The organism is Yoonia sp. D2-7 (assembly GCF_055809435.1).
In genome coordinates, this window is the sequence record NZ_CM147912.1 from 2120734 (window position 1) to 2178218 (window position 57485).

Genomic DNA, 57485 nt, shown 5'->3' on the forward strand with positions numbered 1-57485 from the left:
GTGGCAGGAACAGGCCTTCCGGTCGCGAAACACGGCAACAAGAACCTGTCGTCCCTATCTGGCGCTGGCGATATCCTGACCGAGATGGGTATCAAAATCATGGTCGGACCAGAGGTTGTCGAGGCCGGTTTGAAAGAAGCCAACATCGGTTTCATGATGGCCCCAATGCACCATCCAGCAGTCAAGCATGTGATGCCAACACGCCAAGAACTTGGATGTAAAACGATCTTTAACATCTTGGGACCGCTCACAAATCCCGCTGGGGTCAAGCGCCAGCTGACCGGTGCATTTGCCCCCGATTTGATCTTCCCGATGGCCGAGACGCTCAAAGAACTCGGGTCAGAGGCCGCATGGCTCGTCCATGGATCGGACGGCACCGACGAAATCACCATCTGCGGCCCAACGGCGGTCGCGGCCTTGACGCCCGACGGTAAAATCTCGTCGCTGGAAATCCACCCAGAGGACGCAGGCCTGCCGGCACATCCATTTAAAGACATTCTTGGTGGAACCCCAGCGGACAATGCTGTGGCATTCCGCGCCTTACTCGACGGTGCCGAAAACGCCTATCGCGATGCGGTTCTGCTGAACGCGGCTGCAGCCTGTGTCGTGGCGGGCACTGCCGATGACCTGAAGCAAGGCGTTGAAATGGCACGTGAAAGCATCGACAGCGGCAAGGCAAAAACGGCTGTCGAATCTTTGGCGCGTGTCACATCAGCCGCGTAATGTTTGACACCAGCCGACTTGGGGCATGGGCGGATTTGCCGTTTTTCTACGATGATCTGCCCAGCATCAGCGAACAACTTGAAGAACAGGCGTTCCTGCCACCCCCGCGACTGACCTTTAAGGCGCTTGAAGACACGCAGCCTGACGCCACTAAGGTCGTGATCATCGGCCAAGATCCCTATCATACGCTTGGCAAAGCGGATGGTTTGGCCTTCTCAATTCCGGTCGGATTTGGCAGTAGACTTGATAGTTTGGGTAATATCTTCAAAGAGATAGAGACTGACCTTCATCAATCACGCACCAAAACTTCGCTTGATGATTGGGCAGCACAGGGTGTTCTGCTTTTAAACACAGCGCTTACCGTCCCCCCCAGTCAGGCAAAAGCGCACGCCAAAATCGGCTGGTCAAAACTTGTCATTCAGGTCTTACAGCACCTGACCGACAAACCCCGCGCCTTCGTTCTTTGGGGTGGTCCAGCAAAGAGCTACGCCAAACACATCACGGGCCCACACCTGATCCACAGCTCGGCGCATCCGTCACCTTTGTCGGTGCATCGTGGCTTTTTCGGCTCGCGGCCATTTTCAACAGTGAACCAGTGGCTTATTGAACAAGGGAACACACCGATAAACTGGGCGGACCCGCAATGACCGAAACGATCCTCGACAAGATCAAAGCCTACAAACTCGAGCACGTCGCGGCCTGCAAAGCAGCGGTGCCACTTGCGGACATCGAAGCAAAAGCCCGCGACGCGAGCCCGACACGCGGTTTCGCCGACAAGCTGGCGCAGGCAACCCGCGAAGGATACGGCCTGATTGCAGAGGTCAAAAAGGCCAGCCCGTCCAAAGGATTGATCCGCGCCGATTTTCACCCTGCAGAGCTTGCCAAAGCCTACGAAGACGGCGGTGCAACCTGTCTGTCTGTTTTGACCGACGGCCCGTCCTTCCAAGGGGCCGATGAATACCTTGTCGCGGCACGCGCGGCGACAAACCTGCCCGCTTTGCGTAAAGATTTCATGTACGACACCTATCAGGTGGCCGAAGCGCGCGCATTGAACGCCGATTGCATCCTGATCATCATGGCCAGCGTATCCGACAGCCAAGCGCAAGAACTCGAAGATGCAGCTTTTGGTTGGGGCATGGACGTGTTGATCGAAGTGCATGACCAAGACGAACTCGAACGCGCGACTGCGTTGAAATCGCCGCTGATGGGCATCAACAATCGCAACCTGAAGACATTCGACACCACGCTCGATACCACACGGACCCTGTCCAAATTAGTCCCCGCCGACCGTCAGATTGTTGCGGAAAGCGGCCTGACTGGCCCTGACGATCTGGCTGACTTGGCCCGTTACGGGGCGCGGACATTCCTGATCGGCGAAAGTCTAATGCGGCAGGAAGATGTGACAGCAGCCACGCGCACTCTGCTTGCTAACCCCTTGATGTCAGGACGCTAAATGTCGGAACTCAGCCACTTTGACGCCGATGGACAAGCGCACATGGTCGATGTGTCGGATAAACCCGTCACCGACCGGATCGCAACGGCGCAAAGTTGGATCAAGATGACGCCACAAACCCTTGAACTCATTAAACAAGGGACCGCAAAGAAGGGTGACGTTCTCGGCATCGCGCGGCTCGCTGGCATTATGGCGGCCAAGAAAACATCCGACCTGATCCCGCTGTGCCATCCGCTACCAATCACTAAAGTAACCGTCGATCTGACACCCGACGACACATTCCCCGGTGTGCAGATCACAGCGACGGTCAAAACCTCCGGCCAAACCGGTGTCGAAATGGAAGCGCTCACCGCCGCCTCCACCGCCGCGCTTACCGTCTACGACATGGTCAAAGCGGTGCAGAAAGACATGGAAATCGGCGGCGTCCGCGTGACACTCAAAGACGGCGGCAAATCGGGGCGGTTCGAAGCGGAATGATCACCGTCGCCGAAGCCCAAGATCTTTGCCTTGCCCCGCTGGCCACGCTGGGCGCTGAGACGGTCCCACTGGCCGAGGCCGCTGGTCTCACCTTGATCTGCACCGCGAAATCCACGCGCCCGCAGCCCCCTTTTGCAGCCTCCGCAATGGATGGCTATGCCGTTGCCGCTGACGCCGTCGCGCCGAATGCCACTTTTCGTGTCATCGGCGAAGCTGCGGCTGGGCATGCTTGGGATGGGATCGTGCAAGCGGGTGAAGCTTTGCGTATTTTCACAGGCGCCCCCATGCCCAACGGCACAAGCCGCGTTGTGATCCAAGAAGACGTCAGTCGTAACGGCGATATCATCACGTTGAACGACGCCCTTGATACGTCGGATTATGTGCGCCCGATCGGAGCCGATTTCCCTAACGCATTTGAACTCACGGCACCGCGCCGCCTGACGGCATCTGACGTTGCCCTGCTGGCGGCGATGAATGTTGCCACGGTTAATGTCGCGCGCCGCCCCCATGTCGCGCTGATCGCTACTGGCGACGAATTGGTCATGCCCGGTGGTGATCCGCGTCCTGACCAGATCATCGCGTCCAATATCTTTGGCCTCAAAGCACTGATCGAGGCAAACGGCGGCATCGCAGATATCCTGCCAATCGCCGCTGATACCAAAGATGCGCTGCACAATACATTCACCAGCGCGATCTCGGCTGATTTGATCGTGACGATTGGTGGCGCGTCTGTCGGCGACCACGATTTGGTCGGCGAAGTGGCGCAGGATTTCGGCCTAGATCGTGCGTTCTACAAAATCGCCATGCGTCCCGGTAAACCGTTGATGTCAGGTACGATGCGCGACAAGCCTTTCCTTGGGCTACCGGGTAATCCTGTATCGGCAATGGTTTGCGGCCACTTGTTTTTATTGCCGATGTTGCGGCGGATGGCCGGACTGACGGATGTATTGCCGCAGGTTGTGACTTCCACCCTCGCCGCCGACCTGACCCGCAACGGCCCCCGCGAACACTACATGCGCGCACGGATCACCGAAACCGAAGATGGACGCATGATCACCGCCCATTCCCGTCAAGATAGCGCGCTTCTGACTGTCCTGTCAGACGCCAACGCATTGCTCATCCGGCCGATCAATCAACCTGCTCTGCAGGCTGGAACATCCGTGAAGGCAATACAACTTTAACGTTGCAAGTTGACACAAAACAAGAACATCGATAGAACATACCCCAAACAGGTCAGCAACATGACCGACAACAATGGGAAACCGGCGATGCTTACGAAGAAACAACTCGACCTGCTCGAATTCATTCACGTCCGCGTGCAGCGCGATGGGGTGCCGCCATCGTTTGATGAAATGAAGGAAGCGTTGGATCTGCGATCTAAGTCGGGGATTCACCGGTTGATCACAGCGCTTGAAGAACGCGGTTTCATTCGTCGTTTGGCACATCGTGCGCGTGCGCTTGAGATCGTGAAGATGCCGGACGCCCTGTCCCAGAAACTTGAAAAGAAAAGCGCGGGCTTCACGCCGCGCGTTGTTGAAGGCGGCAAGCCGGATCAAACGCCACCAGCTGCGATGCCGGTTGAGGCAGACGGGTCTGTTAGTTTGCCGATGATGGGTCAGATTGCGGCTGGTGTGCCGATTGAAGCCATTGCACATGCGTCCCACAACGTTGCGGTCCCCCATTCGATGCTGGGCAAAGGCGAACACTACGCCCTTGAGGTCAAAGGCGATTCCATGATCGAAGCCGGAATCAACAGCGGTGATGTTGTGATTATCCGTGAAACGACGACCGCTGATAACGGCGATATCGTTGTCGCATTGGTCGAAGATCAGGAAGCGACGCTGAAGAAGTTTCGCCGGTCCAACGGCGCCATTGCTTTGGAAGCTGCGAACCCTGCCTATGAAACGCGTGTATTCCGCGATGATCAGGTGAAGGTGCAAGGTCGTCTGGTGGGTTTGATCCGCACCTACTGATCAGCTTGCGCAAACTGCGGACGATCGCGGTGCAGAATAAACGATAGAGCGGCGGTATCCCCGTCGCTTTTTGCTGTCCAAGGACGGTCGCCTGTCACAGCATGGGCTGATGTAATCGACAGATCGCCATCCTCGGTAAGCGACAGACCCAATGATCCCGTTTCGCGCAAGCGTCCGATATCAAAAACCGCACAAGGGCGTGGGCCAACTTCGCTCTGGTTGCTGATCAGGATATCCGCTCCGTCACACCCTTGAACCGCAGCGAGCGCCGTCTTTCCAGACACTTGTAAGACTTTCCAATCGCCAATTTTTGTCGAAAAATGTCGCACGCCACGTGTGATCCCGTCGCGTGTAGCTGCGATATCTTGCGCAACTGGTGCGCCGTCATTTTCAAGCCAAACACCTGTCACAAACCCATCCCCTCGCGGCTTACTTAATGCACGGCCAGCGTCAGTCATGCGCCCGATCATTCCACCGCTATCAGCGACCAAAATTGCCGGGCGCGTCGCTTGTGACCAAAACCCGAAGGCAACCAAAGCGACCGCGACGCCCGCATATTTCAAACGGCCTTGCCATAGGATCAGCCACAACAAACCGCCCGCGAGCACCGGAAGGACAAACCACTGTGGTGCTACAACATGACCCACCGCGCCGTCCTGCGCCGACACGACGCTGGCTACCCACAATATCCATTTTAGACCGACGCCCATAATCGCGAGACCAATCCAAGCGAGCCCAAACGGTGCAAGACAAGCTGCCAAGACAGCGGCTGGCATGATCAACGCGCCCATCAACGGTACGCTCAGCAGGTTTGCGATCAGGCCGTAATGGGCGATTTGATTGAAGTGCGCGGCGGCGAAAGGCGCTGTGGCTACCCCTGCGACAAAGGACGAGATGACGACCGAAATGACGCCACGGCTCCATTTTGGCCAATGTTGCCAGTTCACATGCCGCAGTTGCCGGAACACAAAAACGAGCGCGGTCGTAGCCGCGAAGGACATTTGAAAACCGGGACCGGTGAGCGCTTCGGGCTGCAGGACCAAGATGATGATCGCGGCGATTGCGACGGCCCGCATCGTCAATGCTGGCCGTCCCAACATCACGGCAATCAGCATGACTGAGACCATCGTAAATGCGCGTTCTGTCGCGACATTTCCGCCGGACAATGCCAGATATCCTGCCGCCGCCGTCAGCGCACCAAATGCGGCTATCTTCTTGATCGGCCACAACAATCCAACGCGCGGGATCATCACCAGAATGAGCCGCAGCACGGCAAACACAAAGCCCGTAAGAAGGCCCATATGTAGACCAGAGATCGCTAGAAGGTGCGCCAGATTGGACGCCCTTAGGTTCGCCAAGGTCTCTTGCGACATGCCTGATCTGTCGCCGCTCATGATGGCGGCCGCGAATGCCCCCGCTTCGCCCGGCAGCGTATTCTGCACCCCGCGCGATACCGCCATGCGCGCCTCAAACACGCGTAATCCAAAGCCGCCCTTTTCCGCAGGAGCCAATCGGATCAAAGGGTTACGGGTGTAGCCGACCGCCCCAAGTTGCGCGAACCATGCGTGCCGTTGGAAATCGAAACCACCGGGTTCTGCGGGACCCGATGGCGGTGATAAATGCCCTGTGGTCGCCAGAATTTGTCCTGGTCTGACGGGTACGGCAGGCATGGACCCGTGAATGGAAATACGCACTCGTTCGGGTGTTCGGTCCGGCGATAGCCGGTTGAGAAAGACCTGATCCAAGGTTAGCCGCAGCGCGTCGCTGGCCGACCTGTCGATCCCCACGACACGGCCTTCGATTGGGCCATAGTAGCGGAACGACAGGACCGGTTCTGCGACGGCATCGGTCCGCCATTTTGCCACGCCAACCCCTACCCCTATCAGCGCCAAAGCCAGCAAAATCGGCCTGTGACCTACGTGCACAATGCGTGCACAACCCGTGCACAGCAGCGCCGTGGCTAAAACGGTCATCACAAACGGCCAAGACGGTTCAAACCGGATCGCGAAATACCAGCCGATCCCACAGGCCAAGCAAAGCGGCACCCAGCCAATCAAATGGCCCCGCTGCGCAAGCAATGCGCCAGTCAACAAGTCCCTGATATTCGCAAGCGGGCGCACTTGTCCTCCGCCGGTTTGCTGCGTATTCCGCAGGTCTGATCCACACCATGTCCAATCATGGTGAACGAAAGGTTAAAATCCGATGTCTGATACACCCGTCGTCACACGTTTCGCCCCGTCGCCAACCGGTGCATTGCACATTGGTGGCGCGCGCACCGCTTTGTTCAACTGGCTTTATGCCCGTGGTCGCGGCGGTAAATTTGTGCTGCGGATTGAAGACACGGACAAAGCGCGGTCAACGGATGAGAACACCAAGGCAATTTTGGATGGTCTGACGTGGCTTGGGCTTGATTGGGATGGTGAGCCCGTGTCGCAAGCCGCCCGCGCAGATCGTCATGTTGAGGTGGCACAACAGATGCTGGCCGACGGCACGGCGTTCAAGTGTTTTGCCACCCAAGACGAAATCGAAGCGTTCCGCGAAGATGCCCGTGCGAACAAGACCTCGACGCTGTTCCGGTCGCCTTGGCGCGATGTGGCAGAGGCCGATCACCCCGACCTGCCTTATGCGGTTCGTGTAAAAGCCCCGCGCGACGGGTCCACAACACTGCACGATGAGGTTCAAGGCGATGTGACGTGGTCGAACGACCAGCTCGACGATATGATCATTCTGCGGTCTGACGGCACGCCTGTATATATGCTGGCCGTTGTCGTGGACGATCACGATATGGGCGTGACCCATGTGATCCGTGGCGATGACCATCTTGCGAACGCTTTCCGCCAGAACATGATTTATGACGCGATGGGCTGGGATAAACCGACGCTTGCGCACATCCCGCTGATCTTTGGGCCTGACGGCAAGAAGCTATCGAAACGTCACGGTGCGACTGGTGCAGCTGAATATCAGGCGATGGGTTATCCGGCGGCTGGCATGCGGAATTATCTGGCGCGACTGGGCTGGAGCCACGGCGACGATGAATTTTTCAGCGATGCACAGGCAAAAGAGTGGTTTGATCTGGACGGAATCGGCAAGTCACCATCGCGCTTTGACTTCAAAAAACTGGACAACATTTGCGGTCAGCACATTGCAGTCGCAGACGATGCTGCACTGCTGCACGAAATTGAGGCATTCCTTGCGGCAACTGACGCAACGGCACTGACAGCACAGCAACGTGATGGGTTAAACGCCGCGTTGTATTGCCTGAAAGAACGCGCGAAGAAATTGCCAGATGTCCTTGATAAAGCACACTTTATACTGACTTCACGTCCCATCGTTCCTGACGAGAAATCAGCGAAATCACTTGATGATGTACACAAAGGTATACTGAGAGAATTGACGCCGCAGTTGCAAAATGCTACGTGGTCCCGAGACGCCTTGGAGGGTGTCGTTTCTTCCGTGGCAGAGGCCAATGAGACGAAACTCGGCAAGCTGGCGGCCCCGTTACGTGCGGTGCTTGCAGGGCGAACCGCGACTCCAAGCGTGTTTGATATGATGCTTGTTCTTGGCAAGGATGAAACGTTGGCGCGTCTGCAAGACGCCACAGCCTGAAACCTTTTCGTTACGTTTCATCGTTACGGGAGACATGAACAACGCGACCACGCCGCGCAGGCCAGAATGGATTGCGCTTCAGAAGGGGAATAAAATGACCGACACACCTAAGACCGCGACGCTCACGATTGATGGGCAGAGCTACGAACTGCCGATCCACTCCCCGACTGCTGGTCCTGACGTTATCGACATCCGCAAGCTGTACGCGCAAGCGGGTGTTTTCACATATGACCCAGGTTTTACGTCCACAGCTGCCTGTGACAGCACGATTACGTTCATCGACGGTGACAAAGGCGAATTGCTGCACCGTGGTTATCCGATCGACCAGTTGGCTGGTCAGTCGCATTATCTCGAAGTGTGCTACGCACTGCTTTACGGCGATCTGCCGGATGCCGAAACGCTTGAGAAGTTCGAAAAGCTTGTGACCAATCACACGATGATCCACGAGCAGATGCATAACTTCTTCCGTGGTTTCCGCCGCGATGCGCACCCAATGGCCACTATGGTTGGTGTTGTGGGCGCGATGTCTGCATTCTACCACGACAGCACGGACATCAACGACGAACACCAGCGTGAAGTTGCGTCGATCCGCCTGATCGCGAAGATGCCAACGATTGCTGCGATGGCTTACAAATATTCCATCGGTCAGCCGTTTGTGTACCCGCGCAACGATCTGGATTATGCGTCCAACTTCCTGAACATGTGCTTCTCTGTGCCTGCGGAAGACTACAAGGTTGATCCGGTGCTTGCCAAAGCGATGGACCGTATCTTTACGCTGCACGCAGATCACGAACAGAACGCGTCGACGTCTACTGTGCGTTTGGCATCGTCTTCTGGTGCGAACCCGTTTGCTTGTATCGCTGCTGGTATTGCGTGCCTGTGGGGCCCTGCCCACGGTGGTGCGAACCAGGCATGTTTGGAAATGCTCAAGGAAATCGGTTCTGTTGACCGTATTCCCGAATTCATCGCCCGTGCGAAAGACAAGAACGACAGCTATCGCCTGATGGGCTTTGGCCACCGCGTTTACAAAAACTTCGACCCACGGGCGACCGTGATGAAGGAAAGCGCCGACGAAGTGCTGGAACTGCTGGGTGTTGAAGACAACCCGCTGTTGCAGGTCGCAATGGAGCTTGAAAAGCAGGCGCTGGCTGATCCGTATTTCGCTGAAAAGAAACTGTTCCCGAACGTCGATTTCTATTCCGGCATCATTTTGGAAGCGATGGGTTTCCCGACATCCATGTTCACGCCGATCTTCGCGATGGCCCGGACTGTTGGCTGGATTTCCCAGTGGAAGGAACAGCTGGACGATCCACAGTTGAAAATTGGTCGTCCGCGTCAGTTGTACAAGGGTGAGACTGCCCGCGATTATGTCGCGCCAGACAAGCGCTAAGACTTTGGGGTCGCCTTCGGGCGGCCCTTTTCACATGCTGACCACTGAACGCCTTATTCTACGCGCCGCGCGCCAAGATGATCTGCTGGATCTCCACGCGATTTTTCGCGATCCGCGGGCGATGCGGTATTGGTCGACTCCACCCCATGACAGCCCCGAACGGACCCAAGAAAATCTGGACCGGATGATGGCCGCAACCGATCCGTTGCTCTATTTCGTGATTGAAATGGATGGCACAGTCGTGGGCACCGCAGGCGGTCACGGCGAGGGCGAAGTTGGGTTTATCCTGCATCCGGACTATTGGCGGCGCGGAATCGTGCAAGAAGCCATGCGCGCGATTTTGCCTCACATCTGGAACGCGACTTCGCTGGAACGTGTTTTTGCGGACGTTGATCCGAACAATACCGCTTCGACCGGATTATTGATGGCGCTTGGTTTTCACGAAACCTACCGTGCCCCAAACACCTATTGTATCAACGGGGTATGGTCTGACAGCGTTTATTTCGCGCTTGACCGGCCCACATCTTAACCCGATCAAAATAAGTTTTGCCGTAGTTTCAGGCGATTGCGGACAACTTTCGGTCGCAATCCGCTTTTACCGATGCGCTACAAGAAAATTTTTGAAAGATGGATACACATGAGCGGATGTACAGCCCCAGCAACGTCAATGAGCTTCACCCTTGAAGGTCAGGTCAATGTCAGCATCACAATTACCGAAGTTGACGGCAATTTGCAGTTCGATTTGCAAGTGCTCGACGACACTGGTGAAATTGGCGACCTGAACGCAATTTACTTTGACCTGTTCGACGATAGCCTCACAAGTGGCCTGAGCGTGACAGGTGACGATGTCACAGGAACGGCGTTCAAAGTTGACGGCGTGACGAAAGTTGACAACTTCACAAACATGAACGGCGAAGTCGTCAAGGACTACGGCAAGTTCGACGGTGGCGTTCAGTTCGGCACACAGGGTATGAGCACTGACGATATCCGCAGCACATCATTCACATTGTCACATGACACTGTCGATCTGTCCTTGGCTGACTTCAACCTTCAGGACTTTGGCGCGCGCCTGACGTCCGTTGGTACAGAAGACGGCGCACGGGAAGATTCACTGAAACTTGGCGGCACAGCCCCAGAAGTGCCTGAAGGCCCAACCGAGCCAACAGAAGCAGCCGTCGACGATACCATGACCGTCTTGGAAACTGCCGGGTTTGGCCGTGGCGACACGTTTGATTTCCTCGATTCCGGCGAAGCGTCGATCCTTGCCAATGATCTTGGCGATTGCGACGATCCCTACACCGGATCCGTGGTCAGCATGAACGGTACAACCATCGATCCGATGAGCACACAAAGCACACCGACGATCATCGCAGGTGACAATGGCGGGATGTTGCAGATCACAGCCGACGGCGCGATCAATTTCTCTGCTGACAGCGTCGATGGCACCAACACCTTTGCCACGCTGAATGACGGCGAATCCGCTGTGACGAACTTTGTCTACACCCTTGAAGGCGGTTCGACTGCGACCCTTGAGGTCACAGTCAATGGCATCGGCACCGATGGTGGTGGCGGCGGCGGCGGTGAAACCGACGCCTTCATGATGTAAAAACCTTTAGCGGCCCTCGTACACCGGGGGCCGTTTTTGCAGGAAGGATACGACGCCTTCTTGGAAGTCGCGTGTTTGGCCACATTTGCCCTGCAACTTAGCTTCGAGTGCGAGTTGCTGTTCGAATGTATTCCCGCTGGATTCGCGCAGTGCCGTCTTCACGTGGGAATAGGCCACTGTCGGCCCTGCTGCCAGTTTGGCCGCCCGTGCCTGCCAATGCGCTTCAAATTCATCCGCCCCAATGCATTCATAGATCATGCCCCAATCGGCTGCCTGCTCCGCACTGATCTTGTCCGCGAACAGGGCCGCGCCCATCGCACGGGCGGTCCCGATCTGGCGCGGCAGGAAGTGCGTGCCGCCCGCATCAGGGATCAGGCCGATGCGTGTAAAGGCCTGCACGAAATAGGCCGCGTCGCTTGCAATCACCACGTCGAACGCCAAAGCGAGGTTCGCACCTGCACCTGCTGCTGGGCCGTTCACCGCCGCAATTGTCGGGATTTTGCAGTCAACGATGGCCCGCAGCATCGGCACGTATTCGTCCCGCAACGTTCGTTCCAGATCAAGTGCTGCCGCATTGCCGCCATCGCCCAAATCCTGACCGGAACAGAAGGATTTGCCCTGCCCCGTCATCACCAGCACCCGCGCTTCGGCTTCAGCTGCTTTGACTGCGTGCGTGATTTCGGCGCGCATCTGTGTGTTCAACGCGTTCATGACCTCAGGCCGGCGCAGCGTAATCACCGCCACGTCGTTTCTGATCCAAAGTTTGATTGCCCGATATTCCATGTTCACATTCCTTGACTGCCGCTGACCAGATCAGCCGCTTTGGGTGTAACCTAGTGAACCCGTCAGTCTAGAAAAGAGGAACCGAACGTTACGACCGCAAAATCTTGTCTAATGCGGTCTGTTCTTCGTCGGTGAGCGTGCCGTTGGGCGTTTCAGGCTTACGTCGGATGGTAGACCACCCGATCCCGAGCGCCGCAAGGAACAAGCCGGGTGCAGCCAGCCATAAGATCCAGTTCGCGCCGGAGACCGTTGGCGTCAGCAGCACATATTCACCGTAGCGTGCCACGAGGTAGTCCAGAATGTCCTGATCGCTGTCGCCCGCGACGAGGCGTTCACGCACGATGATCCGCAGTTCTTTGGACAGGGCCGCGTTGGATTCGTCGATGCTTTCGTTCTGGCAGATCGGGCAGCGCAGCCCTGCGGACAGATCGCGGGCACGGCTTTCCAAGACCGGATCGTCGAGCATTTCCGACGGCTCCACTGCCCAAAGCGGAGATGCGAGCAAAGTTAGGATGAGGATCAGACGTTTCATTCCGCTGGTACCGCCGCTGTCCGTTTCGGCTTTGCCGCACCTGCCCCGACGCGCAATCGACGGTCGGTCAAGGAAATCAGGGCGCCCAAAGCCATCAGCATGCAGCCGCCCCAGATCCAGTTTGCGAAGGGTTTGATGTAGATACGCATCGCGTAGCCGCCGTTTGCCTGCGGTTCTCCAATCACGACGTAGAGATCGCGTAAGATGCCGTTGCGGATCGCCGCTTCGGTCGTTGGCATTTGCGCGACTGGGTAGAACCGTTTTTCGGGATACATTACGGTGATGTCACGCCCGTTTTTCGCAACGCCCACTTCGGCCATTGTGGTTACGTAGTTCGGCCCTTCTGCGCGGATCACGTCCTGCAAGGTGAATGTGTAGGCCCCGACGTCGTAGCTATCGCTAAGGTCAGCCACGCGGATATCTTCGGTTTCCCAAGCAAGGATCGCTGCGACACCAAAGGTTGTGACACCGACGCCAATGTGCGCGACCGATTTGCCCCAATCCGCACGCGGCAAACGTTTGATCCGGCGCCAACGGCCAGCAAGGTTTTCACGCCCGCCGCGGAGCCAAAGATCAAGCAGCGCTCCGCCGACAACCCAGACGCCAAGCGCTACGCCGACAGGTCCAAGTGCGGACCGCCCGCTTTGCAATGCGTATGCCAAGGCCCCGAGTGAAATCGCGAGCAATGCCCAGCCCCAGAGCGGCTTTTTCGCCCGTGTCAGGGTGCCGCGTTTCCATGCCAGCAATGAGCCGATGGGCAGAACCAGCGCTAGGGCGACCATGAACGGTGAAAAGGCTGCGTCGAAAAACGGCGGGCCAACGGACAGGGTGCGCCCCCAGACCATTTCGGCCACCAAGGGCCAGATGGTGCCGATGAAGACGACAAAACAGGACACGGCCAGCAGGATGTTATTCAGGACAAGCGCGCTTTCGCGGCTGACCGTGCCGAATACTCCGTTTGCAGCGAGTACGCGTGCGCGGGCCGCATAAAGCGTGAGTGACCCGCCTACGAAAAACGCGAGGATCGCGAGGATGAAGACGCCACGTTCAGGATCATTTGCGAAGGCATGTACCGACGTTAGGAGGCCTGACCGCACGATGAAGGTGCCAAGCAGAGAGAAGCCGAACGCGAGGATCGCCAGCAGGATCGTCCAGCTTTTCAGCGCTTCGCGTTTTTCAACAACGATCGCGGAATGCAGCAAGGCGGCTGCGATCAGCCAAGGCATAAAGGATGCGTTTTCAACCGGATCCCAGAACCAGAAGCCGCCCCAGCCAAGCTCATAATACGCCCACCATGACCCAAGTGCGATGCCCACGGTCAGGAACATCCACGCGGCCAATGTCCAAGGACGCACCCAGCGGCCCCATGCGGCGTCTACGCGCCCTTCGATCAGGGCGGCGACGGCGAATGAAAACGCCATGCTGAGCCCCACGTAGCCAAGGTACAGAAATGGCGGATGAAACGCGAGACCGGGGTCTTGCAAGAGCGGGTTCAGGTCTTGGCCGTCAAACGGCGGCAAAGCCAGCCGGTCAAACGGGTTGGATGTGAACAAGATGAAAGCGTAAAACGCAACGGATACCGCCGATTGCACCGCCAATACGCGGGCCCGCAGGGTTTCAGGCAGACCGCCGTCAAACCAAGCAGCACAGCCGCCGAACAGCGTCAGGATCAACAGCCAGAGCAGCATCGACCCTTCGTGGTTGCCCCAAACGCCGCTGATTTTATAGAGCATGGGTTTCAGGCTATGCGAATTTGTCGCGACAACGCGCAGCGAAAAATCGGATGTGACAAATGCCCACGTCAGGGCGGCGAAGGCAAAGCCGACCAAGATGAACTGTGACGTTGCGGCGGGTTGCGCCATGGCCATCCACCCGCGCCAGCCCTTATGGGCACCGACCAATGGAATAACCGTCTGCGCAATCGCGACAACAAAGGCGAGGATCAGGGCGAAATGGGCGAGTTCATTTATCATGCGCCCGATATAGCACCGCCCCCTATTCGAGGACAGGCACATCTTGCGGACGGATTGTCACATTTCTGCGGGTTACAGGTTCAGCCCGCCTTGCAAGACAAACGCGACTGCCGACATCAGCAATCCGCCGATCACAAGCCGCACCAGCCATTTGAGCGTATCTTCAATATAACCAAGCCGGTCCGCGACATTGTCGCGGTGCACTTCGTTCACGGCACCGCGCGTTTCCAAGGCGTTCAATCGCAGGTCGACCTTTGCGATCCAATCATGATCCATTTTGTGCCTGCCATTCCTGAAGCGCTGCGTTTTCCGTAGTGAATGTCAGCGGTTTTGCTTGGGTCAAAGGTGGCGCTGACGGCACATCTGCAGCGAGTGCCTGAATATTTGCGGTGACCTGTCCGGTACGGGCCATCGTGTCCGCAATGGATTGCTGGAATTCTTGCCCCTTGGCCTGATGTCGCGCCCCGAAATAAAAACTGACGATTGCGCCCATTAGCCACCACAGCGGCTCTGGTACCAGTGCAAGACCTTGCATCCGTGCGGCGAACCAAATTGGATCAACCATTGATGCGGCGACCAATGCTAAGGTGCCAAAGGCCATCAATGGGCGTGGTAGACGGTTCAGCCCGTCAATGAAGCGGTCGAACCATCCCTTGCGATTGCCGGAAAATTCGGCCGCGAACTGACGCAGAACCGCCGTTTGGACGTCCGCCGCACGCGCACCTGCGTTTTCACTGTTTTCGCGAAACACCTCAGCTGTTTCGGCCAAGACATTGCGATGATTGCCAAAAAGCATACCCATGAAATCTGTGATTAGCCCCATGATGCGATCCTTTGTGCGTGTTGCGCCGCCGTCAGATGGAACCGTTCGGCAATGAATTCTTCGGCGCGGGTGATCCAGCCCCCTTTGCCACCATCGCGGCGTCGGGCATATTTCCGGCTGGCGACGCGGCTGTCCGCGAGGGCGTAGTAGTAATTGCGGCGGGCGATCCCGTAGGCATCTGCGATATGATCAGGCGCGGCAGTGGCCGCTCGATTGGCCGCAGCAATCGTTTGCGGACCAATGACGCCATCAACTGTAACAGTGATCCGCATCTCATTGAAAAGCCGATGCAAAATCTTCACAGCGTGCGATCCGGCGTTCACATACATATCAAACACGCTGGCCTGTAGAACGACCGGCAAGGCGTCGATGCGGGGCCGCGTGAAGTAGTGTTCGAGGAAAATCGCTTCGGCTTGGTCACGGGTCAGACGCTGGACATCACCTGCGTCCACGTCACCGTCGCCGTCCAAATCGAGCCCCAAGCGCCGCATCGTATGGATCGTGACGCCAAAGTTCGTGGCCCCGCCCGGATCGTCGGGGTCGTTCACATAGCCGCCTTCGCGGGCGACGATGTCTCGGGCGATGTCTTGGATGGTTTGCATGTGTGCTGTCCTCTGCCTGCTTACGGCAAAGGTCAGCGCAATTGGTTAATTGGTTGCGTCACCAGCGTCCGGTGCCACGTATTGCCCCTGTTCTTTCAGGGCGTCGATGACTTCCTTGGGCATGTAAGTTTCGTCATGTCTTGCAAGGATTTCAACGGCTTCGAAGGTGCCGTTCACGTAGCGCCCTTGGCCTACCATGCCTTGTCCGTCGCCGAACAGATCGGGCAGGATGCCGGTATACACGACCGGAATGACAGCACCGCCATCGGTCACGTCGAAGCGCACGGTTTCGCCAGCGTCGCTTTCAATCGACCCTTCGACGATCAACCCACCGATCCGGAATAGTTCGTTCGGCGGCGGAGGCAATTCTGCGACTTCTGATGGGGAGCGGAAGAACTGGAACGATTCTTCGGGCAACATCGCGAGGATCACAAGGATCGCTGCCACACAGACACCGGCCAATCCGATGACCTGAATGCGGCGGGTTTTCTTGAGGCTTTTCAATCCGCTCATGGGAACACCGGTGCCATTGTCAGGCCCGCAGTTTCATCAAGACCCAGCATGAGGTTCGCGTTCTGAACAGCCTGCCCTGACGACCCTTTGCACAGGTTATCGAGAACAGAGGTCACGAGCACGCGCCCTGAAATCCGGTCTTGGCTGACCCCGATATGGCAATAGTTCGATCCCATCACGTGCCCCGTCCCCGGTTGCTGGCCAAACGGCAGCACCACGACGAACGGTTCATCCTTGTAGGCGGCAGCAAGCGCGTCGTGCACCGCCTGCCCGTCACCCTTCACGTAGCACGTGGCAAGGATACCGCGGCTGAGTGGGACAAGATGCGGCGTGAATTGAATTTCGACTTTGCGGCCTGCAATTTCGGTGAATTCCTGATCGAACTCGCCGAGATGACGGTGTTTTCCACCGTGGGCATAGCCCTGCACGTCGGTCGCACGTTCGGTGAACAACATGTTTTCTTTCGAAGCACGGCCCGCACCCGAAATTCCATTCTTGAGATCGCAGATGATGTCGTCCAGATCAATCACACCAGCGGCAATCAACGGGCGCAGCGCGAATTGTACAGTGGCCGCGTTACAGCCGGTGCCCGCGACAAGGCGCGCATCTTTGATTTGGTCGCGGTAAAATTCGGTCAGGCCGTAAACGGCGGTCTTTTGCAGCTCAACGGCCACATGCGGGGCACCATACCATTTTTCGTAGTCAGCCGGATCGCGCAGCCGGAAATCGGCGCCGAGATCAACAACTTTCACATGCTCGGGCAGGTCCCGTACCAGTGCCTGGGACAGCCCGTGTGGCAGTGCCGCGAACACGAGGTCTATGCCCGCAAAATCGATCTCATCCAGTTTCACCAAGGGCGGCAAATTCATGTGACGCAAATGTGGGAACACGTCGGCCATCGCCTGACCGGCTTTGCGTTCCGCAGACAGGGCTACGATCTCGAACGACGGATGGGTCGCGATGATACGGACGAGTTCGGCCCCAGTGTAGCCAGACGCCCCGAGGATCGCGATTTTTTGTGTAACTTGATCTTGTGTCACCGGCTTGCCCTATTGCTGTGGTCCCACGTTATGTGGCGCGGACACACGGCAGATGCAAGTCACGCAGCTGCGATCACGCCAAAAGTGGGGCTGTCTTGCGACGTCGTAACGCAGCCATGCCGCCCAACGCACCGATCAGCAACAAGCCAGCGGCGGGCACCGGAACTGGTGACGGATCAACTGACGCCGAATTGCCGGGTACGATTACGCCAAAGGAAAACGCTTGGCTTGCGAATGTTGGCAGGATGCTGACGTACAGGTCGCCGCCTGCGTATCCAGCCCCAAGAGAATAAGACAAGGTTTGTGACACGACAGCGCCGGCGACATTGAACGGATCAAAGGACAAATCAAAATCGTTGCCCCCCGCCGGATTGAGCGGATTACCATCATACGCCCAGCCCGGGGCAGTTTCCTTGATGCGAACGCTCCCGCCACCATTCTGAAAGCCAGACAACCCGTTCGGGTCTGCGAGGTTGAAGTTAAACGTCAACGTCTGCGCGCCCGCACTGAGACTCGTGAAGTGCAGAAAATCAAAATCCGCTGCAGACACGGTGCCAGTGACCGTCGTGACGTCACTTCCAATAACTGTTGGGGAATTGAACGAGGATCCAAAGCCGCCCGCGATATCGGATTCATTTAAGGTCGCAGCTTGGCCTAAAGAAGCCGTGCCCAGAAACGCAGCCACGCAAAATCGTAATAAACGCATTTATCGAATCCATTATTGGTCCATTAACGATTTGTTAACGTCCAATTCGGGCACGACTGCGGCGTGAATTTGGTAATTGGCTGTCGTTGACTACGGGTAAGCTGCTGTAAATGTAATTTCTTTGCGTAGAAATTGTGTTGCGTTGCGCGACACACGCTTAGGATCACCAGTCGTCAAGAACAGGCTTTCTGTTCCCGCCCCGATCATCTCCGGACGTCGCCCAAGGTAGTCTGCAAGGCTTTCCGCGACGAGGTTCGCTTGGCTGAACACTTTGACGTTTTCGCCCAATGCGTCCTGAAATGTCTCGGCCATCAAAGGATAATGGGTGCAGCCCAAAATCGCGGCATCCGGTTTTGGCATCTTACGGGTCAGCGCATCTACATGGCTACGCACCAATGCGTCCGCCAAGATCAGATCACCGTCTTCGATTGCGTCCACGACACCACCACAGGCCTGCGCTTCGACATCCACACCAATCGCACGGAACGCGAGTTCGCGCTGGAACGCGCGGCTGCGTACCGTCGCGGGGGTTGCAAACAAGGCCACGTGTTTGACGTCTACTTCGCGCGGCGGCGAATTATCGCCCCATTGGCGTTCTGTTAGGGCTTCGATCAAGGGGACGAAAACGCCCAAGACGCGTTTCTCTTTGGGGATCCAGCTTTCCTGCATCCGGCGCAAAGCCGCCGCAGACGCCGTGTTACAGGCCAAAATCACCAGATCGCAGCCAGCATCCCACAGCCGTTCGACCGCTTGTGTTGTCAGGTTGTAGATATCGTCATCGGTGCGCACGCCGTAGGGCGCATGGGCGTGATCGCCGAAATACACGAACGGCACGTCCGGAAGGCGTTCTTGCACCGCATCCAGAACCGTTAAGCCCCCTACACCACTATCGAATATCCCGACTGCCATTTGACCGCCCCTTATACTTTGCCTCAAATTCATGGCCCAGTCTGGTTGGATCGACCGGGTCCTTGGACAGAGCATACGTGGCCTGACGCAAGAAATCCATCATGCCGTTGGGGTCTTTTTTGCGGGCGTCGATTTCAGGTCGCGGAATCGGTTCGCCGATGACAACACGTACAGGCGCGTTGATTTTGTTACGGAATTCGCGGATCAGCAGCCCCATGCGAAGCGTGTTGTGGATATGGCTGGCCAATTGAAACAACCGGCTGTTGTGTCCTTCGAAATAGATCGGCACGACAACCGCATCCGATTTTGCGATCATCTTGGCCGTGAAATTGCGCCATGTCGGGTCCATGGGGCGGCCGAAAGGTTTTGCTGAAGTCGAAACGGTGCCCCCCGGGAAAATGCCGATAGCACCGCCTTGCGCCAGATAATCAAGCGCATCTTTACGGGTTTGCATGTTCTGTTTAGCGGCCTCTTTGGTCTCATCAAAAGACACAGGCAGGATCACCTTTTCCAAGTCCGCAGACCGACGAAAAATCCGGTGCGCCAAAACGCGGAAATCACCCTGACGCCGATCAGACAGAATGCGGCCCAACATCAGACCGTCCAAAATGCCGTAAGGATGGTTGGCCACAATAATCACCGGCTTATCGCGCGGGATATTCGCGAGAGACCCGCCGATGATATCTAGCGTCAGGCCGTAACGATTTGTAATCACTTGCCAAAAATCAGCGCCCTGTGCGACGTCGTGATCATATCCGCGCACGCGCCGGATCAGCCGCAACCTGCCAGATGCATTTTCCATCGTCCTGATAAGAACTTTGCCAGCCCGTCCTTTGGCCGAACTCGCATAGGAAATATCGCGCGCGATTTGATGTTTCAGCATCACAGGACCTCTTAGTTTACGCGGTGCTACCGATAATTCGTAACACCGCGATGACAAGTCCTTTTGCGTCTATTCTGCCGCCACGGCCGCAGGTGTTGCACGCAGGTTCGCTAGCAAAACTTCGCGTGTTTTGGCGGCTTTGCGTGCGTTGGCTTCTTTCACTGGACCAAAGCCGCGAATATCAAGCGGCAACCGCGCCAGAGCAATCGCATCCGCTTTGGTATCAGGGCGCATCGTCCGAAGAACATCAGCCATGTCGGCCTCATATTCCTTGATCAGCGCCCGTTCCATCCGCCGCTCATCGGTCCGCCCGAATGGGTCGAACCACGTACCGCGCAGCCCTTTCATTTTGGCGAGAAGCGGGAACATCTTCGCCATCCGCGCCCCGTATTGCTTTTTGACGGGTCGCCCGTCTGCACCGGTTTTTGTCAGCATCGGCGGGGCAAGATGGTAGGTCAATTTCACGTCACCATCAAACGCTTCCGCCGCTTTGGCGTGGCTGTCTTGCAGCAGACGCGCGACTTCGTATTCGTCTTTGTATGACAACAGCTTATGATAGCCTTCAGCCACCGCTGCCTTCATGTCAGGATCGGTTATTCCGTCGACTAAAGCGCGATACCGCTTAGACAGCCGTTTGCCTTGATAGGCGACCAAATGATCCGCACGGAATGCGATTTTTTCATCCAGCGTTTTGGGCTTTTCGACAACCGCTGGCGACAAAACCCGTTCTGCCTGATCAGGATACAAATACGCCCAACGGCCCAATTCGAACGCATGCAGGTTGCGTTCAACCGCGGCCCCGTTAAGCGTGATCGCTTCGCGGATCGCGTCGCCGGACAACGGAATACCGCCCATCTGCCAGACCGCGCCGAAGATCATCATGTTCGAGAAGATGCTGTCGCCCATCAAGGCCTTCGCCAGATCGGAAGCATCAAACAGCGCCAAGCGATCCTGCAACCGCGCCTCTAGCGACAGTTTCAGCTGATCCGTCGGCAGTTTGAACCCTGTGTCACGGGTAAAATTGCCTGTGATAATTTCATGGCTGTTCACGACGCCCATGGTCTGGCCTTGTTTCATCAGCCCCAGCGTTTTGGCACCTGCCGACACCACCAGATCACCGCCAATCAGCGTATGTGCTTCGCCGATTGCCACGCGGATTGCGGCGATATCATCGGGGTTTTCGGCCAAGCGACAATGGATATGCACCGCACCGCCCTTTTGCGCGAGACCTGCCATTTCCATCATGCCAGCACCTTTGCCGTCCAGATGGGCCGCCATCGCCATGACAGCGCCGATGGTCACGACGCCTGTGCCGCCAACGCCTGTGATGACGACATTATGCGTGCCATCAATCGCGGGCAGCGCAGGGTCAGGCATGTCCGGCAAATCAACGCTTGCCGTTGCCGCCTTTTTCACGACCGCCCCTTCGACCGTCACAAAGGACGGACAGAAGCCGTTCACGCAGGAAAAGTCTTTGTTACAGGACGACTGATCAATCGCCCGTTTGCGGCCCAGTTCGGTTTCCACGGGCACGATCGACACGCAGTTCGATTGCACACCGCAATCGCCGCAGCCTTCGCAAACGTCCGTATTAATGAACACCCGCTTGTCCGGATCAGGGAATGTGCCCCGCTTGCGCCGCCGCCGTTTTTCAGCGGCACATGTCTGGATGTAGACAATAGCCGACACGCCCTTCACCTGCCGCAACCGATCTTGCACGGCGGGCAATTCGGACCGTTCGGAAATTGTCAGACCTTTCGGGAAATACGCGAAGTCCACGTCTTCCTTTTCGTCGTAGACCACTTCGACATTGCGCACGCCCATTGCGACCAGTTCGCGGCAAATTTGATCAGCCGTAAGCCCACCGTCATTGCCTTGCCCGCCGGTCATCGCGACCGCGTCGTTATAGAGGATTTTGTAGGTGATATTGGTGTTCGCCATCAGTGCAAAGCGGATCGCCTGCACGCCCGAATGGTTGTATGTCCCGTCGCCAAGGTTCTGGAACACGTGGTCGGTGGTCGAGAACGGCGCCTCGCCGACCCAGTTTGCACCTTCGCCGCCCATCTGGGTGAACCCAACGGTGTCGCGGTCCATCCATTGCACCATGTAGTGACAGCCGATGCCCGCGTAGGCGCGCGACCCGTCCGGGACTTTAGTCGATGAATTATGTGGACAACCTGAACAGAAATACGGAAGACGTGCCGCGATTTCGGGCTGGTTGTCGGCTTTGCGGGCTTCCGCAAGTTTTGCCAGACCGCCAGTCACGGCGGAAGACCCGCAGCCTTCTTCGACCAGAATGCCGCCAATCTTTTCAGCAATCCAGATCGGGTTCAGATCGGCCTTTGTTGGGAACACCTCTTCACGGCGGCCTTCGGAATGTTCATCGCCTTTGTGCCAGCCGTAAACGCGGCGGCCTTGGCGGTCGTCAAAGATCGCTTCTTTGACCTGCACTTCGATCAGTTTGCGTTTTTCTTCGACAACAACAATCAGATCGAGACCTTCGGCAAAGTCGTGGAAACTTTGCATGTCCAGCGGCCAAACCTGCCCGACTTTATAGACGGTGATGCCGAGACGTTCGGCCTCTGCTTCATCTACGCCCAACAAGTTCAGTGCGTGGACCAGATCGAGATAGTTCTTACCAGCCGCGACAAAACCGATTTTGGCCCCTGCTTTGCCGAGCTTGCGTTGGTCCATTTTGTTGGCGCGGCTGTACGCTTCGGCCGCGAACCGTTTGTGGTCGATCATCCGCGCTTCTTGCAACTGCGGGGTATCGACCAGACGGATGTTCAGGCCACCGTCAGGCATATCAAAATCAGGTTCGACCAGCTTCACGCGGTCCGGATCACCATCGACAACAGATGTGACCTCGATCGTGTCTTTCATCGTTTTCAGGCCGACCCATACACCCGCAAACCGGCTGAGCCCCCATGCGTAGACACCGTAATCAAGGATTTCCTGCACACCCGCAGGGCTGACAATCGGCATATAGGCGTCCAGCATTGCCCAATCGCTTTGGTGCAATGTTGTCGAACTTTCGCCCGTGTGGTCATCGCCCATCGCCATGATCACACCGCCATGCGGCGACGATCCGGCCATATTGGCGTGGCGCATCACATCGCCAGATCGGTCAACACCAGGGCCTTTGCCGTACCAGAGACCGAAAACACCGTCGAATTTGCCTTCACCGCGCAGTTCGGCCTGTTGTGATCCCCAAAGGGCGGTTGCGGCGAGATCTTCGTTTAGACCGAGTTGAAATTTAACATCCGCCGCGTCCAAGACTTTGCTGGCGCGGGTCATCTGCATATCCACAGCACCCAGCGGCGAACCGCGGTAGCCAGTGACATAACCGGCTGTATTCAGCCCAGCATCTTTGTCACGCGCTTTTTGCATTAGCATTAAGCGAACAAGGGCCTGGGTGCCATTCAGCAGCACCTGACGCTTGGTTAAATCGTAACGATCATTGAGTGTAATGCGGCCCTGTGTCATCTGCACCTCCCCGATAGGATAACACCCCCACAATAGGTCATACTTTCTGACCTACAAAGCAAAAAGTTCCCCGTAATGCGCAATTGCACCTTAAGAACGTGTTAGCGTAAGGATAATACAAACAAGCACGGGCGCGCAGCCGCAGGAAGAAGATATGGACTGGGACAAGCTAAGAATATTTCACGCAGTGGCTGACGCTGGGTCACTTACACATGCGGGTGATACACTGCATTTGTCGCAGTCTGCGGTATCGCGGCAGGTGCGCGCGCTTGAAGAGAGCCTGAACACCACCCTTTTTCACCGTCACGCACGCGGACTGATTCTTACCGAACAGGGTGAGTTGCTGTTTGACGCAACAAAATCCATGAACAAACGTCTGGAAGCGGCATCCGCGCGCATTCGCGATTCCGAAGAAGAAGTGTTCGGCGAATTGCGCGTGACGACAACAACAGGCTTCGGCACGCTGTGGTTGGCGCCGCGTCTGCCGAAACTCTACGAACAATATCCGGACCTGAAAATCGACCTGATGCTCGAAGAACGGGTGTTGGACCTGCCCATGCGCGAAGCCGACGTTGCCATCCGCATGAAAGAGCCGTCACAGGCCGATCTGATCCGCAAACGTTTGATGTCCGTGCGGATGCGCCTTTACGCGTCCCAGACATACCTTGATCAACATGGTGCGGTGACGGACATCGAGGAAATCGGCAACCACCGCCTGATTTGCCAGTCTCTGTCATCCGCGCAGGTCAGCGCCGGATCGACACTTGTCCAGCATCTGATGAGCTATGATGTCCCGAGCCTGTTCACCGTGAACAACTACTTCGGTGTACTACAAGGTGTGATCAACAACCTCGGGATCGGGGTTTTGCCGGATTACCTTGTCGAAGACTTTCCTGACCTGATCCGCGTCCTGCCTGAACTTGAGTCGGGTGAAGTCCCGGTTTTCCTCGCCTACCCTGAAGAATTGCGCCAATCCAAGCGGATTAGCGCATTTCGGGACTTCGTTCAGGACGAAATCATGGATCACCGACGGAAAATTCGGGATGCGGCAAAAGCCGAATAACGGATTAACAGAAAGCACAATTTATCCAAAAGTGCTTGAATCGCAATTTGTTAAGCCAAAAAATGGGCAACTCAAGCACGAAGCTATGCATCTGATGCATAGCGGACATGCGATTGTGTATGCATTATTTTCTTGATCGGTGAAGATACCGCTCCTAAGTCAAGTGTCGAAGGCGACGATGCTCTTGCGCTCGTCTCCTTCACCTCCCTGTTGGACTTGCCGGGCCTTGCGCCCGGCATTTTTTTTGCCCAAAGCGCAGCAACGCCGCTTCACCTGCACAAAAACGATCCACTGATACAGGTTTTTGACCAAAAACACAGCGCACAGCGCCTCTCGCACTTCCCCCCCCAGCAAAGCCAGTCTAAAAGGCCGCGAAAGCTCAGGGGACTGCCACATGACCGAACCAGCCATCACATCCGAATTGATCGCATCACACGGGCTGTCGCCTAGCGAATATGACCGTATTCTTGAAATCATCGGCCGCGAACCGACATTCACAGAACTCGGTATCTTTTCGGCAATGTGGAATGAGCATTGTTCATACAAGTCTTCTAAGAAATGGCTGCGGACCCTACCAACCGAAGGTCCACAAGTGATCTGCGGACCGGGCGAAAACGCTGGCATTGTCGACATCGGCGATGGTCAATGTGTGGTCTTCAAAATGGAAAGCCACAACCACCCGTCGTACATTGAACCCTACCAAGGTGCTGCGACTGGCGTCGGTGGTATTCTGCGGGACGTATTCACAATGGGTGCCCGTCCGATTGCCGCGATGAATTCCCTGTCCTTCGGGATGCCTGATCACCCTAAAACACGCACGCTGGTCAACGGTGTAGTGGCGGGCGTTGGCGGCTACGGCAACTGTTTTGGTGTACCTGCGGTTGGCGGCGAAGTCCGGTTCGATCCGTCTTATAATGGCAACTGCCTTGTGAATGCGTTTGCCGCTGGCCTCGCGGATACTGACAAGATCTTCTATTCTGCTGCATCCGGTGTCGGCATGCCTGTTGTGTACCTTGGTGCGAAAACAGGTCGTGACGGGGTTGGCGGAGCGACAATGGCATCCGCTGAATTCGACGACACGATCGAAGAAAAGCGCCCAACCGTTCAGGTCGGTGACCCGTTCACTGAAAAACGCCTGATGGAAGCCACGCTTGAATTGATGGCAACTGGCGCTGTGATCTCGATCCAAGACATGGGGGCCGCTGGCCTGACATGTTCTGCTGTGGAAATGGGCGACAAAGGCGGCTTGGGCGTCAAGCTGAACCTCGAAGATGTGCCACAGCGCGAAGAAAACATGACAGCCTACGAAATGATGCTGTCGGAATCCCAAGAACGTATGCTGATGGTTCTGAAACCGGAACTCGAAACCGAAGCGCGTGCAGTGTTCACCAAATGGGATTTGGATTTCGCTATCGTCGGGGAAACCATCGCCGAAGACCGGTTCCTGATCTTGCATAACGGTGAAGTTAAAGCCGACTTGCCGCTGGCTACCTTGTCCGGCTCTGCCCCAGAATACGACCGTCCTTGGGTGGAAACACCTGCGGCGACGCCTTTCAATGAAGCCTTGACGATCGACCCTATCGAAGGCCTGACAGCGCTGATTTCCAGCCCGAACTACGCGGGCAAGCAGTGGGTTTATGAACAATACGACCAGCAGGTCATGGGCGATACATCCCGCACGCCAGGTGCAGGGTCCGGCATCGTCCGCGTGCACGGCACGCCAAAATCCATCGCCTTCACCTCTGACGTGACCCCGCGCTACGTCAAGGCCAACCCTGTTGAGGGCGGCAAACAAGCGGTGGCAGAAGCGTACCGGAACCTTACATCTGTGGGCGCGACGCCGCTTGCGACGACCGACAACATGAACTTCGGCAACCCTGAAAAGCCTGAAATCATGGGCCAATTCGTTGGGGCCATCAAAGGTATCGGCGAAGCGGTTTCCGCGCTCGACATGCCAATCGTGTCCGGCAACGTATCCCTTTACAACGAAACCGATGGCGCAGGTATTTTGCCAACGCCGACAATCGGCGCTGTTGGTTTGATCGCGACGCCTGATCTTGCGATCACGGGCACCATGCAGGACGGCGACGTTTTGGTGATGGTCGGCACAACATCGGGTCACCTTGGGCAATCTGCACTGTTAGCCGAAGCTTTTGGCCGCGTCGAAGGCGATGCACCGGCGGTCGATCTGGCGGAAGAAAAGCTGCACGGCGACTTCATTCGCGCCAACCACGCCAACATCCCGTGTTGCACAGACTTGTCCGACGGTGGGCTGGCGTTGGCAGCATTTGAATTGGCAGAAGCGGCGGGTGTCGGCATTGCTGTGACGCTTTCAGACACGGCAACGCTGTTCGGGGAAGACCAAGCGCGTTACCTGATTGCGTGTACACCGGCACAAGCAACCTCATTGGCGGCAGCGGCGAAAACAGCCGACATCCCGCTTACGCAGATCGGCACGGCGTCTGGAACAAACGTGACGTTTGGTACGGCATCCGCACCATTGGCCGCGTTGACCGTCACATTCCGCAGCGCTTTTGCCGCGGCAGTGGCGTAACGCCCCGTTTCTTTTGGTCATAAATATCTCCGCCGGAGGCACCTGCCCTTGCCGACCGGCGGAACACTTCATACGTTAGGCACAACAGCCCAAAAGGACGCACCATGATCACCGCCCACGACATCGAAACCCTGATCCGCGACAGCTTTCCTGAGGCCAAAATCACGGTGCAAGGCGACGACGGGGCGCATTTCGCGGCCGAAGTCATCGACGAAAGCTTTCGTGGCAAAAACCGTGTGCAACAACAACGGGCCGTTTACGCAGCGCTTAAAGGCAAAATGGACGGCAGCAACGGCGAACTCCACGCGCTTGCGTTGACCACGAAGGCCCCCGAATAGACCCCGCATTTCGCGAGAATTGATTGCAATTTCACGAAAATTCGCGGCCAGAAACCAAGGACGTTACTATGACAATCGCAGACCAAATCAAAGAAACCGTCACATCCAACGACGTTGTCCTTTTCATGAAGGGCACAAAATCCATGCCACAATGCGGGTTTTCGTCCCGCGTTGCGGGTGTTCTGAACTTCATGGGCGTTGATTTTGCCGATGTGAACGTGCTCGCCGATGAAGACATGCGTCAGGGCATCAAAGATTATTCCGAATGGCCGACCGTTCCACAGCTTTACGTCAAAGGTGAATTTGTTGGCGGCTGCGATATTGTCACCGAGATGACCCTGTCCGGCGAATTGGACACGTTGTTTGCTGAAAACGCTGTGACCTTTGACAAAGACGCTGCAGACAAAATTCGCGAAGCAAACGCCTAAGCACTGTTAAAGAACCAAACGGAAAGCCGCGCCTCCCGAGGTGCGGCTTTTTGTATTTGCGGTCGTGACATGTGTTAGGTGATGCGTAAACTGAACGTATTTAGCCCCAGATTTCCACGAGACATATTCCCATGAACAGCCCCCAGTTTCTATTCGTTGTCATTGCGGTCCTCATTGGGCAGCTTTTCTTTTTGCGTTGGCTTCTGACGCGGCGCAAAAGCAGCTCAACGCTTGACGCAATTGTCGCGGAAGAAGGGTGGGACCAACAAGATTTGCCTGCCAGCATCGGGAAAGGTGCTCAGATCATGTTGTCCGATCCGAAGGAAAGTTGGGCGCTGTATGTCACCTACGCCCGCAAACGCAGCGGCGATGCCGTGATCAACTGGCGTGATACCGTCACCAAAACCGGTGCCGTTGTCGTAGCCCCACCGCTTGCGCCCCATGTCGCTGATATCATGAATAAAACGCCAGACGGTATGGGTGCGTCAATGGTGACCGGCACCATGACCCAAGCCTTAAAACGTTTGGGCGATCTGCCCGAAGGCGTTGAATTGGACAGAAAAACCATCGGTGAAGCGCAAGGTATCTTGCTAACCAACGAGGCCAGCGTGGCCGTCGCGCAAGACATCTACACGTCCAAACCGCTTGCGACATTGCGCGACGCCCTGCCCCGCAGTGCGCAAACATCCGTTGTTTTAGACGGTGATGTATTGTCAGTACGTGCGGAAACGGCACCCGGTCAGCCCGGCCACCTGCGTGCGATGGTGGATGCTGGCATTGCGATGCGCAGCTTACTGACGAAGCCAGATTAACCCGCGCGCCGTTCGACCTCTGCAGCCAATGCTTCTGCCCGTGCCGCGATCTGCGCCATTGCGTCACTGACTTCGGCTGGGATTACTGGCACTTCGACACGTTCGGTCTGTGTGGGCCGGCCTTCCAGCGTATCAATCCGCGCTTGCAGCTGCGCCATTCGCGTTTCCGCTTCTTTGACCTTTTCTTCCAGTCCTGCGGTTTTGTCCGCCAACATCAGGCCCGACATCAGCAGCATCTTTGCTTCCGGCATCCGACCGATTTGCGCGGACATGTGGGATGCTTCTTCGTTCAGCATTGCTGCGGCCGACTGCAAGAAATGTTCTTCGCCTTCCTGACAAGCCACTTCAAACGTCCGCCCACCAATGGCAATCTCGACATGTGGCATATCAGGCCTCCTCGATCAGGGGTTTGAGTTCTTTCAGGATCGCATCAACTTCGGCTGATTCCGACGCGCGCTGCGCTGATAGCGCTTCGACTTCGGCCATCATTGCACGATTGATCAATTCTGGTTCGGCGACGCCTTCGCTAGCGGCGGCACGCAACTGTGCGTTCACTTCGCGCATATCCGCGCTGGAAGCCCGCAGACGTTGCAGTTCCGTATCCAATGCAGCCATCTGGTCACGCTGAGCGGAAACTCGCGTTTCAAGTTCTTTGATCTTCGTATCTTGACGGTCTTTCAGCGCTTTCACCCGCTCTTCGAGCTGGGCGTTGGCGAAGCGTTCTTCTTCCAATTGGGTTTCAAGCGCGCCTGCGTCTGCGGCGGATGCATCATCCGCCGGTGCCTGTTCGGCCATCGCCCCTAAACCGCGTTCAATCCGGTCCATTGCGACGGAAATCCGCTGCTCTAACTGCGTGACGTCTGTCATGCGTCGTCCTCTCGTACCATCAAACCCGCGAATCGCGGAACATTAAGCAAAGCCTAAGCCAACAACAGCGCACCCGCAAATGCGCAACATGATGGCGTAGTCCAACCATGCCAAACACTTATGTTGCGTGCTTGATCTTAGGCACCGCCCTGATATGACACCTCCAACGCCAAATTTAGCCCGATAGGACCTTTCCCTTGGATATTGCAGCCCTGCGTGAAGCAAACCCTGACCACTGGATGAAAGCAGCCGCCATTCGCGCGCTGACACTCGATGCAGTTGCCGCCGCGAACTCTGGCCACTCTGGCATGCCGATTGGCATGGCTGATGTTGCAACGGTTTTGTACCAAAACCACCTGAACTTTGACCCAAAAGCACCTGACTGGGCGGACCGTGACCGGTTCATCCTGTCTGCAGGTCACGGATCCATGTTGCTGTATTCTTTGATGTACCTGACTGGCTACGAAGACATCACGCTTCAGGAAATTAAGGATTTCCGTCAGTGGGGCGCAAAGACTGCTGGCCACCCTGAATACGGCCATGCACGCGGCATTGAGACCACAACAGGTCCATTGGGCCAAGGCATTGCCAATTCGGTCGGTTTCGCAATCGCCGAAGAAATCCAGCGTGCCACATGGGGCAAGAACATCGTCAACCACTTCACTTACGTGATTGCGGGCGATGGTTGCTTGATGGAAGGCGTATCTCAGGAAGCGCTGTCTCTTGCTGGTATGCAAGAACTGTCCCACCTGATCGTATTCTGGGACAACAACAACATCACCATCGATGGCACTGTTGATATTGCTGACAAAACCAACCAGCCACAGCGTTTTGCGGCGTCAGGTTGGCATGTTCTGGAAATTGACGGCCACGATCCAAAGGCGATTGATGCTGCGATTATCGAAGCGAAGAAAGATCCGCGTCCATCCATGATCGCCTGCAAGACCCACATCGCGCTGGGTCACGCCGCACAAGACACGTCCAAAGGCCACGGCGCTTTGACTGACGCGCAGCAGATGGCTGACGCGAAAGCCGCATACGGTTGGACAACCGGCCCGTTTGAAGTCCCTGCGGACATCAAAAAAGGCTGGGAAGACATGGCGACACGCGGTCAAGCGGCGCACGCCGACTGGCAAGCCCGCTTCGACAAACTGTCCGGCACAAAGCAGGCGGAATTCAAACGTCAGTACGCTGGTGAAGCGCCAGCCAAGCTGTCCGCTGTGATCCGTGCGTTCAAAAAGCAGACGACCGAAGGTGCGCCAAAGATGGCAACTCGGAAGTCGTCCGAGAAGACATTGGAAGTGATCAACGCGATCATGCCGGAAACCATTGGTGGTTCTGCTGACCTCACAGGGTCTAACAACACCAAAACAGCCGACATGGGCGTTTTCCACCCGACTAACCGCAAAGGCCGTTACGTTTACTACGGTGTGCGTGAACACGGCATGGCGGCCGCGATGAACGGCATGGCGCTGCACGGCGGTGCCAAGCCATATGGCGGTACGTTCATGTGCTTCACCGACTACGCGCGTGGGTCCATGCGTCTGTCTGCCCTGATGGGCGTGCCAGTCACATACGTCATGACGCACGATTCCATCGGTCTGGGCGAAGATGGTCCTACCCACCAGCCGGTTGAGCACCTCGCGATGATGCGTGCGACGCCAAACACCAACGTTTTCCGTCCTGCGGATACGGTGGAAACGGCTGAGGCGTGGGAAATGGCGCTGACATCACAAAGCACACCACACGTGCTGTGCCTGTCCCGTCAGAACCTGCCAACAGTCCGCACGAGCCACAAGACAAAGAACCTGTCTGCGCAGGGCGGCTACGTTCTGGCAGAGGCTGAGAACAAGCGCAAAGCCATCATCATGGCGTCCGGGTCTGAAGTCGAAGTGGCATTGGCCGCAAAAGACCTGCTCGAAGCTGAAGGCATCGGCGCACGCGTCGTGTCCATGCCGTGTATGGAACTGTTTGCGCAACAAGACGAAAGCTACCGCAAGCGCGTACTACCAGCGGGTCCGGTTCGGGTCGCCGTTGAAGCTGGCGTACAGCAAGGCTGGGATCAATGGTTGCTTGGCGAACGTGGTAACCACAAGAAAGCCGCATTTGTTGGTATGACTGGCTTCGGAGCCTCTGCACCTGCTGAAACTTTGTTCGAAAAGTTCGGCATCACGGCAGCGGACGTTGCCAAGGCGGTCAAAGACCTGCTTTAAATCTTTATATACAGGCGGGCAGGACATCCCTGCCCGTCTGTCCCCACAGATAGTTAAGGTCACTTTATGCATCGTTTGACAATCGCGCTTCTTGCACTTGTGACCGTCAGTGCATGTGCGGCCCCAATCGAAACGATCAGCAAACGACCAGCTATCATCCCCAAAGCAATTCAGCCGCAACCGACGTCTTTTGCGCCACCGCCTGCGGAACAGGCCAGCATTGATGATTTTGCGCGGTCCTTCCTGAACAGCATCCAGACCCAATCAATCCGAGAACGTCGCGAATTCTGCGGCTTTTTCTTCCGTGATAGCGCAGGTCAATTACAGGCGACTGCACCACGGCGCGGCACCTTTGCGAGCTGCAACATGCCAGTGCCACAACGGCGCGACAACATAGTCGCATCCTACCACACGCACGGCGCTTATGGTCCACAGTACGATAACGAAGTGCCGTCAACGACTGATCTGTTGTCTGATTTCCAACTTGGCGTCGATGGTTACGTCTCGACACCGGGTGGCCGGGTTTGGCGGGTCTCAAACGCCAATCGCGATGCGTCTCAGGTCTGCGGCCTTGGATGTGTGATCCGCGATCCGGGCTTTGTGCCCCGCAACGAAAACCAGGTCCGCCAACGGTATACGGTTGCGACCCTGACCCAACGCAGCGGCGTTTAACCAATCCGCACGATTCGCGGCGCGCCGCGTTACGATAGCGCAATCCGTTAGCGTTAACGTCCCTACATCGCCAATGATAGCGCCAACCGTTACCGTTAACATGCTGATTTATCACGACTTTGATCTTTGTGAACATCTGCATACAAGTTATAGCAGACCCAACTTTTGGAAAGGTTTGGGTCATGACTGTCACGATTGGTATCAACGGATTTGGGCGCATCGGGCGCTGTACTTTGGCACACATCACAGAGGCCGCACGCAACGACGTTCAGGTCGTCCGCATCAATGCGACTGGCCCGATTGAGACAAATGCCCACCTTTTGAAATATGACAGCGTGCATGGCCGTTTTGGCAGCCCAGTCAAAGTCAAAGATCAAACAATTGATCTGGGCCGCGGCCCTATTGATGTGATGTCGTCCTACGATCCGGAAACCCTTGATTGGTCCGGTTGCGATGTCGTTCTGGAATGCACCGGCAAATTCAACGACGGACAGAAGGCAGACGTTCACCTGCGTCAAGGCGCAAAGAAGGTCCTGATTTCTGCCCCTGCCAAAAACGTCGAACGCACCGTCGTCTACGGTGTGAACCACCGCCAATTGCTTGCCAATGATCGCATGGTGTCGAACGGATCCTGCACCACGAACTGCCTTGCCCCACTTGCCAAAGTACTGAACGACGAAATCGGGATCGAACGCGGTATCATGACCACGATCCACAGCTACACAGGCGATCAGCCAACACTGGACCGCCGCCATTCAGACCTATACCGCGCCCGCGCTGCCGCCATGGCGATGATCCCCACGTCCACGGGTGCCGCCAAGGCCCTGAGCGAAGTCTTGCCCGAACTCGAAGGCAAACTCGACGGCACGGCCATGCGGGTTCCTACCCCGAACGTATCGGCGGTTGATCTGACGTTTGAAGCGGGCAAATCCGTCAGCGTCGAAGACGTTAACGCGATTATGGCTGAAGCGGCTGGTGGTTATATGGGCATGGTCATGTCTTATGACGACGAAGCCAAAGTCAGCATCGACTTTAACCATACCACACAAAGCTGCATCTTCGCGCCAGATCAGACCAAAGTCGTGGGCGGCAAGACCGTGCGCGTGCTGGCGTGGTACGATAACGAATGGGGTTTTTCGGCACGGATGGCCGATGTCGCGGCTGCCATGGGCCGGATGCACTAAACCACAGTTTGGCATTTTCGAAAAAATTGCCTTTAATGCGCCGTAGTTACATGAAATGGCGCATCCAAATTATTTTGGATGTGACCATGCGCTATTTTGCTATTCTTTCTGTTCTTGCCATTTCCGCTTGTTCTTCGGAGACCAGCACCTTTGAAATTAACGGTGAATCCGTCACCCGTGCTGAATTCGAAGAATATACGCGCGGTTCGCAAACACCCACTGCAGTCGACAGCGTCGCAGACAGCGGGAATGATCTGAGCAATCTTGATCCGGCCTTTGGCGATCTTGCTGACCAGCTCGCGATCCTCGAGGACGCATCGATTGGAAGCCGCAGCAATTCCACCTTCAACGCCGTGCCCACATCCGGTTCTGGCACATTCGAAGGTATCATTCTCGCGACAACCACAGGCGCCCCTGCCGTGAATTATACCGCTAGCTCGGAAACCACGATTTCTGTCGATTTCTTGGAAAACACCCTGACGGCCGATAACGGGCAATTTGTTCTGCTGGATGGCAATCTTGACCCGGTTGAAACACTGGACGGCGATTTGCGCGTCAGCAACGGCTCCATTAGGGGGAATCGCCAGAATTCTGTCGAAATGACCGCCAGCGGGACATTGACCGGCGACACAACCACCATGATCGTGAATGGTGATCTTGAAGGCAGCTTTAAAGGATCACCGATCCTTGGCATCACCGCCGGAACAGGCAATGCCACGGGGATCGTGAACGGTGTCGGTGCCCCAACGACCGTGATTGCAATCGAAGCCCTATCCACAAATTAAGATCATGAGGGTAAGGTCACACGCATGACCAATCAAATTGCCATCGGGCTTGCGATCTTTATCGTCGGTTTCTTTCTACTGGATCATTTTGTATTCCATTTGGATGCTATGACTGTTGTTCTGCGCAAGATCGTGGGTGCTGTGAAATTCATGGCGTTTTGGCGTTAAGCAGACTGCCCGCAGAAACCGAGCCCCATCTTATCTGGCAAAAGCGGCGCACCCACATGTGGTAAGCCAAACGGCCGTCATCAGAGGTCATAAATCCGCGCGCCCTGTGATTTTAGGCCTGCAGGCCATCACGAAACCTAATCTGCGGTTGACCTTTCGACATAAATCGCAATGTTAGCGCCAACAGCGGGCATGCCCGCATTCACATCTTTGGAGAACCTCCCCATGGCAGTCAAAGTAGCGATTAACGGTTTCGGACGTATCGGACGGAACGTATTGCGGGCCATCATTGAATCCGGTCGCACAGACATCGAAGTTATTGCAATCAACGACCTTGGTCCTGTTGAAACAAACGCACACCTGCTGCGGTTCGATTCTGTGCATGGCAAGTTCCCTGCAACTGTGACCACCACAGAAGACTCTATCGATGTGGGCCGCGGCCCGATGAAAGTCACAGCGATCCGCAACCCAGCGGACCTGCCATGGTCTGACGTCGACGTGGTTCTGGAATGCACAGGTATCTTCACATCCAAAGAAGCCTGCCAAGCACACCTTGATAACGGGTCCAAGCGCGTGCTGATTTCTGCACCAGGTAAAGACGCAGACAAAACTATTGTGTTCGGCGTGAACGATGGCGCATTGACTGCAGACGACATCGTTGTGTCTAACGCATCTTGCACAACAAACTGCCTGTCCCCTGTTGCCAAGGTTCTGAACGACGCTGTCGGGATCACCAAAGGTTTCATGACGACGATCCACAGCTACACCGGCGACCAGCCGACGTTGGACACCATGCACAAGGACCTGTACCGCGCACGCGCCGCAGCCCTGTCCATGATCCCGACATCCACTGGCGCAGCGAAAGCGGTTGGTCTGGTTCTGCCAGAATTGAACGGCATCCTTGACGGTGTTGCGATCCGCGTTCCAACACCAAACGTGTCTGTTGTTGACCTGACATTTGAAGCGTCCCGCGCGACAACCGTTGAAGAAGTCAACAACGCGATCATCGCAGCTGCAGACGCTGGACCGCTGAAAGGCATTCTGGGTTACACGGACCTGCCAAATGTCAGCACCGACTTTAACCACGACCCACGGTCTTCCATCTTCCACCTCGACCAAACTAAGGTTCTGGACGGCAACATGGTGCGTATCCTGACGTGGTACGACAACGAATGGGGCTTCTCCAACCGGATGAGCGATACAGCCGTTGCGATGGGCAAATTTCTGTAAGGCCTAAGCCTTCAGCACAAATGAAAGGGCCGTCCTGTTATCAGGGCGGCCCTTATATTTTGTGACGCAAGCCATGCGTTTTGCGCAATTCGGTTATCGCTAACGGTCAGTTGTGCTGCAGCGCAGCACGACCCATATTGAGGGCAGGCAGGAGAAAAGCCTGACGTTACAAAGCGATAATCTGAAGGAGAACGCTATGACTGTACTGAACTTCGTCCGCGACACACTTCAAAAACGCGCGACATATGCAAAGACCAAATACGAGTTGGAAAGCATGTCTGCCCAAACAGCGATGGACCTTGGTCTGTTCCGCGAAGACGCCGCGAAGATCGCAAGCAAAGCGATCTACGGGTAAACCTGCGGGCCCACATGGCCTTGAATGAACACCAGCCGCGCCTTACGAGGGGCGGCTTTCGTGTTTCTATTGTGCGTGGGACTGGGACGTCTGTACGATTGCCGAATACTTCGGCAATCTTGCGCGGACTTAAGCGTATGAGACGGTTTTCATTGGCATTGGACGACGGCGCTCTGTGCTTCTGTCATTGAAAGCGACGACGTTGTTGATGCGTTTCTGCAGAAGCAGTGGACGAACGCTTCTAAAAGTTGCAGTCTTAGCGGCGGCGCGTGCTGTGCCTTCAGCCCGGGACTTTGCGAGTGCCTCTAGTGCGATAATACGGCCTGCGCGAGCTTTCATTGCGAGTAGCATGTTATTTCCTCCAGTTTCGTTGTTGCATTAACCATGGAGCAATTTGTGACGCCACGTCAGACCAAAATCTGTATAGTTTTGTCTGCAATGGTGCAGGAAATATCCAAAAGGTTAGTTCTGCACTGATCAAATCGGTATTTGTCGATCATTTTACGCCAAAAATAACGAAACCAGACGCATACAACGGCGTCGGGATCCCAGAATTCTAATGATTATTCGCACCATCAACCCGCTGACGGGCCAATTGTGTGGGCGTTAGTCCAGGAAATTGGTGCATTCAATCAAGATTCGTACTTGAACAAGATATGGAAGCGGTTGGGTCAACCGCAGACATTAACTAACCAAATTACACGCCTTCCCTGTCAGGAAAGCTTACTTGCCCAGTTTTGCCAGCAATTGATCATTGACGGCAGGCGGTACAAACTTGGTCACATCCCCGTCAAGACGTGCGATTTCTTTGACCAGTTTGGACGCAATCGCTTGGTTCTTGGCATCCGCCATCAAGAACACCGTTTCGATTGAATTATCCATGGCGCGGTTCATGCCGACCATCTGATATTCGTATTCAAAATCAGCCACCGCCCGCAAACCGCGCACGATGACCGACGCGCCCACATCGCGGGCGCAATCGATCAACAGGTTTTCAAACGGATGCACCACGATTTCGCAGCCCACATTTTGACCAAGCGGGACACATTCCGCTTCGACCATCGCCACGCGTTCTTCCAGCGTAAAAAGCGGGCCTTTATCGCGGTTGATTGCAACGCCGATGACCAAGCGATCAACAAGCGTACACGCCCTGCGGATAATGTCGGTATGGCCATGAGTGACCGGATCAAACGTGCCGGGATAGAGACCAGTGCGCATGGCGAAACCTTTCGTAAGTCTTGGCCGCACGCAACATTATTGCGCGGTGGATTGCAACCGAAAAACACAGATCAAACGATTGGTCTACTAGTGACCCATGATCATGCCCTGCAGCGCGTCCTTCTCCATCGACAGTTCCGCAAGACGCGCTTTGACAACGTCACCGATCGAGATCAACCCGATCATCTTGTTGCCATCCATGACAGGCATGTGCCGGAACCGTCCTTCGGTCATCTTGCCAAGAACGAAATCGGCTTGGTCCGTTGGTGAACATGTGACGATCTTGGCGGTCATCAATTCACTGACGTTTTCCGTCAAACAGTCGGTTCCGTTTGCGCCCAAAGCGCGCACGATGTCGCGTTCTGACAAGATACCATCGAGGGCTGCACCATCAGATGACACAACCAGCGTACCAATCTTCTTTTGAGACAGAACTTTGGCAGCATCACCGACGGTCACATCAGGTTTCACCGATATCACGCCGCCTTCCGGCTTTGTTTCCAATATCTTACTGACCAACATGATTTCGCCCTCCGCTTGTATTCCGTAAGTTTAGCGTCGCGCACATGCGGCTATCCTGTCAAGTCTACAGCCGCCTCTAGGCGGGTTACTTCGGCTGACATGCCCGCACTCAGCGCTTCTGCAAAGCGCGACAGGCGCTCTGATTGGCGGTCGGATCGGTGGCGGACCAGATACAACGTACGGCGCAAACTGACCTGATCCGTCAGGACCCGCCGCAGTTCGGGGGCCGCATGAAGCGCAAAATCGTGGACGAAACCGACACCACCGTGGCGCAACATCTGTACTTGGACCGCAACGGAATTCGACGCCATCGCCACAGACCGCGTGCCTATTTCACCTAAGTAGTCCAATTCTTTGTCGAAAATCATATCCGGAATGTACCCAACGATCCGCCGTCCCGTCAGATCGGACAATTCCGTAATCTGCGGTGCGTCCGCCCGCTGGGCCAGATGCAGTTTGTAATCGGTGATCGGTTCAACCGTCAGACGCTGTGCGGCAGGCGGACTGACCGTGACGGCCATATCAGCTTCGCGTTGCGATAGGTTCACGACGCGCGGCAAGGCGAGTATCTGCACCTCTAGACCGGGGTTCTCCGCCTGTATCTTGGCGACGACCTGCGGCAGCACGTAATTCGCAACGCCATCAGGCGACCCGATCCTGATCTGCCCTGTCAGGCCGCGCGTCCCGCCCTGCCCTTCATCCAGCGCTAAAGCTAACGCTTCTTCTGCTTCCGTGGCTCTATCGCGCATCCGCTGCCCAAGGTCAGTCAGCGCATAACCTTGCGGCGATTTCACAAACAAGGGTGCGCCCACAGCCAATTCCAATCGCGCGACACGCCGACCAACGGTTGCCGGATCCATCTTTAAGATAGGCGCTGCACCTGACAGGCCCGCCGCCCGCGCGACCGCCAAGAATACCCTTAGATCATCCCAGTTCTGCACCATGCATCCTTACATTTTTGCAAAATGATTTTGGCATATTGGCGCCTTTACATGCATTTCCGCAAGGCTAGACTGCAAGAAATCAGGAGGAGATTTCCATGCAAGAATTGACCCACTACATCGGCGGCGAACATGTCAAAGGTACGTCCGGCCGTTTCGCTGACGTTTTCAACCCGGCCACAGGCGAAGTTCAGGCCAAAGTGCCGCTGGCTAGCCCTGAAGAGCTGGCGCGCGCAGTTGAAGTCGCCCAAGCGGCACAGCCTGCGTGGGCTGCCACGAACCCGCAGCGTCGCGCACGTGTGATGATGAAATTCGTGTCCCTTCTGAACGACAACATGGACAAACTGGCCGAAGCCCTGTCCCGCGAGCACGGCAAGACATTGCCAGACGCCGCAGGCGACGTGCAGCGCGGCCTTGAGGTTGTTGAATACTGCATCGGTGCTCCTGAAATGCTGAAAGGTGATTACACCGACAGCGCGGGTCCTGGCATTGATATGTATTCCATGAAACAGCCGCTTGGCGTGACGGCTGGCATTACGCCGTTCAACTTCCCTGCGATGATCCCACTTTGGATGTGTGCGCCTGCGATCGTGTGCGGCAACGCCTTTATCCTTAAACCATCCGAGCGTGATCCATCCGTGCCATTGATGCTGGCTGAACTGCTTGAAGAAGCTGGTCTTCCAAAAGGTATCATGCAGGTCGTGAACGGTGACAAAGAAGCCGTTGACGCCATCCTTGATCACGATGTGATCCAGTCGATCGGCTTTGTCGGCTCCACCCCGATTGCGGAATACATCTACGGTCGTGGCTGTTCCAACGGCAAACGCGTGCAGTGTTTCGGTGGTGCGAAAAACCACATGATCATCATGCCGGATGCGGACATGGACCAAGCTGCTGATGCGCTTATCGGTGCGGGCTACGGTGCGGCTGGTGAGCGCTGTATGGCGATTTCGGTTGCAGTCCCAGTGGGCGAAGAAACGGCCGACCGTCTGGTTGAAAAGCTGGTCCCACGGATCGAAAAACTGAAAGTCGGCCCATACACAGCAGGCACTGACGTGGACTACGGTCCTGTTGTGACTGCTGCGGCCAAAGCCAACATCCTTGGATTGGTCGAATCCGGTGTGGCACAAGGCGCAGAGCTGGTCGTGGATGGCCGGAACTTTAATCTGCAAGGCTACGAAGACGGGTTCTTTGTTGGGCCACATCTGTTTGACCGCGTCACGACAGACATGGACATCTATAAGAAGGAAATCTTTGGTCCGGTTCTGTCATGCGTGCGCGCACAGACCTACGAAGAAGCCATCGGCATGGCCATTGACCACGAATACGGCAACGGCACCGCGATCTTTACGCGGGACGGCGACACGGCCCGCGACTTTGCCAACCGGATCAACATCGGGATGGTTGGGATCAACGTGCCAATCCCCGTGCCACTGGCCTACCACACGTTCGGTGGCTGGAAGAAATCCGTCTTTGGTGATCTGAACCAGCATGGACCAGACGCGTTCAAGTTCTACACACGCACCAAGACCGTCACATCGCGCTGGCCGTCGGGCATCAAAGAAGGTGGCGAATTCTCTATTCCTGTCATGGAATAAGTCCGCGAAAATTTTTCTTTATCTTTTGTGAAACTTTTAGGGCAGCCTTTCCGTGGCTGCCCTTATACGTTCAATAGAGGATATAACTTATGACACTTTTTACACGCCGTAATGTACTTCGTCTTGCTGCGACCGCCGCTGCCGTTCCTGTGGCTGCAAAGATGGCACAAGCTGCGACAAACCACGTTGTCACAATCAAAAACATGGCCTTTTCGCCAGCGAACCTGACGATCAAAGCGGGCGACACCGTGACGTGGGTTAACGAAGATCGCGCAGCCCACAGCGCATGGGAATCCGCGAATAACGCCTTTGACACGGGGCTGCTGTCCACAGGTCAATCCGCCGCGCTGACCTTTGGTGCTGCCGGATCGTTCAACTACCGCTGCCGTCCACACGGCAACATGCGTGGATCAATTACGATCACGAACTAGTCTTCAACGCAAAAATTTTCGCTCCGCGCGTTTTCATTTTGACAACGCGCGGGCTTCGCGTCACTTTAGGTATTGAACACTTGTTCAATTCTGGGAGGGATGCACATGGACTTTGCTTTAACCGAAGAACAAACCGCTATTTTTGACATGGCGCAGGCCTTTGGCGCAGAGCATATCGCGCCTTTTGCCCGCCAGTGGGAAGCAGACGGCACGATCCCCAAAGAGCTATGGACCGCAATCGCAGAGCTTGGCTTTGGCGGTTTGTACGTGTCCGAGGACAGCGGCGGTTCGGGTCTGTCGCGCTTGGATGCCACGTTGGTTTTCGAAGCACTTTCACAATCCTGCGCCTCTGTCGCCGCGTTCCTGTCCATTCACAACATGTGCGCACGGATGATCGACAACTTCGGATCAGACGCGATGAAGGCAGACCTGCTGCCACGCGCTATGACGATGGAGACCGTCCTGTCCTACTGTCTTACCGAACCCGGATCAGGGTCCGACGCGGCAGCGCTGAAAACGAAAGCCGTTGAAACCGGCAATGGCTACGCCCTGACGGGGACCAAGGCATTCATATCAGGCGGTGGTTATTCGGATGGCTACATCGTGATGGCCCGTACCGGCGATGATGGTCCGAAAGGCATCAGCGCGTTCTATGTGCCGGAGGGCGCTGAGGGGCTTTCGTTTGGCGGTCTCGAAGACAAAATGGGCTGGCGGTCACAGCCGACCCGCCAAGTCCAGTTGGACAATTGCAACATTACCAAGGGTGATCTGCTTGGCGAAACCGGAAAAGGTTTCACATATGCGATGATGGGCTTGGATGGCGGACGGTTGAACATTGCCGCCTGTTCATTGGGTGCTGCGCAATCCGCGCTTGACCAAACGGTCACCTATATGGGCGAGCGCAAGGCATTCGGCAAATCCATCGACCAGTTCCAAGGGCTACAATTCCGGCTTGCGGATATGGAAATCGAGATGCAAGCCGCCCGCGTTTTCCTGCGCCAAGCTGCGTGGAAGTTGGACAACAAAACGCCGGATGCGTCAGCGTTTTGTGCAATGGCGAAAAAGCACGTCACCGAAGTTGGCAGCCGCGTCGCGGACCAATGCCTGCAACTGCACGGCGGCTATGGCTATTTGGCCGACTATGGCATCGAGAAAACCGTGCGTGACCTGCGCGTTCATCAAATTCTGGAAGGCACAAACGAGATCATGCGCGTGCTGACCGCTCGTCATGTGCTAACGAAATGAGCGATCTGATTGTTCGCAAAGATGGCGTTGCAGGACGGATCACACTGAACCGTCCCAAGGCACTGAATGCACTGACTTGGGACATGGTGTTGGGGATCGAAGCGGCTTTGGACGCGTGGCGCGATGACGATGCCATACAGATCGTCGTCATCGACGCTGCAGGCGACAAAGCCTTTTGTTCCGGCGGTGATATCGCCGAGATGTACGCCACTGGTAAGGCTGGCGACTTCTCCTACGGACAACGGTTTTGGCGCGATGAATACCGGCTGAACCGCAAGATTTTCCATTATGCCAAACCTGTTGTTAGCTTCCTTCAAGGCTTCACGATGGGTGGTGGCGTTGGCGTTGGATGCCACGGTTCACACCGCATCGTCGGAGAGACATCGCAGGTCGCGATGCCCGAAGTCACAATCGGACTTGTACCTGATGTCGGCGGGTCGTTGATCCTTTCCACAGCACCCGGACATGTCGGCGAATACCTTGGGCTGACAGGGACCCGCATGGATGCAACAGATGCGATTTATGCAGGTTTTGCGGATGTCTATGTGCCGGAGGTCGAATGGGATGTTCTAAAAGTACAACTCTGCGAGACAGGTGATGTGGCAAAAATAGCTGACATTGCGCAGGGTTTGCCAAGTGGCCCGTTACAAAAAGCGCAGCCCATTATCGACGGTGTGTTTGGCCAAGACGATGTCTTTGCCGCCGCATCATCCAGCACGGATGACGTCATTCTGTCCGCTGCGAAGAAAATGCACCGAAATGCGCCGCTCGCGTTGCAGGTCACGCTTCGGATGATCCGCGCGGTTCGTGACGCACCAACCATCGAGACAGCATTGGACCACGAATTTCGCTATACGTTCCGGTCCGCGCAATACGGTGATTTTATCGAAGGTATCCGGGCCGCGATCATTGATCGCGACAGGGCGCCTGTTTGGCAACATAGTAACGTCACCAGCGTACCGGCAGCGGATATCGCACGCATGACAGCCCCCTTGGGCGACAACGCATTGATCTGGGAGGATTAAAGAATGAAAATCGGATTTATCGGACTAGGCAATATGGGCGCGCCAATGGCCGCAAACCTCGCCTCAGCTGGCCACGATGTGGTGGGTTTCGACACAATGGCGAAGCCGGACGGTTTGACCATGGCAGTCACTGCTGCGGCTGCTGTCGAAGGTGCAGATGTGGTGATAACGATGCTGCCCAACGGTGATATTCTGCGTGCCGTGGCCGCAGATATTCATCCGGCGATGAAGGCAGGTGCCGTGCATCTGGATTGTTCAACTGTCGACGTCGCCAGCGCGCGTGCTGTCGCTGAAATGGCCGAAACCGCTGGCCTAACCGCAGTCGACGCGCCAGTGTCTGGCGGGATTGGCGGCGCTGCTGGCGGGACGTTGACGTTTATGGCGGGCGGAACCGAAGCGGGTTTTGCGACCGTGTCGCCGTTGTTCGATATCATGGGTCAGAAAGCCGTGCATTGCGGCCCTGCGGGCAACGGTCAGGCCGCGAAAATCTGCAACAACATGATCCTCGGCGTCACGATGATCGCAACCTGTGAAGCCTTTGTGCTGGCTGATAAACTTGGCCTTGATCGGCAAGCGATGTTCGACGTCGTCAGCACATCGTCCGGCTATTCATGGAGCATGAACGCCTACTGCCCTGCCCCCGGTGTTGGCCCTCAAAGCCCTGCTGACAACGATTACACACCGGGTTTTGCTGCCGATTTGATGCTGAAAGATTTGCGTTTGTCGCAGATGGCCGCCGAAGCCGCAGACGCGGATACGCCGATGGGGGAAGCCGCAATGGCGCTGTATCAGCGGTTTGTTGAAGACGAAGACGGCGCTGGTCGCGACTTTTCCGCGATGCTGCCGCGTTTTGCTGACCGCGGGCGTAACGCGGGTTAACTTTGGTCTAAGCGGCGCGCCCTACTCTGTTTCGGGCAGCACCGCGACGATTTCTAATGTGTGGGGAACGCTGATGACAGCCTTCGACTGCGCATCAACTGTGCCCAATGCGCAGTCCAACGCGGATGCGTCGATAGTTGCGCCAATGATCGCCTCAGCTTCTAGCGTTTCGCAAGCGCCGTTGATCTGGAGTGTACCGTTCTCGGTCGCGTAAAGGCTTGTTTCCGTGTAGTTAAATCCGCCTAGGGTGACGGTCCCGCCTTCCAATGCCTCGGCACGGATCCGGTCGCCACTGAAGGTTCCCGCGTTGATCTGGGAGTCGTCATACGCCTTGAGCGCGCGCACATCCGGCAGCGTGACGTTCAACACGAGATCGTCCTGACGCCCGTACGGAAAAATGAACCAGCGCGTATGCCGGTTCACGGCCAACCACGGCCCGAATTTGCGAAGGTGAAACTGTTCCACATCGCCCGAAACCGCACTGCCTGTGATACTGATTTCATCGCCTTGCGTCACATTCACCGTAATCCCGTTACGGACTTCGATGTTTGTGATCCCTTTGAAATCGAACGTTTTTTCCTGCGCATGAAGCGGTGTCGCGACAGCAATGGCAAGGGCTGCATATTTGATCATTCGTCGTGTCCTATTCGGCGGCCACCGTTTTCGGTTTCGGCGCCAACATGTCCTTGAGGTAGCGACCCGTATGGCTTTCTTCGACTTTCGCGACCTTCTCTGGCGTTCCTTTTGCCACAATCCGACCGCCGCCGTCACCGCCTTCTGGCCCAATGTCGATGATGTGATCAGCTGTTTTCACCACATCGAGGTTATGTTCGATCACAACCACAGAGTTACCTTGATCGACAAGTTCGTGCAGCACTTCAAGCAGCTTACGCACGTCTTCGAAATGCAGACCCGTTGTCGGTTCGTCTAAGATATAGAGCGTGCGGCCCGTTGATCGCCGCGCCAGTTCTTTTGACAGCTTAACGCGCTGCGCCTCACCACCAGATAGCGTCGTCGCCTGTTGGCCTACCTTGATATAGCCAAGACCGACCCGCATCAACGCATCCATCTTTTCGCGAATGGATGGGACGGCCGTAAAGAAGGTTTGCGCATCTTCTACAGTCATATCAAGCACATCTGCGATGCTTTTGCCCTTGAATTTGATTTCGAGCGTTTCACGGTTGTAGCGCGCGCCTTTGCAGGTTTCGCATTCCACATAGACGTCGGGCAAGAAGTGCATTTCGATCTTGATGACACCGTCGCCTTGGCAGGCTTCACAGCGCCCGCCTTTGACGTTGAAGGAAAAACGGCCCGGTTTGTAGCCCCGTGCTTTCGATTCAGGTAGGCCAGCGAACCAGTCGCGGATCGGCGTGAAAGCACCCGTGTAAGTTGCAGGGTTGGACCGTGGGGTCCGACCAATCGGGCGCTGGTCGATGTCAATCACCTTATCAAGATGTTCGAACCCTTTGATCGTCTCACAAGGTGCCGGTGCTTTGCGCGCGCCGTTCAGTTTTTGCGCGGCGTTCTTAAACAGCGTTTCGATCGTCAGCGTCGATTTCCCACCGCCGGACACGCCAGTCACGCAGACGAATTGTCCCAAGGGGAAGTCTGCCGTGACGTTTTGCAGGTTGTTACCGGTTGCCTTCACGACGGTCAGCTTCTTGCCGTTGCCTTTACGACGTTTCTTCGGCACTGCGATTTCACGAGCACCGGTCAGGTATTGACCCGTAATAGATTTCGGGTCCGCCATGATGTCGGCTGGCACGCCTTCGGACACAACCTGCCCTCCATGCACACCCGCCCCAGGGCCGATGTCGAAAACGTAATCAGCTTCACGGATCGCTTCTTCATCGTGTTCGACGACGATCACGGTATTGCCTTGATCACGCAGGTTTTTCAGTGTTGTCAGCAAGCGGTCATTGTCGCGTTGGTGTAGACCGATGGACGGTTCATCAAGCACGTAAAGCACGCCTGTCAGACCCGATCCGATTTGCGATGCTAGTCTGATCCGTTGGCTTTCCCCGCCCGACAACGTGCCGGAATTGCGCGACAGCGACAGGTAATCAAGGCCGACGTTGTTCAAGAACCCAAGCCGTTCGCGGATTTCTTTCAGGATCGCCTTTGCGATTTCGTTCTTTTGCGCAGTCAGCTTTTCTGGGACCGATTGGCACCAATCGTACGCTTCTTTGATCGACAATTGCACGACTTTACCGACGTGTTCGTCGCCGATGCGCACGGCCAATGCTTCTTCGCGCAGACGGTATCCGCCGCATGTACCGCAGGGTCTATTGTTTTGATATTGTTCGAATTCTTCACGAATCCAGTTACTGTCTGTCTCGCGATAGCGGCGCTGCATGTTCGGGATCACCCCTTCAAACACGCGCTTGACGCTGTAAACCCGTCCGCCTTCATCGTAGCGGAACTGGATTTCTTCTTTGCCTGATCCGCGCAGGAAAACCTCTTGGACCTTTGGATCCAAGTCTTTCCAGCGTGCGTTTTTGTTGAAACCGTAATGCTTTGCTAAGGATTCGATGGTTTGTAGGAAATACGGGCTTTTGCCTTTGCGCCACGGGGCCAAAGCGCCGTCTGCAATTTTCAACGTGACGTCTGGGACTACTAGTCCTTCGTCGAAGAACAATTCGACACCCAAACCGTCACAGGATGGGCATGCGCCAAAAGGTGCGTTGAATGAAAACAGCCGTGGTTCAATTTCGGGGATCGTGAAACCAGACACAGGACAGGCGAAGTTTTCAGAGAATGTGAACCGTTCCGCGTCGCCTTCGGATGGTGCCGTTTCCAGTACAGTAATGCCGTCGGCCAAGTCCAAAGCAGTGCGGAACGAATCCGCCAGCCGTGTTTCCAAACCTTCGCGCACAACGATCCGGTCAACGACCACGTCGATGTCATGGCGGAATTTCTTGTCGAGGGTTGGTGGTTCGTCGAGTTCGTAAAATTCGCCGTCGACTTTAACCCGCTGGAAACCCTGCTTGCGTAATTCGAGGAATTCTTTGCGGTATTCGCCTTTGCGGTCCCGAATGATTGGTGCCAACAAATAGCCACGCGTGCCTTCCGGCAGCGCCATGACGCGGTCGACCATGTCCTGCACTTGCTGCGCTTCAATCGGCAGGCCGGTCGCAGGGGAATACGGCGTCCCTGCCCGTGCGTACAACAGGCGCAGGTAGTCGTAAATTTCCGTAATTGTCCCGACGGTCGAACGCGGGTTTTTCGAAGTCGTTTTCTGTTCAATCGAAATCGCAGGCGACAGGCCAGAGATGTGATCGACGTCTGGTTTCTCCATCATATCAAGGAATTGGCGGGCGTAAGCCGACAGCGATTCAACGTAACGACGCTGCCCTTCGGCATAGATCGTATCGAAGGCCAGAGATGATTTACCAGAGCCGGAAAGCCCAGTGATCACCACCAGCTGATCGCGTGGAATGTCCACGTCGATGCTTTTGAGATTGTGTTCGCGTGCGCCGCGTACTTCAATATTCTTTAGCTCAGCCATCTCGGCACGCCCCCAATTATGGCACCCTAAGGTCCGCAGCCCTACTACATAGTCACGTTGATCGTTTTCGCCAGCCCACATTTAGAACATTTGTGGAACATTAGGAAGAAAATAACGCACCCTTCTCAAAACTTAACAGGGTCAGGGTTTCCCGACCGAGGCGATTCAACACTGGAAACGACTCGCTTCGCTGTGTTTGGATAGAAGTAACCAATTTTAGGAGACAAACGATGCGCATTTTCGCACCTCTCGCCTGTGGTTTGCTGCTGACAGGCACCGCTATGGCCCAAGACAACCCGAATACCATTCTTGTGATGGACGGCTCCGGTTCGATGTGGGGCCAGATTGACGGCACCGCTAAGATCACAATTGCCCAAGACGTTGTTGCAGAATTAATCGGCACGATTCCGTCGGGTCAGGGCCTTGGTCTGACCGTCTATGGCCACCGCGCTCGCGGCGATTGCACTGACATTGAAACAGTCGTCGCCCCTGCGGCTGGCACCGGTCCAGCGATTGTGGACGCCGTGCGCGGGATCAAACCGCTGGGCAAAACGCCCATGACCGACGCGATTATCGCCGCAGCTGAGGCGCTGCGCTACACCGAAGACAGCGCGACTGTGATTCTTGTGTCTGACGGCGTGGAGACCTGTAACCCCGATCCATGCGCCGCCGCGCGCCTGCTGGAAGAAGCAGGTATTGATTTCACGGCCCACGTGGTCGGTTTTGATGTGGGGTCAGACCCTGACGCGCTGGCCCAGATGCAATGCATCGCGGCTGAGACTGGTGGTGATTTTCTGACGGCTGAAAATGCATCGGAACTTGGTGCGGCTTTGACCGCAGTTGTGCAAGAACCAGAACCGATCGTAACGCTACTGACCATGGAAGCGCGTCTGGGCGACGAAAATGGTCCCCTGATCGAAGATCAGATTTTGTGGAGCGTTGATGGCGCGTTTGAAAGCGAACCGGGCAATCCTTATGTCACTGATATTGTTGGTGGAAAGTACCAAGTGTCCGCCTATTGGGTTCAGAACGAAACCGAAGTTTTGCAGATGGTTGATCTGGTGTCTGACGCCCAGACGACCACTGTGGTGTTCCCCGTCCCTGTTGAAAAAGCACAACTGACGGGCCCTGAAACGGCCCTCTTGGGGTCGACGATCATGGTTGGCTGGAACAGCCCTAACGGCGAAGACGATTACATTGGCATTGGTAAAGTCGGTGCAGACGGCGCTGACGCATGGCAGAACTACGCCTACATCCGCGACGGAAATCCGGTGTCGCTACTGATGCCGCCTGCTGCTGGCGATTACCAAATCGCGTATTTCCAAGGCGGCACGCGCGACGTCTTGGGCATCATGCCCATCACACTCACACCGGTTGAGGTCACAGTGACCGCCCCGACAGAGGCAATCGCAGGGTCGGATATCCCTGTGGGCTGGGTCGGTCCGGATTACGATGACGACTACATCGGAATTGGCAAGGTCGGTGCGACTGGCGCAAGTGCCTGGGAAAACTATGCCTACACCCGTGACGGTGAACCTGCGACTTTGCGTGTTCCGCCGACACCCGGCGACTACGAAATCAGCTACTTTATCAACCAAGACCGCACCGTTGTGGCCACAACGCCCATCACGGTCACGGATGTTGTCGCCAGCGTATCAGCCCCAGCCGAGGCAATCGCCGGATCGGATATTCAGGTGGTGTGGACCGGACCCGACTACGACGATGATTATATTGGCATCGGCAAAGTCAGTGCGACGGGTGCAAGTGCTTGGGAAAACTATGCTTACACTCGCGACGGCGATCCCGCGACCGTGACTATTCCATCGGAACCTGGTGACTACGTGATCACCTATTTCGTCAACCAAGATCGGGTGCCGCTTGTATCCACCCCCATCACCGTTACGGCAGCGGGCGCATCCGTGACCGCACCAGCCGAAGCAATTGCGGGGTCCACCCTTTCGGTTTCATGGAGTGGACCGGGCTACGATGACGACTACATCGGGATTGGCAAAGTTGGCGCAACGGGTGCAAGCCAATGGGAAAACTACACCTACGTGCGTGCGGACAGTAGCGGCACGTTGTTGGCCCCTGCGGAACCCGGTGACTATGTGATCAGCTACTTCCTGAACCAAGATCGAACAATCCTCGCAAGCACAAACATCACCCTGACCAAGATCGAAGCTGATGTAACCGCCCCGTCTGATGCACCGATGGGTTCGACGATATCGGTGCAATGGCAAGGCCCTGACTATGAGGACGATTATATCGGAATCGGCAAAGCCGACGCGACGGGCGCTGGCCAATGGGAAAACTATGCCTACACCCGCGACGGCAACCCCGCGATGGTTGCGGTGCCAGCAGAGGCTGGTGACTACGTCATTCGCTATTTTGCGCAACAGGACCGGACGATGCTGGCATCAACGCCGATCACAATCACTGATGTAAAAGCCCAGTTGATTGCCGAAGGCACTGCCCCGGCAGCGTCCGAAATCATCGTGGGGTGGGATGGTCCGGATTATGCTGACGACTACATTGGAATCGGAAAGGCTGATGCAACTGGCGGCGGACGATGGGAAACCTATGCCTACACCAACAGCGGAAACCCCGTGGCAGTCGCAACGCCGGACGCGCCGGGTGATTACTTGATCAAGTACTTCATCGGCCAAGATCGCAAGGTAATCGCGTCAATTCCACTTCGTATCGAATAGACGGTCGAAACAGTCACCTTTGGGATTACGAAAAGAAGAGGCGCGCACTAACACTGTGTCGCCTCTTACTTTTTTTCACATCAAAGATGACAGGTCCAAAATTTTTTGTAAGCTAAACAGGCGATTCGAGCAGCTTTTCGAGTGTAATTTCAACTCGTACGTTCACTGACCCATTATTATGCCGGATTACGGCGGTCGTCGCGTTCTCATCGGCTATTTGTGCCGAAATGACCATTAAGGATGAAGTATTATGAATAAATTCTCTACAATATCAGCAGGCGCAGCCCTTTTTGCACTTGCAGCCTGTGGGGGCACGACTGTCGACGAAGCGATCGAAGACATTGCAGACGAATTCCAGATTTCTTCCGGTGTGCTTGACGATATTGAGTTGCCAAAAGAAGAAGACCTTGCTGACCTTCCGTCTCTTGTTTCGGATCTGGTGAACGAATTTGAAGAATTCAACGAAGACTACGACGTAACCTCAACACTGCCGAGCGGCAGCGCAGATTACACCGGCACATTAGGCTTTCAGGTCGAAGACCAAGAGACTTACCTAGCGGGCGATTTGGCCTTGGTCGCCGACTTCGACGCGCTGACGTTTGACGGCACCTACAGCAATATCGCCGGCATTTCTGAAGATGGGGATACGCTGACGGTGATCGGGAGCGTGCCGGTGGACACGACGATCCGCGATGGAAGTGACGGCGTGACATTTGACGGCACACTGTTCGGAGACGTGTCGCTCGAAGACGAAACATACCGCTTCAACGCCCTGATTGATGGCGCCTTTGGCGGCACAAATGGCGAAGTCGCTGTGGCCGAAGTGTCCGGAAACATTGGGGACCCCGATGGTGGTTCTGATGAGATCTTTGGTCTCGTCACACTAGCGCAAGACTAAGCCCTAAGGGTGCGATCCGTTTGAACAGGGACCGCAAAACGCCTGCCCTTTGAGTGGACTAGCATCGAGGAATTTGACCGACCGCACAAATAGATAACAAAAAGGCCCTGCCAACGCGTGTTTGCGGGGCCTTTCATTTAGACAGTTTTGAGCCGTGAAACCTACATGTGAATGACGCGGTCGTAGGCGTCTAGAACGCTTTCGTGCATCATTTCTGACAGCGTTGGATGTGGGAAGACGGTGTTCATCAGGTCTTCCTCGGTTGTTTCCAACTGGCGTCCAACGACATAGCCTTGAATCAGTTCGGTCACTTCAGCGCCAACCATGTGCGCGCCCAAAAGTTCGCCGGTTTTTGCGTCGAACACCGTTTTGATCATGCCTTCTGGTTCACCCAATGCAATCGCTTTGCCGTTGCCGATGAATGGGAAACGCCCGACTTTGACATCAAAGCCCAGCTCTTTCGCCTTGGCTTCGGTGTACCCGACCGATGCGACCTGCGGATGGCAATAGGTGCAGCCCGCAATGGATTCTGGCTTGACCGGATGTGCGTGCTTGCCAGCGATCAAATCGGCGACCATGACACCTTCGTGGGATGCCTTGTGCGCCAACCATGGCGCGCCCGCGATATCGCCGATGGCATAAAGCCCTTCAACGCCGGTCCGACAGAATTCATCGGTCACGACATGGGTACGGTCAATCTTGACGCCCAGTTCTTCAAGACCAAGATTTTCCACGTTACCGACGATCCCAACCGCAGAGATGACAGTGTCGAATTCGATCTTTTCGACTTTTCCGTTGGCTTCGATATGCGCGGTGACCTTGCCTTTACCTCGATCAAGCTGTTTGACCATGGATTTCTCCATGATTTTCATGCCTTGTTTGACGAATTGCTTTTTCGCGAAGGCTGAGATTTCAGCGTCTTCGACGGGCAGTACGCGGTCCATCACTTCGACCACGGTCGTGTCGGTGCCAAGCGTGTTATAGAAGCTGGCGAATTCAATCCCGATCGCACCGGACCCGATCACAAGTAGCTTTTTCGGCATGCGTGGCGGCGTCAACGCGTGGCGGTATGTCCAGACCAAGTCACCATCCGCTTCGAGGCCAGGCAATTCGCGGGCGCGTGCGCCGGTCGCCAACACTATGTTCTTTGCGGTAAGTTCTTCTGTGCCTTTATCGGTTTTGACGGACACTTTGCCTTTCGCGGGCAAGGTCGCTTCGCCCATAAAGACAGTCACCTTGTTCTTCTTCATCAGGTGCGCCACGCCCCCAGACAACTGCCCCGCCACCGTGCGCGACCGTTTGACCACCGCATCCAGATCGTAATCGACGCCGCTTGCTTTCAGGCCAAATTCCTTAGCGCGGTGCATCAGATGGAAGACTTCCGAGGACCGCAACATGGCCTTCGTAGGGATACAGCCCCAGTTGAGGCAGATGCCCCCGAGGTTTTCACGCTCAACGATGGCGACTTTCATGCCAAGCTGTGCGCCCCGGATCGCGGCAACATAACCGCCCGGTCCTGCACCAATTACAATCAAGTCAAACGTCTGTGCGGCCATTGGAATCTCCTCCAGAGTGAAATTAGTTTGACGTTAAACTAATTTCTCGGGGACCTCTAGTGACCTGACGTCATAGCAGCTATCGCATTGCGTCAAAACTCGATCATGCCGTCACCTTCGGCGATTTTCCACTTGTCCCGGCCATCCTTTTTCGCAGCGTAAAGTGCTGTATCTGCAGCCTTTATCAGTTCTTTAGCCTGCGTTCCATGTGTTGGATAAATTGCGATGCCGGCAGAAATCGTCACTTTGGGTAATGGCCCACCGACGTATTTGACACGCATTTCCGCGATGGATGCGCGCAGTTCTTCGGCAATTTCGCTGGCGCGGGTCCGGTCCGTTGCTGGCAAAAGGATCGAAAACTCTTCCCCGCCGACACGGCAAACCACTGCCCCGTCCGCATCCAGTGCGAGCATTTTTTCGGCAATGGCTTCCAACACGACGTCGCCAGCATCATGGCCATGTTCGTCGTTAAAGTTCTTGAACTTGTCCGCATCGACCGACAACAGGGCAAAATTTCCTTGGCGCGATGCAGTTTGCGCCAATTCGCGGCTAAGCGCGTTCATAAAGTAGCGCCTGTTATAAAGACCTGTGAGCGAGTCGCGTGTCGACTGATCCTGTAATTCGTCGCGCAATTTCACATTAGCAATCGCCATTGAAATATGTTCGCCACATCGGGTGATAAATGCAGGTGCGTCAATGACGCCGGGGTTACGGCTTTCATCCACAAATTCGAGATGCAGCAGTCCGACGGTATCCCCATGCGCCACAATCGGCACACATAGATAGATGCCCGTCTTTTTTTCCTTATTATGTGCGTCCTTCACATGATCACACACAAAACAAAGCTCTTCGGGGTCGTAGGTATACGACCGGCCACGCCGTAAGGCCCAGCAGCTGTCCGGAGCGACATTGTCTTGGTCCGATCCGCAATTCCATGCGCAGGCGACTTCCAAAACATCACGTGAATTGGAATAAATGAACAACTGACCGCGGGTGCCAGGTAGAACCTTGCACATGAAAGTCGTGACGATATCGAACAGTTCTTTCAGTGACTTACATGACTGCAACCATTCATCCATCTGGGCCAGCAACGACGCTTCGCGCTGCCGCGCGCGTTCGTCTTCTAAAACCTCAGATGCTTTGCGTTCTGCTTTTTCCGCTTCCGCTTTTGCGACGTTCAAGGCGGCAACTGCGCGGCGTGCTTCGGTCACATCGCTTAGCGTTACAACATGCCCACCACCGCGCATCGGGCGCACTTTGGCCGCGACGACCCGTCCCGACGGCATCTGACAGTCATACTGGAAAGGCCGCGTGAGCTGAAACATATCCAGAAGTTCGCGGAGCTTTGCCGTCGAAAACTCCCCACGATCCCGCCCCATCGTCAGGAATTCTTCGAGCGGTGTGCCTTCACCGATGTGTTTGGGTTCAAGTTCAAGAACCTCGAAAGTACGTCGGTTGTGAAGTTCGCAGATACCTGTCGCAGACCAATAAATGACGCATTGTTCAAGCGCATCCATGATCAAGCGGGCCGTGCTTGGTTCCGAAGCGTGCGCTTTGGTTTTCTTTTGGTCGACTTTCACATGCGAATCTTTTTTCGCAATCGGATCCTGTTTCATTCGTACTTCCCTGCTCGTTTGGCACACCATCACCGAGGGAAGAAAATATCTTCTTAATGTTTCTGCATTGGTTCAAATTCGAATTATTTTGCCGCTGCGCCCTGAACCTGACGCAGCGCAAAACCGTAGCCGCCCGCATCAAGAAATGCCTGTTCAGCCGAGGTGGTTTCGCGTCCTAAGGCCGCGTTACGATATGGGAACCGCCCGAATTCCGCGATGATATTGCGATGGGCTAAGCAGTGATCGTGGTTGTTTGCACCGGTTTCAGGCATCCGCGTCGCAAACAGTTCAATCGCGAGGTCATGATCGCCAAGGTCTTCGGAATGCATCAGTGGCATGTAAATGAATTGCCGTGCGGGTTCGGTGATTTTCATATCCCAGCCCCGCGATAGCGCCAGACGTGTTGCATCCCGACTGGCCGCATCCGTCGCAAAAGCGTCCCCGCTGCCACGAAACATATTGCGCGGAAATTGGTCGCAAAGGATCAGGTAGCTGAGCAGGTCATCGGGCGTGTCTAGCCAGTTCTGACAACCGCCATCACGCGCCACACGCCACGTTTCTTGAAACCGCTGGGTAATGTCCGCGTCGACGGCATCATTGGCGATATACCAATCCTTTGGCTTTAACGTTTCAAGCCAATAGGTCCGGACATCAATTGGTGTCGCGATCTGTGTCATCTGAAGTCTCCTGATCAGCGTTCGCTTCATCATCTGCTTCTGCTTCCGCTTCGGCAATGACTTCTTCTTCCGCTTCGATGTAGACCTCTTGTGCGACCTCGGCGATCACAGCAGTACCTGCCGCAGAAATCGGCGCGTATGGTACGTTGTCATATTCGATATCGCGTTCGCGTTGCGTCATCCGGAACAAGGCGTAGAGAGCGATGCCCGCCATCAGCACCAAAAGGAACATCCAGTATCCACCGGGCCCAACCTGATCCATCATCCAACCCAAGATCAACGGACCCGACACAGCACCCACCCCATTGACGAACAACAATCCGCCAGACGCGCCAGCCATGTCTTCTTTTTCGAGGTAGTCATTGGTGTAGGCGATCAGCAGCGCATAGAGCGGATTGGATGTCCCGCCCATGATAACGCCGCCGATTACGATCGCGATAAAGCTGTCTTCCACGATCGCACCCGCGCCATAGGCCACAAGACAGCCACCTGCCCCGAATGCGCCAAGACCCACAATCAGGATTCGACGATCAATCCGGTCCGATAGCCAACCGATTGGATATTGGAAAACGAGCGCGGAGATATAAATCGCGGATATGAAGACCGAGATTTGCCCAACCGTCAGCCCCACGCGCTGACCATAGACAGCCGACATACCGAATTGGGCCGCAAACACCCCGCCCAACAGGAACATCCCGACGCTGCCTAATGGCGAAGTCTTGATCAATTGCTTGATGCTCATGGGTTTGGCTGTGCCGAATTCGGGGATACGTCCCGCGCTCAATAGAATTGGTGCAAAAGCCAATGAAACGAGCATTGAGGCCACGATAAACAGAACATATCCGCTGATATCGCCCAAGGTCACAAGGTATTGCGCCGAAACGATGCCCGCCATTTGAACGATCATGTAGATCGACAGCGCTTGGCCACGGTTTTCGTTCTCGGATGAATCGTTCAGCCAGCTTTCGGCGGTGATATACACGCCGCAAAAACAGAAACCGATCACTGTGCGGCCCAAAATCCATGCCCAAGGTTCGGTCAGGACTGGATATGCGATCAAAACGGCTGAAATCGTGGATGCCAACGCCGCAAAGACACGGACATGCCCGACCTTGCCGATCATCTTAGGGGTGAACCGCGACCCGCCGAGAAAGCCCAAGAAATAGGCCGACATGACGACCGAAATTTCGAGCGTTGAAAAGCCTTCGACTTCTCCGCGCAGACCCAACAGCGTCCCTTGCAGGCCGTTGCCGATCATCAACATAAACATGCCTAGGAACAATGCCCAAGACGCAAAAAACACCTGTACCATGTTGATCTCCTTACGGGTCGGCTTACCGCCGCGCCTAAGCCCGAGAATCCGGTGGGTCTAGTCTGAAAACGACACCACTAGCGACATTTTGCTAACGCAGCATAAAGTTCCCTGTTTCATGCTGGGGTTGCACGCAGAATTTCGATTCAGCGCGCTCGCGATTTCGCCTAGTTTAGGGTAAATGCGGGGTGTTGCGCATCACCCCATTGCCGCGGTGATTGCCCATACAAGCGTTTGAATTCGCGGCTAAATTGCGATGGACTGACATAACCGACATCAAGGGCTGCTTCATTCACCGTCATGCCACCCGCAATCTTCATAGCCGCATTATTCAAGCGCATCGATTTTACAAACTGGATTGGAGACATTGTCGTCGCGTTCTTAAATTTGCGGTGAAAAACGGCACGGCTCATCCCCGCACGCGCGGCCATATCATCAATCGAAATGGGTTCCCTGAGGTGTGTAGAAACATGCGAAATAGAACGCGCAATTGCATTGCCGACGCCAAACGCCTGTCGCGCGACATACCCTGCTTCGCCTTTCAAAACCGCATAAAGCAATTCGCGCAGCCGCGACTGACCCAGCACCGCCTGATCCGTTTCGTTTCCCACGAGCGCGAGTAGCCGCATCAAAGCATCCGCAAATGCGTCATCCCACTGCGCGAGCCTGATCCCTTGCGAAACAGGGACCTGTCGCGAAGGTATCAAACCGCCACCTGCGTCCTCCATTTCGCGTGCGAGTTCCCCCATGATGCGTGGATCAAGCGATATGTAAACACCTACCAGAGGATCGTCATGCGATGCCTGAGGCGTCCCTGCTTCGACCGGCATCGACATGGGGCAAACCATGTATTGTAGACGATCATAGACGTAGCGATGGCCGTCCAGCACCGCTTCTTTCGCGCCAGATGCAATGATCACGATGCTGGGTTCGTATACCGCAGGAACGCATGGCACAGGGTCCGACACGCGGAACAGCTTTACCCCGGCAATGCCGCTTTGAATCAATCCATCCGTCGTCATCTGACGGTTGATGATATCTTTGATCTGGTCTTGTTTCATGGCGCCACCCTAGCAAGGCGTCGCGCGCATATGCAATGACTTGAGACGATTAGGCAAGTATTCGAGATGATACAGACTATTTACGTACGACACCGACACTTATCTACAATCACAGCAAAGGAACACCAAACGCGACACTGCTT

55 protein-coding genes (1 of these 55 running past the window's edge) are annotated in these 57485 nt (G+C 55.7%); 29 read left to right on the forward strand and 26 right to left on the reverse strand.

What is annotated here, in order from left to right; translation table 11 throughout:
* The 6 genes from trpD to lexA all read left to right on the forward strand — a co-directional run.
* Positions 1-723: the 3' portion of an anthranilate phosphoribosyltransferase gene (gene trpD, locus AC0L7R_RS10355; protein ID WP_473656794.1), read on the forward strand. 297 nt of this gene lie to the left of the window's left edge; 723 of the gene's 1020 nt are visible here — the last part of the coding sequence; the start codon falls outside the window, past its left edge; the stop codon is at positions 721-723.
* Positions 723-1370, forward strand: coding sequence for a uracil-DNA glycosylase (locus AC0L7R_RS10360; protein ID WP_473656796.1), 648 nt, complete (start codon positions 723-725; stop codon positions 1368-1370). The genes trpD and AC0L7R_RS10360 overlap by 1 nt, the downstream gene beginning before the upstream one ends.
* Complete coding sequence (gene trpC / locus AC0L7R_RS10365; RefSeq protein WP_473656798.1) at positions 1367-2176, forward strand: indole-3-glycerol phosphate synthase TrpC; 810 nt, start codon at positions 1367-1369, stop codon at positions 2174-2176. The genes AC0L7R_RS10360 and trpC overlap by 4 nt, the downstream gene beginning before the upstream one ends.
* A complete protein-coding gene (gene moaC, locus AC0L7R_RS10370; protein WP_473656799.1) occupies positions 2177-2653 on the forward strand; it encodes a cyclic pyranopterin monophosphate synthase MoaC in 477 nt (158 codons plus the stop codon). It begins immediately after the preceding gene.
* A complete protein-coding gene (locus tag AC0L7R_RS10375) occupies positions 2650-3834 on the forward strand; it encodes a molybdopterin-binding protein (protein ID WP_473656800.1) in 1185 nt (394 codons plus the stop codon). Before moaC ends, AC0L7R_RS10375 begins: the two co-directional genes overlap by 4 nt.
* A gap of 87 nt (positions 3835-3921) precedes the next feature.
* Positions 3922-4626, forward strand: a complete 705-nt coding sequence (gene lexA / locus AC0L7R_RS10380) for a transcriptional repressor LexA (RefSeq protein WP_348108202.1) — start codon at positions 3922-3924, stop codon at positions 4624-4626.
* On the opposite strand, the gene AC0L7R_RS10385 is transcribed toward lexA, so the two are convergent.
* The gene (locus AC0L7R_RS10385) at positions 4620-6716 is read right to left on the reverse strand and encodes a ComEC/Rec2 family competence protein (RefSeq protein WP_473656801.1); all 2097 of its coding nucleotides are present in this window, start codon (positions 6714-6716) and stop codon (positions 4620-4622) included. The two genes, lexA and AC0L7R_RS10385, sit on opposite strands and share 7 nt — an antisense overlap.
* 112 nt (positions 6717-6828) lie before the next feature.
* Here AC0L7R_RS10385 and gltX point away from each other — a divergent pair, with 112 nt between their 5' ends.
* The 4 genes from gltX (at position 6829) to AC0L7R_RS10405 (ending at position 11228) form a co-directional block, all read left to right on the forward strand.
* A complete protein-coding gene (gene gltX, locus AC0L7R_RS10390; protein WP_473656803.1) occupies positions 6829-8232 on the forward strand; it encodes a glutamate--tRNA ligase in 1404 nt (467 codons plus the stop codon).
* 94 nt (positions 8233-8326) lie between these two features.
* A complete protein-coding gene (gene gltA, locus AC0L7R_RS10395) occupies positions 8327-9622 on the forward strand; it encodes a citrate synthase (protein WP_348108166.1) in 1296 nt (431 codons plus the stop codon).
* A 34-nt stretch (positions 9623-9656) separates the two neighbouring features.
* A complete protein-coding gene (locus AC0L7R_RS10400) occupies positions 9657-10151 on the forward strand; it encodes a GNAT family N-acetyltransferase (protein ID WP_473656804.1) in 495 nt (164 codons plus the stop codon).
* A 138-nt stretch (positions 10152-10289) separates the two neighbouring features.
* On the forward strand, positions 10290-11228 hold the full coding sequence (locus tag AC0L7R_RS10405) for a VCBS domain-containing protein (RefSeq protein ID WP_473656805.1): 939 nt from the start codon (positions 10290-10292) through the stop codon (positions 11226-11228).
* A 6-nt stretch (positions 11229-11234) separates the two neighbouring features.
* On the opposite strand, the gene AC0L7R_RS10410 is transcribed toward AC0L7R_RS10405, so the two are convergent.
* The 12 genes from AC0L7R_RS10410 to AC0L7R_RS10465 all read right to left on the reverse strand — a co-directional run bounded on the left by AC0L7R_RS10410 (position 11235) and on the right by AC0L7R_RS10465 (position 23478).
* Complete coding sequence (locus AC0L7R_RS10410) at positions 11235-12011, reverse strand: enoyl-CoA hydratase-related protein (protein WP_473656807.1); 777 nt, start codon at positions 12009-12011, stop codon at positions 11235-11237.
* An 88-nt stretch (positions 12012-12099) separates the two neighbouring features.
* Positions 12100-12543: a cytochrome c-type biogenesis protein CcmH gene (locus tag AC0L7R_RS10415; protein ID WP_473656808.1), complete on the reverse strand. Its 444-nt coding sequence runs from the start codon at positions 12541-12543 to the stop codon at positions 12100-12102.
* Complete coding sequence (locus AC0L7R_RS10420) at positions 12540-14516, reverse strand: heme lyase CcmF/NrfE family subunit (RefSeq protein ID WP_473656810.1); 1977 nt, start codon at positions 14514-14516, stop codon at positions 12540-12542. Before AC0L7R_RS10420 ends, AC0L7R_RS10415 begins: the two co-directional genes overlap by 4 nt.
* Positions 14517-14588: 72 nt before the next feature.
* Positions 14589-14792: a hemolysin XhlA family protein gene (locus AC0L7R_RS10425; protein ID WP_247126975.1), complete on the reverse strand. Its 204-nt coding sequence runs from the start codon at positions 14790-14792 to the stop codon at positions 14589-14591.
* Positions 14782-15339, reverse strand: coding sequence for a 3TM-type holin (locus AC0L7R_RS10430; RefSeq protein ID WP_473656812.1), 558 nt, complete (start codon positions 15337-15339; stop codon positions 14782-14784). Before AC0L7R_RS10430 ends, AC0L7R_RS10425 begins: the two co-directional genes overlap by 11 nt.
* Entirely contained in the window at positions 15330-15941 is a 612-nt protein-coding gene (locus tag AC0L7R_RS10435; RefSeq protein ID WP_473656814.1) for a holin-associated N-acetylmuramidase, read from the reverse strand. Before AC0L7R_RS10435 ends, AC0L7R_RS10430 begins: the two co-directional genes overlap by 10 nt.
* A 45-nt stretch (positions 15942-15986) precedes the next feature.
* Complete coding sequence (gene ccmE / locus AC0L7R_RS10440; RefSeq protein ID WP_473656815.1) at positions 15987-16454, reverse strand: cytochrome c maturation protein CcmE; 468 nt, start codon at positions 16452-16454, stop codon at positions 15987-15989.
* The gene (gene argC / locus AC0L7R_RS10445) at positions 16451-17494 is read right to left on the reverse strand and encodes an N-acetyl-gamma-glutamyl-phosphate reductase (RefSeq protein WP_473656817.1); all 1044 of its coding nucleotides are present in this window, start codon (positions 17492-17494) and stop codon (positions 16451-16453) included. Before argC ends, ccmE begins: the two co-directional genes overlap by 4 nt.
* A 73-nt stretch (positions 17495-17567) precedes the next feature.
* Positions 17568-18200, reverse strand: a complete 633-nt coding sequence (locus AC0L7R_RS10450; RefSeq protein WP_348108176.1) for a VPLPA-CTERM sorting domain-containing protein — start codon at positions 18198-18200, stop codon at positions 17568-17570.
* Between the two features lie 90 nt (positions 18201-18290).
* Positions 18291-19109 (reverse strand): glutamate racemase, encoded by an 819-nt coding sequence (gene murI, locus AC0L7R_RS10455; protein WP_247126969.1) that lies wholly within the window; start codon positions 19107-19109, stop codon positions 18291-18293.
* Complete coding sequence (locus AC0L7R_RS10460; protein WP_473656818.1) at positions 19087-19992, reverse strand: 1-acyl-sn-glycerol-3-phosphate acyltransferase; 906 nt, start codon at positions 19990-19992, stop codon at positions 19087-19089. Before AC0L7R_RS10460 ends, murI begins: the two co-directional genes overlap by 23 nt.
* Before the next feature lie 69 nt (positions 19993-20061).
* Complete coding sequence (locus AC0L7R_RS10465; protein ID WP_473656819.1) at positions 20062-23478, reverse strand: indolepyruvate ferredoxin oxidoreductase family protein; 3417 nt, start codon at positions 23476-23478, stop codon at positions 20062-20064.
* A gap of 154 nt (positions 23479-23632) precedes the next feature.
* Here AC0L7R_RS10465 and AC0L7R_RS10470 point away from each other — a divergent pair, with 154 nt between their 5' ends.
* Positions 23633-24541: a LysR family transcriptional regulator gene (locus tag AC0L7R_RS10470; RefSeq protein ID WP_247126966.1), complete on the forward strand. Its 909-nt coding sequence runs from the start codon at positions 23633-23635 to the stop codon at positions 24539-24541.
* A 159-nt stretch (positions 24542-24700) separates the two neighbouring features.
* Here the strand turns inward: AC0L7R_RS10470 and AC0L7R_RS10475 are convergent, their stop codons facing one another.
* The gene (locus tag AC0L7R_RS10475; RefSeq protein WP_473656821.1) at positions 24701-24952 is read right to left on the reverse strand and encodes a hypothetical protein; all 252 of its coding nucleotides are present in this window, start codon (positions 24950-24952) and stop codon (positions 24701-24703) included.
* Here AC0L7R_RS10475 and purL point away from each other — a divergent pair.
* From purL to AC0L7R_RS10495, 4 genes are all read left to right on the forward strand, one after another.
* On the forward strand, positions 24936-27095 hold the full coding sequence (purL, locus tag AC0L7R_RS10480; RefSeq protein ID WP_473656822.1) for a phosphoribosylformylglycinamidine synthase subunit PurL: 2160 nt from the start codon (positions 24936-24938) through the stop codon (positions 27093-27095). The genes AC0L7R_RS10475 and purL overlap by 17 nt on opposite strands.
* Positions 27096-27199: 104 nt before the next feature.
* The gene (locus tag AC0L7R_RS10485; RefSeq protein ID WP_473656823.1) at positions 27200-27433 is read left to right on the forward strand and encodes a BolA/IbaG family iron-sulfur metabolism protein; all 234 of its coding nucleotides are present in this window, start codon (positions 27200-27202) and stop codon (positions 27431-27433) included.
* Positions 27434-27501: 68 nt separating this feature from the next.
* Positions 27502-27861, forward strand: coding sequence for a Grx4 family monothiol glutaredoxin (gene grxD, locus AC0L7R_RS10490; RefSeq protein WP_348108182.1), 360 nt, complete (start codon positions 27502-27504; stop codon positions 27859-27861).
* A 131-nt stretch (positions 27862-27992) separates the two neighbouring features.
* Entirely contained in the window at positions 27993-28673 is a 681-nt protein-coding gene (locus AC0L7R_RS10495; protein WP_473656824.1) for a hypothetical protein, read from the forward strand.
* Here the strand turns inward: AC0L7R_RS10495 and AC0L7R_RS10500 are convergent.
* Together AC0L7R_RS10500 and AC0L7R_RS10505 are read right to left on the reverse strand one after the other, a co-directional pair.
* On the reverse strand, positions 28670-29059 hold the full coding sequence (locus AC0L7R_RS10500; RefSeq protein WP_473656825.1) for a cell division protein ZapA: 390 nt from the start codon (positions 29057-29059) through the stop codon (positions 28670-28672). The genes AC0L7R_RS10495 and AC0L7R_RS10500 overlap by 4 nt on opposite strands.
* Position 29060: 1 nt before the next feature.
* Positions 29061-29540 carry a hypothetical protein gene (locus AC0L7R_RS10505; protein ID WP_473656827.1) on the reverse strand — a complete coding sequence of 160 codons (480 nt, stop codon included), beginning with the start codon at positions 29538-29540 and terminating at the stop codon, positions 29061-29063.
* 197 nt (positions 29541-29737) lie between these two features.
* Between AC0L7R_RS10505 and tkt the strand changes: the two genes are divergently transcribed.
* From tkt to AC0L7R_RS10540, 7 genes are all read left to right on the forward strand, one after another.
* Positions 29738-31753 carry a transketolase gene (gene tkt / locus AC0L7R_RS10510; protein WP_247126958.1) on the forward strand — a complete coding sequence of 672 codons (2016 nt, stop codon included), beginning with the start codon at positions 29738-29740 and terminating at the stop codon, positions 31751-31753.
* A gap of 66 nt (positions 31754-31819) precedes the next feature.
* Positions 31820-32425 carry a DUF4329 domain-containing protein gene (locus AC0L7R_RS10515; protein ID WP_473656829.1) on the forward strand — a complete coding sequence of 202 codons (606 nt, stop codon included), beginning with the start codon at positions 31820-31822 and terminating at the stop codon, positions 32423-32425.
* A 182-nt stretch (positions 32426-32607) separates the two neighbouring features.
* Positions 32608-33609: a type I glyceraldehyde-3-phosphate dehydrogenase gene (gene gap / locus AC0L7R_RS10520; RefSeq protein ID WP_247126956.1), complete on the forward strand. Its 1002-nt coding sequence runs from the start codon at positions 32608-32610 to the stop codon at positions 33607-33609.
* A gap of 86 nt (positions 33610-33695) precedes the next feature.
* Complete coding sequence (locus tag AC0L7R_RS10525; protein WP_473656830.1) at positions 33696-34394, forward strand: hypothetical protein; 699 nt, start codon at positions 33696-33698, stop codon at positions 34392-34394.
* A gap of 24 nt (positions 34395-34418) precedes the next feature.
* Positions 34419-34562, forward strand: coding sequence for a hypothetical protein (locus AC0L7R_RS10530; protein WP_247126954.1), 144 nt, complete (start codon positions 34419-34421; stop codon positions 34560-34562).
* A 225-nt stretch (positions 34563-34787) separates the two neighbouring features.
* Positions 34788-35792 (forward strand): type I glyceraldehyde-3-phosphate dehydrogenase, encoded by a 1005-nt coding sequence (gap, locus tag AC0L7R_RS10535; RefSeq protein ID WP_348108189.1) that lies wholly within the window; start codon positions 34788-34790, stop codon positions 35790-35792.
* 196 nt (positions 35793-35988) lie between these two features.
* Positions 35989-36147, forward strand: coding sequence for a hypothetical protein (locus AC0L7R_RS10540; RefSeq protein WP_348108190.1), 159 nt, complete (start codon positions 35989-35991; stop codon positions 36145-36147).
* Between the two features lie 723 nt (positions 36148-36870).
* On the opposite strand, the gene coaD is transcribed toward AC0L7R_RS10540, so the two are convergent.
* From coaD to AC0L7R_RS10555, 3 genes are all read right to left on the reverse strand, one after another.
* Positions 36871-37365 (reverse strand): pantetheine-phosphate adenylyltransferase, encoded by a 495-nt coding sequence (coaD, locus tag AC0L7R_RS10545; protein ID WP_473656831.1) that lies wholly within the window; start codon positions 37363-37365, stop codon positions 36871-36873.
* 87 nt (positions 37366-37452) lie between these two features.
* Positions 37453-37887, reverse strand: a complete 435-nt coding sequence (locus tag AC0L7R_RS10550; RefSeq protein ID WP_473656833.1) for a CBS domain-containing protein — start codon at positions 37885-37887, stop codon at positions 37453-37455.
* Positions 37888-37937: 50 nt separating this feature from the next.
* The gene (locus AC0L7R_RS10555) at positions 37938-38828 is read right to left on the reverse strand and encodes a LysR substrate-binding domain-containing protein (RefSeq protein WP_473660395.1); all 891 of its coding nucleotides are present in this window, start codon (positions 38826-38828) and stop codon (positions 37938-37940) included.
* A gap of 98 nt (positions 38829-38926) precedes the next feature.
* On the opposite strand from AC0L7R_RS10555, the gene AC0L7R_RS10560 reads away from it, so the two are divergent.
* The 5 genes from AC0L7R_RS10560 (at position 38927) to mmsB (ending at position 44006) form a co-directional block, all read left to right on the forward strand.
* Complete coding sequence (locus tag AC0L7R_RS10560; protein WP_473656834.1) at positions 38927-40426, forward strand: CoA-acylating methylmalonate-semialdehyde dehydrogenase; 1500 nt, start codon at positions 38927-38929, stop codon at positions 40424-40426.
* Positions 40427-40515: 89 nt separating this feature from the next.
* On the forward strand, positions 40516-40857 hold the full coding sequence (locus AC0L7R_RS10565; protein WP_473656836.1) for a cupredoxin domain-containing protein: 342 nt from the start codon (positions 40516-40518) through the stop codon (positions 40855-40857).
* 105 nt (positions 40858-40962) lie between these two features.
* Positions 40963-42102, forward strand: coding sequence for an acyl-CoA dehydrogenase family protein (locus tag AC0L7R_RS10570; protein ID WP_473656837.1), 1140 nt, complete (start codon positions 40963-40965; stop codon positions 42100-42102).
* On the forward strand, positions 42099-43127 hold the full coding sequence (locus tag AC0L7R_RS10575; RefSeq protein WP_473656838.1) for a 3-hydroxyisobutyryl-CoA hydrolase: 1029 nt from the start codon (positions 42099-42101) through the stop codon (positions 43125-43127). Before AC0L7R_RS10570 ends, AC0L7R_RS10575 begins: the two co-directional genes overlap by 4 nt.
* Positions 43128-43130: 3 nt before the next feature.
* Positions 43131-44006: a 3-hydroxyisobutyrate dehydrogenase gene (gene mmsB, locus AC0L7R_RS10580; RefSeq protein ID WP_473656839.1), complete on the forward strand. Its 876-nt coding sequence runs from the start codon at positions 43131-43133 to the stop codon at positions 44004-44006.
* 21 nt (positions 44007-44027) lie between these two features.
* On the opposite strand, the gene AC0L7R_RS10585 is transcribed toward mmsB, so the two are convergent.
* Both AC0L7R_RS10585 and uvrA read right to left on the reverse strand, forming a co-directional pair.
* Positions 44028-44639 carry a GIN domain-containing protein gene (locus tag AC0L7R_RS10585; protein WP_473656840.1) on the reverse strand — a complete coding sequence of 204 codons (612 nt, stop codon included), beginning with the start codon at positions 44637-44639 and terminating at the stop codon, positions 44028-44030.
* Between the two features lie 10 nt (positions 44640-44649).
* Complete coding sequence (gene uvrA, locus AC0L7R_RS10590; protein WP_473656841.1) at positions 44650-47514, reverse strand: excinuclease ABC subunit UvrA; 2865 nt, start codon at positions 47512-47514, stop codon at positions 44650-44652.
* A gap of 230 nt (positions 47515-47744) precedes the next feature.
* Between uvrA and AC0L7R_RS10595 the strand changes: the two genes are divergently transcribed.
* Positions 47745-50222, forward strand: coding sequence for a VWA domain-containing protein (locus AC0L7R_RS10595; RefSeq protein WP_473656842.1), 2478 nt, complete (start codon positions 47745-47747; stop codon positions 50220-50222).
* 250 nt (positions 50223-50472) lie between these two features.
* Positions 50473-51120, forward strand: coding sequence for a hypothetical protein (locus AC0L7R_RS10600; protein ID WP_473656844.1), 648 nt, complete (start codon positions 50473-50475; stop codon positions 51118-51120).
* Positions 51121-51281: 161 nt separating this feature from the next.
* Here AC0L7R_RS10600 and lpdA read toward each other — a convergent pair whose 3' ends face one another.
* The 5 genes from lpdA to AC0L7R_RS10625 all read right to left on the reverse strand — a co-directional run bounded on the left by lpdA (position 51282) and on the right by AC0L7R_RS10625 (position 57342).
* Positions 51282-52676, reverse strand: a complete 1395-nt coding sequence (lpdA, locus tag AC0L7R_RS10605) for a dihydrolipoyl dehydrogenase (protein WP_473656845.1) — start codon at positions 52674-52676, stop codon at positions 51282-51284.
* Between the two features lie 92 nt (positions 52677-52768).
* The gene (locus AC0L7R_RS10610) at positions 52769-54292 is read right to left on the reverse strand and encodes a diguanylate cyclase (RefSeq protein ID WP_473656846.1); all 1524 of its coding nucleotides are present in this window, start codon (positions 54290-54292) and stop codon (positions 52769-52771) included.
* A gap of 83 nt (positions 54293-54375) precedes the next feature.
* Entirely contained in the window at positions 54376-54969 is a 594-nt protein-coding gene (locus AC0L7R_RS10615; protein WP_473656847.1) for a DUF924 family protein, read from the reverse strand.
* Positions 54944-56281, reverse strand: coding sequence for an MFS transporter (locus AC0L7R_RS10620; RefSeq protein WP_473656848.1), 1338 nt, complete (start codon positions 56279-56281; stop codon positions 54944-54946). Before AC0L7R_RS10620 ends, AC0L7R_RS10615 begins: the two co-directional genes overlap by 26 nt.
* 167 nt (positions 56282-56448) lie before the next feature.
* Entirely contained in the window at positions 56449-57342 is an 894-nt protein-coding gene (locus AC0L7R_RS10625; RefSeq protein ID WP_473656849.1) for an AraC family transcriptional regulator N-terminal domain-containing protein, read from the reverse strand.
* Positions 57343-57485 lie beyond the last annotated feature (143 nt).

Excerpts from the sequence above, each read along its gene's own strand:
- AC0L7R_RS10360 (WP_473656796.1), top strand. The coding sequence starts at position 723 with ATGTTTGACACCAGCCGACTTGGGGCATGGGCGGATTTGCCGTTTTTC.
- trpC (WP_473656798.1), top strand. The coding sequence starts at position 1,367 with ATGACCGAAACGATCCTCGACAAGATCAAAGCCTACAAACTCGAGCAC.
- moaC (WP_473656799.1), top strand. The coding sequence starts at position 2,177 with ATGTCGGAACTCAGCCACTTTGACGCCGATGGACAAGCGCACATGGTC.
- AC0L7R_RS10375 (WP_473656800.1), top strand. The coding sequence starts at position 2,650 with ATGATCACCGTCGCCGAAGCCCAAGATCTTTGCCTTGCCCCGCTGGCC.
- lexA (WP_348108202.1), top strand. The coding sequence starts at position 3,922 with ATGCTTACGAAGAAACAACTCGACCTGCTCGAATTCATTCACGTCCGC.
- gltX (WP_473656803.1), top strand. The coding sequence starts at position 6,829 with ATGTCTGATACACCCGTCGTCACACGTTTCGCCCCGTCGCCAACCGGT.
- gltA (WP_348108166.1), top strand. The coding sequence starts at position 8,327 with ATGACCGACACACCTAAGACCGCGACGCTCACGATTGATGGGCAGAGC.
- AC0L7R_RS10400 (WP_473656804.1), top strand. The coding sequence starts at position 9,657 with ATGCTGACCACTGAACGCCTTATTCTACGCGCCGCGCGCCAAGATGAT.
- AC0L7R_RS10405 (WP_473656805.1), top strand. The coding sequence starts at position 10,290 with ATGAGCTTCACCCTTGAAGGTCAGGTCAATGTCAGCATCACAATTACC.
- AC0L7R_RS10410 (WP_473656807.1), bottom strand. The coding sequence starts at position 12,011 with ATGGAATATCGGGCAATCAAACTTTGGATCAGAAACGACGTGGCGGTG.
- AC0L7R_RS10415 (WP_473656808.1), bottom strand. The coding sequence starts at position 12,543 with ATGAAACGTCTGATCCTCATCCTAACTTTGCTCGCATCTCCGCTTTGG.
- AC0L7R_RS10420 (WP_473656810.1), bottom strand. The coding sequence starts at position 14,516 with ATGATAAATGAACTCGCCCATTTCGCCCTGATCCTCGCCTTTGTTGTC.
- AC0L7R_RS10425 (WP_247126975.1), bottom strand. The coding sequence starts at position 14,792 with ATGGATCATGATTGGATCGCAAAGGTCGACCTGCGATTGAACGCCTTG.
- AC0L7R_RS10430 (WP_473656812.1), bottom strand. The coding sequence starts at position 15,339 with ATGGGGCTAATCACAGATTTCATGGGTATGCTTTTTGGCAATCATCGC.
- AC0L7R_RS10435 (WP_473656814.1), bottom strand. The coding sequence starts at position 15,941 with ATGCAAACCATCCAAGACATCGCCCGAGACATCGTCGCCCGCGAAGGC.
- ccmE (WP_473656815.1), bottom strand. The coding sequence starts at position 16,454 with ATGAGCGGATTGAAAAGCCTCAAGAAAACCCGCCGCATTCAGGTCATC.
- AC0L7R_RS10450 (WP_348108176.1), bottom strand. The coding sequence starts at position 18,200 with ATGCGTTTATTACGATTTTGCGTGGCTGCGTTTCTGGGCACGGCTTCT.
- murI (WP_247126969.1), bottom strand. The coding sequence starts at position 19,109 with ATGGCAGTCGGGATATTCGATAGTGGTGTAGGGGGCTTAACGGTTCTG.
- AC0L7R_RS10460 (WP_473656818.1), bottom strand. The coding sequence starts at position 19,992 with ATGCTGAAACATCAAATCGCGCGCGATATTTCCTATGCGAGTTCGGCC.
- AC0L7R_RS10465 (WP_473656819.1), bottom strand. The coding sequence starts at position 23,478 with ATGACACAGGGCCGCATTACACTCAATGATCGTTACGATTTAACCAAG.
- AC0L7R_RS10470 (WP_247126966.1), top strand. The coding sequence starts at position 23,633 with ATGGACTGGGACAAGCTAAGAATATTTCACGCAGTGGCTGACGCTGGG.
- purL (WP_473656822.1), top strand. The coding sequence starts at position 24,936 with ATGACCGAACCAGCCATCACATCCGAATTGATCGCATCACACGGGCTG.
- AC0L7R_RS10475 (WP_473656821.1), bottom strand. The coding sequence starts at position 24,952 with ATGGCTGGTTCGGTCATGTGGCAGTCCCCTGAGCTTTCGCGGCCTTTT.
- AC0L7R_RS10485 (WP_473656823.1), top strand. The coding sequence starts at position 27,200 with ATGATCACCGCCCACGACATCGAAACCCTGATCCGCGACAGCTTTCCT.
- grxD (WP_348108182.1), top strand. The coding sequence starts at position 27,502 with ATGACAATCGCAGACCAAATCAAAGAAACCGTCACATCCAACGACGTT.
- AC0L7R_RS10495 (WP_473656824.1), top strand. The coding sequence starts at position 27,993 with ATGAACAGCCCCCAGTTTCTATTCGTTGTCATTGCGGTCCTCATTGGG.
- AC0L7R_RS10500 (WP_473656825.1), bottom strand. The coding sequence starts at position 29,059 with ATGCCACATGTCGAGATTGCCATTGGTGGGCGGACGTTTGAAGTGGCT.
- AC0L7R_RS10505 (WP_473656827.1), bottom strand. The coding sequence starts at position 29,540 with ATGACAGACGTCACGCAGTTAGAGCAGCGGATTTCCGTCGCAATGGAC.
- AC0L7R_RS10515 (WP_473656829.1), top strand. The coding sequence starts at position 31,820 with ATGCATCGTTTGACAATCGCGCTTCTTGCACTTGTGACCGTCAGTGCA.
- gap (WP_247126956.1), top strand. The coding sequence starts at position 32,608 with ATGACTGTCACGATTGGTATCAACGGATTTGGGCGCATCGGGCGCTGT.
- AC0L7R_RS10525 (WP_473656830.1), top strand. The coding sequence starts at position 33,696 with ATGCGCTATTTTGCTATTCTTTCTGTTCTTGCCATTTCCGCTTGTTCT.
- AC0L7R_RS10530 (WP_247126954.1), top strand. The coding sequence starts at position 34,419 with ATGACCAATCAAATTGCCATCGGGCTTGCGATCTTTATCGTCGGTTTC.
- gap (WP_348108189.1), top strand. The coding sequence starts at position 34,788 with ATGGCAGTCAAAGTAGCGATTAACGGTTTCGGACGTATCGGACGGAAC.
- AC0L7R_RS10540 (WP_348108190.1), top strand. The coding sequence starts at position 35,989 with ATGACTGTACTGAACTTCGTCCGCGACACACTTCAAAAACGCGCGACA.
- coaD (WP_473656831.1), bottom strand. The coding sequence starts at position 37,365 with ATGCGCACTGGTCTCTATCCCGGCACGTTTGATCCGGTCACTCATGGC.
- AC0L7R_RS10550 (WP_473656833.1), bottom strand. The coding sequence starts at position 37,887 with ATGTTGGTCAGTAAGATATTGGAAACAAAGCCGGAAGGCGGCGTGATA.
- AC0L7R_RS10560 (WP_473656834.1), top strand. The coding sequence starts at position 38,927 with ATGCAAGAATTGACCCACTACATCGGCGGCGAACATGTCAAAGGTACG.
- AC0L7R_RS10565 (WP_473656836.1), top strand. The coding sequence starts at position 40,516 with ATGACACTTTTTACACGCCGTAATGTACTTCGTCTTGCTGCGACCGCC.
- AC0L7R_RS10570 (WP_473656837.1), top strand. The coding sequence starts at position 40,963 with ATGGACTTTGCTTTAACCGAAGAACAAACCGCTATTTTTGACATGGCG.
- AC0L7R_RS10575 (WP_473656838.1), top strand. The coding sequence starts at position 42,099 with ATGAGCGATCTGATTGTTCGCAAAGATGGCGTTGCAGGACGGATCACA.
- mmsB (WP_473656839.1), top strand. The coding sequence starts at position 43,131 with ATGAAAATCGGATTTATCGGACTAGGCAATATGGGCGCGCCAATGGCC.
- AC0L7R_RS10585 (WP_473656840.1), bottom strand. The coding sequence starts at position 44,639 with ATGATCAAATATGCAGCCCTTGCCATTGCTGTCGCGACACCGCTTCAT.
- uvrA (WP_473656841.1), bottom strand. The coding sequence starts at position 47,514 with ATGGCTGAGCTAAAGAATATTGAAGTACGCGGCGCACGCGAACACAAT.
- AC0L7R_RS10595 (WP_473656842.1), top strand. The coding sequence starts at position 47,745 with ATGCGCATTTTCGCACCTCTCGCCTGTGGTTTGCTGCTGACAGGCACC.
- AC0L7R_RS10600 (WP_473656844.1), top strand. The coding sequence starts at position 50,473 with ATGAATAAATTCTCTACAATATCAGCAGGCGCAGCCCTTTTTGCACTT.
- lpdA (WP_473656845.1), bottom strand. The coding sequence starts at position 52,676 with ATGGCCGCACAGACGTTTGACTTGATTGTAATTGGTGCAGGACCGGGC.
- AC0L7R_RS10610 (WP_473656846.1), bottom strand. The coding sequence starts at position 54,292 with ATGAAACAGGATCCGATTGCGAAAAAAGATTCGCATGTGAAAGTCGAC.
- AC0L7R_RS10615 (WP_473656847.1), bottom strand. The coding sequence starts at position 54,969 with ATGACACAGATCGCGACACCAATTGATGTCCGGACCTATTGGCTTGAA.
- AC0L7R_RS10620 (WP_473656848.1), bottom strand. The coding sequence starts at position 56,281 with ATGGTACAGGTGTTTTTTGCGTCTTGGGCATTGTTCCTAGGCATGTTT.
- AC0L7R_RS10625 (WP_473656849.1), bottom strand. The coding sequence starts at position 57,342 with ATGAAACAAGACCAGATCAAAGATATCATCAACCGTCAGATGACGACG.